53 protein-coding genes, 1 rRNA gene and 1 pseudogene are annotated in these 56248 nt (G+C 74.9%); 33 read left to right on the forward strand and 22 right to left on the reverse strand.

All coding sequences use genetic code 11. From position 1 onward, the window contains the following. Nucleotides 1-127: 127 nt before the first annotated feature. A 5S ribosomal RNA gene (rrf, locus tag IE245_RS27930) occupies nt 128-244 on the forward strand. A gap of 94 nt (nt 245-338) precedes the next feature. Continuing rightward, nucleotides 339-1448: a hypothetical protein gene (locus IE245_RS27935; RefSeq protein WP_189952483.1), complete on the forward strand. Its 1110-nt coding sequence runs from the start codon at nt 339-341 to the stop codon at nt 1446-1448. Nucleotides 1449-1464: 16 nt separating this feature from the next. On the opposite strand, the gene IE245_RS27940 is transcribed toward IE245_RS27935, so the two are convergent. Then, nucleotides 1465-2634, reverse strand: coding sequence for an SMI1/KNR4 family protein (locus IE245_RS27940; RefSeq protein WP_189952486.1), 1170 nt, complete (start codon nt 2632-2634; stop codon nt 1465-1467). Nucleotides 2635-3048: 414 nt separating this feature from the next. On the opposite strand from IE245_RS27940, the pseudogene IE245_RS38150 reads away from it, so the two are divergent. The 5 genes and pseudogenes from IE245_RS38150 to IE245_RS27965 all read left to right on the forward strand — a co-directional run. Then, nucleotides 3049-3525, forward strand: a pseudogene (locus IE245_RS38150) (DUF2785 domain-containing protein); the annotation flags it as partial. A 227-nt stretch (nt 3526-3752) separates the two neighbouring features. Next, on the forward strand, nt 3753-4295 hold the full coding sequence (locus tag IE245_RS27950; protein WP_189952488.1) for a PadR family transcriptional regulator: 543 nt from the start codon (nt 3753-3755) through the stop codon (nt 4293-4295). 70 nt (nt 4296-4365) lie between these two features. Further along, a complete protein-coding gene (locus IE245_RS27955) occupies nt 4366-6090 on the forward strand; it encodes an acyl-CoA dehydrogenase family protein (RefSeq protein WP_189952490.1) in 1725 nt (574 codons plus the stop codon). A gap of 79 nt (nt 6091-6169) precedes the next feature. Further along, nucleotides 6170-7873: a serine/threonine-protein kinase gene (locus IE245_RS37815; RefSeq protein WP_189952493.1), complete on the forward strand. Its 1704-nt coding sequence runs from the start codon at nt 6170-6172 to the stop codon at nt 7871-7873. Between the two features lie 27 nt (nt 7874-7900). Continuing rightward, nucleotides 7901-9919: a prolyl oligopeptidase family serine peptidase gene (locus IE245_RS27965; protein ID WP_189952494.1), complete on the forward strand. Its 2019-nt coding sequence runs from the start codon at nt 7901-7903 to the stop codon at nt 9917-9919. 88 nt (nt 9920-10007) lie between these two features. On the opposite strand, the gene IE245_RS27970 is transcribed toward IE245_RS27965, so the two are convergent. Further along, entirely contained in the window at nt 10008-10991 is a 984-nt protein-coding gene (locus tag IE245_RS27970; RefSeq protein ID WP_189952496.1) for a helix-turn-helix domain-containing protein, read from the reverse strand. A 151-nt stretch (nt 10992-11142) separates the two neighbouring features. Between IE245_RS27970 and IE245_RS27975 the strand changes: the two genes are divergently transcribed. The 10 genes from IE245_RS27975 (at nt 11143) to IE245_RS28020 (ending at nt 19451) form a co-directional block, all read left to right on the forward strand. Continuing rightward, entirely contained in the window at nt 11143-12555 is a 1413-nt protein-coding gene (locus IE245_RS27975) for an aminopeptidase P family protein (protein ID WP_189952498.1), read from the forward strand. Nucleotides 12556-12706: 151 nt separating this feature from the next. Beyond that, nucleotides 12707-13624, forward strand: a complete 918-nt coding sequence (locus tag IE245_RS27980) for a glutaminase (RefSeq protein WP_189952500.1) — start codon at nt 12707-12709, stop codon at nt 13622-13624. 93 nt (nt 13625-13717) lie between these two features. Next, complete coding sequence (locus tag IE245_RS27985; protein ID WP_229851582.1) at nt 13718-13924, forward strand: cold-shock protein; 207 nt, start codon at nt 13718-13720, stop codon at nt 13922-13924. A 191-nt stretch (nt 13925-14115) separates the two neighbouring features. Next, nucleotides 14116-14688 (forward strand): GNAT family N-acetyltransferase, encoded by a 573-nt coding sequence (locus IE245_RS27990; protein WP_189952502.1) that lies wholly within the window; start codon nt 14116-14118, stop codon nt 14686-14688. 172 nt (nt 14689-14860) lie between these two features. Then, nucleotides 14861-16300, forward strand: a complete 1440-nt coding sequence (rox, locus tag IE245_RS27995) for a rifampin monooxygenase (protein WP_189952504.1) — start codon at nt 14861-14863, stop codon at nt 16298-16300. Nucleotides 16301-16817: 517 nt separating this feature from the next. Continuing rightward, nucleotides 16818-17207, forward strand: a complete 390-nt coding sequence (locus IE245_RS28000; protein ID WP_189952506.1) for an STAS domain-containing protein — start codon at nt 16818-16820, stop codon at nt 17205-17207. Nucleotides 17208-17229: 22 nt separating this feature from the next. Beyond that, the gene (locus tag IE245_RS37300) at nt 17230-17913 is read left to right on the forward strand and encodes a PadR family transcriptional regulator (protein ID WP_229851583.1); all 684 of its coding nucleotides are present in this window, start codon (nt 17230-17232) and stop codon (nt 17911-17913) included. 92 nt (nt 17914-18005) lie between these two features. Beyond that, nucleotides 18006-18554, forward strand: a complete 549-nt coding sequence (locus IE245_RS28010; RefSeq protein WP_189952508.1) for a hypothetical protein — start codon at nt 18006-18008, stop codon at nt 18552-18554. A gap of 10 nt (nt 18555-18564) precedes the next feature. Beyond that, on the forward strand, nt 18565-18936 hold the full coding sequence (locus tag IE245_RS38155; protein WP_373305412.1) for a hypothetical protein: 372 nt from the start codon (nt 18565-18567) through the stop codon (nt 18934-18936). After that, nucleotides 18933-19451: a GNAT family N-acetyltransferase gene (locus IE245_RS28020; RefSeq protein ID WP_189952510.1), complete on the forward strand. Its 519-nt coding sequence runs from the start codon at nt 18933-18935 to the stop codon at nt 19449-19451. Before IE245_RS38155 ends, IE245_RS28020 begins: the two co-directional genes overlap by 4 nt. Here the strand turns inward: IE245_RS28020 and IE245_RS28025 are convergent. From IE245_RS28025 to IE245_RS28050, 8 genes are all read right to left on the reverse strand, one after another. Beyond that, nucleotides 19414-20055 (reverse strand): carboxymuconolactone decarboxylase family protein, encoded by a 642-nt coding sequence (locus tag IE245_RS28025; RefSeq protein WP_189952512.1) that lies wholly within the window; start codon nt 20053-20055, stop codon nt 19414-19416. The genes IE245_RS28020 and IE245_RS28025 overlap by 38 nt on opposite strands. Then, nucleotides 20052-20711, reverse strand: coding sequence for a cytochrome P450 (locus IE245_RS37305; protein WP_229851584.1), 660 nt, complete (start codon nt 20709-20711; stop codon nt 20052-20054). The genes IE245_RS28025 and IE245_RS37305 overlap by 4 nt, the downstream gene beginning before the upstream one ends. Beyond that, nucleotides 20711-21388 carry a cytochrome P450 family protein gene (locus IE245_RS37310; protein ID WP_229851585.1) on the reverse strand — a complete coding sequence of 226 codons (678 nt, stop codon included), beginning with the start codon at nt 21386-21388 and terminating at the stop codon, nt 20711-20713. The genes IE245_RS37305 and IE245_RS37310 overlap by 1 nt, the downstream gene beginning before the upstream one ends. Continuing rightward, nucleotides 21385-23034, reverse strand: coding sequence for an FAD-dependent monooxygenase (locus tag IE245_RS28035; protein WP_189952514.1), 1650 nt, complete (start codon nt 23032-23034; stop codon nt 21385-21387). The genes IE245_RS37310 and IE245_RS28035 overlap by 4 nt, the downstream gene beginning before the upstream one ends. Nucleotides 23035-23038: 4 nt before the next feature. Beyond that, the gene (locus IE245_RS28040; RefSeq protein ID WP_189952676.1) at nt 23039-25309 is read right to left on the reverse strand and encodes a ferritin-like domain-containing protein; all 2271 of its coding nucleotides are present in this window, start codon (nt 25307-25309) and stop codon (nt 23039-23041) included. After that, entirely contained in the window at nt 25276-26730 is a 1455-nt protein-coding gene (locus tag IE245_RS28045; RefSeq protein ID WP_229851586.1) for a flavin monoamine oxidase family protein, read from the reverse strand. The genes IE245_RS28040 and IE245_RS28045 overlap by 34 nt, the downstream gene beginning before the upstream one ends. 18 nt (nt 26731-26748) lie before the next feature. Continuing rightward, nucleotides 26749-26916 (reverse strand): NAD(P)-binding protein, encoded by a 168-nt coding sequence (locus tag IE245_RS37315; RefSeq protein ID WP_229851588.1) that lies wholly within the window; start codon nt 26914-26916, stop codon nt 26749-26751. A gap of 120 nt (nt 26917-27036) precedes the next feature. Then, nucleotides 27037-28689, reverse strand: coding sequence for an FAD-dependent monooxygenase (locus IE245_RS28050; protein WP_189952517.1), 1653 nt, complete (start codon nt 28687-28689; stop codon nt 27037-27039). Between the two features lie 387 nt (nt 28690-29076). Here IE245_RS28050 and IE245_RS28055 point away from each other — a divergent pair, with 387 nt between their 5' ends. Further along, the gene (locus IE245_RS28055) at nt 29077-29514 is read left to right on the forward strand and encodes an SSI family serine proteinase inhibitor (RefSeq protein WP_189952519.1); all 438 of its coding nucleotides are present in this window, start codon (nt 29077-29079) and stop codon (nt 29512-29514) included. Nucleotides 29515-29634: 120 nt separating this feature from the next. Further along, entirely contained in the window at nt 29635-31827 is a 2193-nt protein-coding gene (locus IE245_RS28060) for a SpoIIE family protein phosphatase (RefSeq protein WP_189952521.1), read from the forward strand. Nucleotides 31828-31830: 3 nt separating this feature from the next. Here IE245_RS28060 and IE245_RS28065 read toward each other — a convergent pair whose 3' ends face one another. Next, a complete protein-coding gene (locus IE245_RS28065) occupies nt 31831-32460 on the reverse strand; it encodes a DinB family protein (protein ID WP_189952523.1) in 630 nt (209 codons plus the stop codon). Between the two features lie 198 nt (nt 32461-32658). Next, complete coding sequence (locus IE245_RS28070; protein ID WP_189952525.1) at nt 32659-33153, reverse strand: Lrp/AsnC family transcriptional regulator; 495 nt, start codon at nt 33151-33153, stop codon at nt 32659-32661. 311 nt (nt 33154-33464) lie between these two features. Here IE245_RS28070 and IE245_RS28075 point away from each other — a divergent pair, with 311 nt between their 5' ends. The 4 genes from IE245_RS28075 (at nt 33465) to IE245_RS28090 (ending at nt 37708) form a co-directional block, all read left to right on the forward strand. Beyond that, complete coding sequence (locus IE245_RS28075; protein ID WP_189952527.1) at nt 33465-34022, forward strand: GlcG/HbpS family heme-binding protein; 558 nt, start codon at nt 33465-33467, stop codon at nt 34020-34022. A gap of 118 nt (nt 34023-34140) precedes the next feature. After that, the gene (locus tag IE245_RS28080; protein ID WP_189952529.1) at nt 34141-34767 is read left to right on the forward strand and encodes an ankyrin repeat domain-containing protein; all 627 of its coding nucleotides are present in this window, start codon (nt 34141-34143) and stop codon (nt 34765-34767) included. Nucleotides 34768-35051: 284 nt separating this feature from the next. Beyond that, nucleotides 35052-36545: an FUSC family protein gene (locus tag IE245_RS28085; protein WP_189952654.1), complete on the forward strand. Its 1494-nt coding sequence runs from the start codon at nt 35052-35054 to the stop codon at nt 36543-36545. A 101-nt stretch (nt 36546-36646) separates the two neighbouring features. Continuing rightward, nucleotides 36647-37708 (forward strand): lactonase family protein, encoded by a 1062-nt coding sequence (locus IE245_RS28090; protein WP_189952531.1) that lies wholly within the window; start codon nt 36647-36649, stop codon nt 37706-37708. A gap of 82 nt (nt 37709-37790) precedes the next feature. Here the strand turns inward: IE245_RS28090 and IE245_RS28095 are convergent, their stop codons facing one another. Together IE245_RS28095 and IE245_RS28100 are read right to left on the reverse strand one after the other, a co-directional pair. Continuing rightward, nucleotides 37791-38708, reverse strand: coding sequence for a sirohydrochlorin chelatase (locus IE245_RS28095; protein WP_189952533.1), 918 nt, complete (start codon nt 38706-38708; stop codon nt 37791-37793). 160 nt (nt 38709-38868) lie between these two features. Continuing rightward, complete coding sequence (locus IE245_RS28100) at nt 38869-39834, reverse strand: N-acetylglucosamine kinase (protein ID WP_189952656.1); 966 nt, start codon at nt 39832-39834, stop codon at nt 38869-38871. 121 nt (nt 39835-39955) lie between these two features. Between IE245_RS28100 and IE245_RS28105 the strand changes: the two genes are divergently transcribed. Continuing rightward, nucleotides 39956-40633: a uracil-DNA glycosylase gene (locus tag IE245_RS28105; RefSeq protein WP_189952535.1), complete on the forward strand. Its 678-nt coding sequence runs from the start codon at nt 39956-39958 to the stop codon at nt 40631-40633. 34 nt (nt 40634-40667) lie between these two features. On the opposite strand, the gene IE245_RS28110 is transcribed toward IE245_RS28105, so the two are convergent. Continuing rightward, nucleotides 40668-41750: a WD40/YVTN/BNR-like repeat-containing protein gene (locus IE245_RS28110; RefSeq protein WP_189952536.1), complete on the reverse strand. Its 1083-nt coding sequence runs from the start codon at nt 41748-41750 to the stop codon at nt 40668-40670. A 121-nt stretch (nt 41751-41871) separates the two neighbouring features. Further along, nucleotides 41872-42951 (reverse strand): NADH:flavin oxidoreductase/NADH oxidase, encoded by a 1080-nt coding sequence (locus IE245_RS28115; protein WP_189952538.1) that lies wholly within the window; start codon nt 42949-42951, stop codon nt 41872-41874. A gap of 161 nt (nt 42952-43112) precedes the next feature. Here IE245_RS28115 and IE245_RS28120 point away from each other — a divergent pair, with 161 nt between their 5' ends. Further along, complete coding sequence (locus IE245_RS28120) at nt 43113-43505, forward strand: ArsR/SmtB family transcription factor (RefSeq protein WP_189952540.1); 393 nt, start codon at nt 43113-43115, stop codon at nt 43503-43505. Here IE245_RS28120 and IE245_RS28125 read toward each other — a convergent pair. Continuing rightward, entirely contained in the window at nt 43483-44139 is a 657-nt protein-coding gene (locus tag IE245_RS28125) for a DUF305 domain-containing protein (protein WP_189952542.1), read from the reverse strand. The genes IE245_RS28120 and IE245_RS28125 overlap by 23 nt on opposite strands. A gap of 175 nt (nt 44140-44314) precedes the next feature. On the opposite strand from IE245_RS28125, the gene IE245_RS28130 reads away from it, so the two are divergent. Beyond that, complete coding sequence (locus IE245_RS28130; protein ID WP_189952544.1) at nt 44315-45841, forward strand: LVIVD repeat-containing protein; 1527 nt, start codon at nt 44315-44317, stop codon at nt 45839-45841. An 11-nt stretch (nt 45842-45852) separates the two neighbouring features. Here the strand turns inward: IE245_RS28130 and IE245_RS28135 are convergent, their stop codons facing one another. The 4 genes from IE245_RS28135 to IE245_RS28150 form a co-directional block, all read right to left on the reverse strand. After that, nucleotides 45853-46470, reverse strand: coding sequence for a TetR/AcrR family transcriptional regulator (locus tag IE245_RS28135; RefSeq protein ID WP_189952545.1), 618 nt, complete (start codon nt 46468-46470; stop codon nt 45853-45855). A 132-nt stretch (nt 46471-46602) separates the two neighbouring features. Further along, on the reverse strand, nt 46603-47280 hold the full coding sequence (locus IE245_RS28140; RefSeq protein ID WP_189952547.1) for a phosphatase PAP2 family protein: 678 nt from the start codon (nt 47278-47280) through the stop codon (nt 46603-46605). A gap of 106 nt (nt 47281-47386) precedes the next feature. Continuing rightward, entirely contained in the window at nt 47387-48331 is a 945-nt protein-coding gene (locus IE245_RS28145) for a M56 family metallopeptidase (protein WP_189952549.1), read from the reverse strand. 112 nt (nt 48332-48443) lie between these two features. After that, nucleotides 48444-49031 (reverse strand): DUF5134 domain-containing protein, encoded by a 588-nt coding sequence (locus tag IE245_RS28150; protein WP_189952551.1) that lies wholly within the window; start codon nt 49029-49031, stop codon nt 48444-48446. Between the two features lie 167 nt (nt 49032-49198). On the opposite strand from IE245_RS28150, the gene IE245_RS28155 reads away from it, so the two are divergent. The 5 genes from IE245_RS28155 to IE245_RS28175 all read left to right on the forward strand — a co-directional run bounded on the left by IE245_RS28155 (nt 49199) and on the right by IE245_RS28175 (nt 53869). Next, a complete protein-coding gene (locus IE245_RS28155; RefSeq protein ID WP_189952553.1) occupies nt 49199-49771 on the forward strand; it encodes a GNAT family N-acetyltransferase in 573 nt (190 codons plus the stop codon). Between the two features lie 156 nt (nt 49772-49927). Then, nucleotides 49928-51325 carry a DUF6421 family protein gene (locus tag IE245_RS28160; RefSeq protein WP_189952555.1) on the forward strand — a complete coding sequence of 466 codons (1398 nt, stop codon included), beginning with the start codon at nt 49928-49930 and terminating at the stop codon, nt 51323-51325. Between the two features lie 32 nt (nt 51326-51357). Continuing rightward, a complete protein-coding gene (locus IE245_RS28165; RefSeq protein ID WP_189952557.1) occupies nt 51358-52116 on the forward strand; it encodes an SDR family NAD(P)-dependent oxidoreductase in 759 nt (252 codons plus the stop codon). Beyond that, a complete protein-coding gene (locus tag IE245_RS28170) occupies nt 52095-53192 on the forward strand; it encodes a threonine aldolase family protein (RefSeq protein ID WP_373305413.1) in 1098 nt (365 codons plus the stop codon). Before IE245_RS28165 ends, IE245_RS28170 begins: the two co-directional genes overlap by 22 nt. Nucleotides 53193-53266: 74 nt before the next feature. Next, complete coding sequence (locus IE245_RS28175; protein WP_189952559.1) at nt 53267-53869, forward strand: transglutaminase-like domain-containing protein; 603 nt, start codon at nt 53267-53269, stop codon at nt 53867-53869. Nucleotides 53870-53988: 119 nt separating this feature from the next. On the opposite strand, the gene IE245_RS28180 is transcribed toward IE245_RS28175, so the two are convergent. Further along, nucleotides 53989-54714, reverse strand: a complete 726-nt coding sequence (locus IE245_RS28180; protein WP_189952561.1) for a lysophospholipid acyltransferase family protein — start codon at nt 54712-54714, stop codon at nt 53989-53991. 241 nt (nt 54715-54955) lie between these two features. Between IE245_RS28180 and IE245_RS28185 the strand changes: the two genes are divergently transcribed. Further along, nucleotides 54956-55282, forward strand: a complete 327-nt coding sequence (locus tag IE245_RS28185; RefSeq protein WP_189952563.1) for a TlpA family protein disulfide reductase — start codon at nt 54956-54958, stop codon at nt 55280-55282. Between the two features lie 249 nt (nt 55283-55531). Continuing rightward, on the forward strand, nt 55532-56056 hold the full coding sequence (locus IE245_RS28190; RefSeq protein WP_189952565.1) for a flavin reductase family protein: 525 nt from the start codon (nt 55532-55534) through the stop codon (nt 56054-56056). The last annotated feature ends 192 nt before the right edge of the window (nt 56057-56248 follow it).

The raw sequence follows: 56248 nt of genomic DNA on the forward strand, positions 1-56248 counted from the left end.
CCCAGTAATGGGTGGAGCTGACCGGTACTAATAGGCCGAGGGCTTGTCCTCAGTTGCTCGCGTCCACTGTGTTAGTTTTGAAGTAACGAACTCCCGTGTTCCGGTTGAGTTCACATCTTCATAGTGTTTCGGTGGTCATAGCGTTAGGGAAACGCCCGGTTACATTCCGAACCCGGAAGCTAAGCCTTTCAGCGCCGATGGTACTGCAGGGGGGACCCTGTGGGAGAGTAGGACACCGCCGAACAATCATTAGCCTCAGCCCCCGGACTCCGTCCGGGGGCTGAGGCATTTCTATGCCCTATTGCATGGAGTGTTCGATTCCGGAATCATTTCCGGCCGTGACACTCTTTCTCGCCGTTCTGCTCGGCGTGCTCCTCATCGTTCTTTACCGGCTTTTCGTCGTGCCCCGGCGGGCCGCTGTCTGGGCTCTTGAGCGGTTCGTCGCCGCCGAGTACGGGCTGCCGCCTCGCGAGGCGCTCGATTCGCGTCGTGCCGGGCCGCCGGCGCCCGGCCATCGGACGCGGGAGCGGCAGGCCGTCGCCGACGCGGCGTGGGGCGGGGACTGGGCGGCGGCCGACCGGTACGTGCGTGCGGCGGGAGAGGACTGGGACGAGCGCTGGGCCCGGCTCGAGGTGCTGCAGCACGTCGCCCAGGAGGACGGGGCCTGGCTCGACGCCTGGCGGGCCGCCGATCCCGGCAACTGTGATGCCGCCACGCTCCACGCGAGTCTCCTGGTGCACCGCGCCTGGGCGATCCGGGGAAGTGGTTACGCCCATGAGGTCTCCGGCTACGACATGAACCAGTTCCGCGCGTTGCTCCCGGCGGCGATCGAGGAGGCGCGGCGGGCCTCGCTGCTGGACCCGGCGAACCCGGGGCCGTGGGTCGTCATGATCACCGCGGCGCGCGGAGCGCAGTACAACCCGCGGGAGTTCGACCAGCTCTGGGACGGTCTCGTCGCCCGGGCGCCCCACCACTTCGAGGGCCACTGGCAGGCGCTCCAGTACTGGTGCGCCAAATGGTTCGGCAGCGACCAGCAGATGATGAGCTTCGCCCGGCGGGCGGTCCGCAACGCCCCGCCCGGCAGCCCGCTGGCCGGCATCTACCTGCACGCGCTGGACGAACTGCTGGCACGCACCGCCTTCACGCTGCCCGCCGGGCCGATGGGCCGGCGGATGCTGAAGCGGGTCGCCGCCTCCTTCGAGCAGGTGGACCCCGACCACGAACTCCTGCCGGGTCTCCGGCACCGGCTGGCGGACGCCATGGTCCGGACCATGATGTACGGCCCCGCGCTGGAGCAGTTCCGGCTGATCGGGCCGTGGTGCGGGGCCGAGGTCTGGCGGAGGGACGGCGACGCGGTCCTCGGATTCGAGACGGCGCGCGGGACGGCCGCGAAGCTGGCCCGCGTCCGTCCCGCGCCCGCGCCGAACGTGCACGGCATCGGCCGCTAGTAAGCGGGGGAGGGGCTCACTCCTCGACGCGGTACGTCTCCGCGTACCAGTCGGCGTACGCGTCCGCGTCGATGGCGGGGTTGCGGAGCTGCGCCCAGAAGGTGTCGTCGGGTTCCGGCGGGAGCGGCGGGCCCCCGAGGTCCGCGTGGAGGTCGTCGCGCCACAGCGGGACGTAGAGGGCCCGGGTCGTCGGGATCTCCGCGACCGCCCGGTACGCGGATCCCCGTACCGCGTGGGCCAGTTCGACGGCGGCCACGGCCCGGACGCGGTCGCCGGACGACTCCGCCCACGCCTTCACCGCGCGCAGGCGCAGGAGCGCGGGGCCGTCGAGCGGAGGCGGAGAAGAGTCCAGGACGCCAGGAAGGGCGTCCAGGGCCTCGGCTATCTCGGGGTGGGCCGCGAGGCCGGTCTCCTCGGCCAGGCGGCGGGCCTGCGCGCGGGCCGCTTCGGCGATGCGCTCCGGAGGGAGCGTGGCGACGAGGGCGCCGAGCTCGCCCAGGCCGTACAGGTGGCCCACCTTCAGGCGTTCCGCCGGGTTCTCGGGCAGGTCGAGCGGGGGGAGTTCCACGTCCGGGCCGGGGAGGGGAGCACCGGCGTGCCGCCACTCGGGGAGGCGCCCGGACGGGCCCTCCCAGATGAGGCGGCCGGCGAAGACCACCCGGGCCGGGTGCGCCGTGTCCTCCAGGCTGTCCGCCAGCCCCGTCAGGAAGGCGCCCAGGGAGTCGGCCTTGCCGAAGGTGGTGCCGGTCTCGTCGAAGAAGCGGCCGATCGTGCCGTACGTGTCCCGGCGGGGGTCGCAGTCGATGGCGACCCCGTCGGCGGTGACCTCGTACGAGCCGAACTGCACGTAGCCGTGCGCCCAGTAGCCCTCCGCGCCGTCCTCTTCCTCCTCCTCCAGGTCCTCCGCGATCGATCGCAGGGAGCCGGTCGCCTCCACGATGTCCCGGAGCCCGAGGAGCCGGTCGCCGGTGTCGAAGCGGAGCGCCTCCGGCCCCGGCCGGGTGCCGTCGTGGCGCAGCAGCGAGGCGCGGAGGTCCGCCGGGAAGACGACCCCCAACTCCCGCTCTGCCGCGCGGATGTCCTCCTCCGGCGCGGGCGGCGCGAGCGTGGCGAAGGTGCGGGGCGCGTGCGTCAGGAGCCAGTGATCGATGCGGTCCCACGCCGCGTCCACCAGGTGCGTCGTCATGCCGCCGAGCGTAGTCAGCCCGACTGACAGGGCCGGCCCTGTGCCGTTCCGTCCGACGCGACTCGCCCGGTCCCGCCCGGTCCCGTCGGCCGACCCGACTCGGATGGCCCCGTCCCGCCCGTCCCGGCCCGCCGTCCGATCATCGGTCGACCGTCTCCGAGCGGGCCGCCGAGGGTGGGGCTGTGATCAAGAACGACCGTACGCCGCCCGTCGACGCGGCCCGTTGGCTCCGCCTCCACGCGGACGGCCGTCCCGCCCCGGCCGCCGCCGACCTGCCCGCGCTCGCCGACGAACTGGCCGAGGCGCTGCGCCACCCCGACCCCGACCTCCGCGACGGCGCGTCGTACGTCGTGCTGCGGACCTGGATCGAGCGCGACGTGATCGACCGGCCGCCGCGCGTGCCCGGGCACCGTGATGGCCGCCCGCTTCGACGACCCCGAGGTCCAGGCGCGTACCGTCGCCCCGCTCGTCCTCGACATGATCGTCGCCCGCGGCGACCTCGACCCGGCGTGGCTCGCCGCCTTCCGGCGGTGGTACCCGGCCGAGACCGGCCTGCGCGGCCACGACGCCCGGCTCGGCCGGCTGCACGCCGTCGCGCACGGGGCCGACCTGCTCGGCACCTTCGGCTCCCGCCCGGACGTCGACCCGGGCGTCGACCCGGGCGGCATGCTCGCGCTCGCGGCCGAGCGGCTCGTGCCCCCCACCGACCACGTCTTCGACCAGCAGGAGGACGACCGGCTCGCGCAGGGCGTCGCCCGCACCCTGAACCGCACCGAGCCGACCGAGGCCGAGGCGCTGTGCCGGCTGGGGCCGGTCGAGGCGGCCTTCGCCGCCGGGCGGCCGCCCGGCGGCCCCGCGACGGCGGCGCGCGTCTCCAACGCCATGCGCACACTGCGGATGCCGTACCTCTTCGCCGACGTCGGCGTACGACCCCGGACCGGGGCCCCGGCCCCGCGCGGACCCCGCACGCCGAGCCGCTGGAACGGCGTCTCGCGGAGGTCCTCTCCCTGGTCTTCCAGGCGGCGTGAGACGGCCCCGGGAAGGGCGGGCCGTGAGGCGCGTCTCATCGCCGCCCGGCCGCCTTGCTATGCAACCAGTTGCATAGCAGGATCGGGGGCATGGCGCTCGAACACGCGATCCTCGTGTCCCTGCTGGAGAAGCCCGGGTCCGGATACGAACTGGCCCGGCGGTTCGAGCGGTCCATCGGCTACTTCTGGACCGCCACCCACCAGCAGATCTACCGCGTCCTCAAGCGCATGGAGAACGACGGCTGGGTGGCCGCCCGGGAGGTGCCCCAGCAGGGGCGGCCGGACAAGAAGGAGTACTCCGTCGCCGACCTCGGGCACGCGGCGCTCAGCTCCTGGCTGCACGAGCCGATCGAGCCCGAGAGCGTCCGGCACGACCTCGCCGTGAAGATCCGGGGGGCCGCCTTCGACGACCCGGCCGGCCTCGTCCGCGAGGTCGAGCGGCACCGGCGGGCGCACACCGACCGCCTCGCCCACTACCTCGCCGGCGAGGAGCGCGACTTCCCGCCCGCACCCGGCGGGCCCCCGGACGCCGAGCGCGAGCTCCAGCACGTCGTGCTGCGCGGCGGCATCGCGTACGAACGCATGATGATCGCCTGGCTCGACGACGTCCTCGCCACCCTGCGCCGGTTCTGAGGCACCCCTCCGGAACCCGTCCGCGCCCTCACCCACCCTCATCCACCCTCAAGTCCAAGGCGGTTGCCCCATGACCGACGCGCTCCTGTTCAACCCCCGCACCTACGACCCCGCGCACTTCGACCCGGAGACCCGCAGGCTGCTGCGCGCCACCGTCGACTGGTTCGAGGACCGCGGCAAGCGCCGGATCATCGAGGACTACCGGACCCGTGCCTGGCTCGGCGACTTCCTCGCCTTCGCCGCCGAGGAAGGGCTCTTCGCCACCTTCCTGACCCCCGCCGCCGAAGCCGGCGAAGGCCAGGACGACAAGCGGTGGGACACCGCCCGCATCGCCGCCCTCAACGAGATCCTCGGCTTCTACGGGCTCGACTACTGGTACGCCTGGCAGGTCACCATCCTCGGCCTCGGGCCGGTCTGGCAGAGCGACAACGCCGCCGCCCGCGCCCGCGCCGCCGAACTCCTCGACCAGGGCGAGGTGTTCGCCTTCGGCCTCTCCGAGAAGACGCACGGCGCCGACATCTACTCCACCGACATGCTGCTCACGCCCGACGGCGAGGGCGGCTTCCGCGCCACCGGCTCCAAGTACTACATCGGCAACGGCAACGCCGCCGGACTCGTCTCCGTCTTCGGCCGTCGCAGCGACGTCGAGGGCCCCGACGGCTACGTCTTCTTCGCCGCCGACAGCCGGCACCCGGCCTACCACCTGGTCAAGAACGTCGTCGACTCCTCGAAGTACGTCAGCGAGTTCCGCCTGGAGGACTATCCCGTCGCCGCCGCCGACGTCCTCCACACCGGCCGTGCCGCCTTCGACGCCGCCCTGAACACCGTCAACGTCGGCAAGTTCAACCTCTGCACCGCCTCCATCGGCATCTGCGAGCACGCGATGTACGAGGCCGTCACCCACGCGCAGAACCGGATCCTCTACGGCCGCCCCGTCACCGCCTTCCCGCACGTGCGCCGCGAGCTCACCGACGCCTACGTGCGCCTGGCCGGCATGAAGCTCTTCAGCGACCGCGCCGTCGACTACTTCCGCACCGCCGGACCCGACGACCGCCGCTACCTCCTCTTCAACCCGATGACGAAGATGAAGGTGACCACCGAGGGCGAGAAGGTCATCGACCTCATGTGGGACGTCATCGCCGCCAAGGGCTTCGAGAAGGACAACTACTTCGCCCAGGCCGCCGTCGAGATCCGCGGCCTGCCGAAGCTGGAGGGCACGGTCCACGTCAACCTCGCCCTCATCCTCAAGTTCATGGCCAACCACCTCCTCGCCCCGGCCGACTACGAACCCGTCCCCACCCGTCTCGACGCCGCCGACGACACCTTCCTCTTCCGCCAGGGACCCGCCCGCGGCCTGGGCTCCGTCCGCTTCCACGACTGGCGGCCGGCCTTCGACGCGTACGACCGCCTCCCCAACGTCGCCCGCTTCCGCGAACAGGCCGACGCGCTCTGCGACTTCGTCCGCACCGCCGCGCCCGACGAGGCCCAGAGCCGCGACCTCGACCTGCTCCTCGCCGTCGGCCAGCTCTTCGCGCTCGTCGTCCACGCCCAGCTCGTCCTGGAGCAGGCCGCCCTCACCGGCCTCGACGACGACGTCCTCGACGAGCTCTTCGCCGTCCTCGTCCGGGACTTCTCCGCCCACGCCGTCGAACTCCACGGCAAGGACTCCGCCACCGAGGCGCAGCAGACCTGGGCGCTCGGCGCGGTCCGCCGGCCCGTCGTCGACGAGGCCCGCACCGCCCGCGTCTGGTCCCGCGTCGAGGCCCTCTCCGGCGCGTACGAGATGAAGCCCTGACCCCGCGGGTCCGGGCGGCGCGCTCCGGTGCGCCGCCCGGACCGACGGCTGTCACCCCGGCCGCCTACGATGACCGCTCATGAGCACGAGTGACGACGACGGCAGACCGCTCGTCGACGGACGGTTCAGGCTGGTCTCCCGGCTCGGCAGCGGTGGCATGGGCACCGTCTGGCGGGCCCGCGACATCGCCCTCGACCGGGACGTCGCCCTCAAGGAGGTCCGTCCGCCCGACCCCGCCGCCGAGGCGGCCCGCCCCGGCCTCACGGAGCAGCTGCGGGCCCGGGCCGTCCGCGAGGCCCGGGCGCTCGCCCGGCTCTCGCACCCGCACGTCGTGACGGTCCACCACATCGTGGAACCCGCCGACGGCTCGGCCCCGTGGATCGTCATGGAACTGGTCGAGGGCAGCTCGGTCGCCGACCGGCTCGCGGCCGGGCCGATGCCCGTCCGCGAGGCGATCGCCCTCGGCCGGCAGGTCCTCGGCGCCCTGCGCGCCGCCCACGCCGCCGGCATCCAGCACCGCGACGTCAAGCCCGCCAACGTGCTGCTGCGCGCCGAAGGCGGCGCCGTGCTCACCGACTTCGGCATCGCCGTCCTCGACGAGTCGACCTCCCGGCTCACCGCCTCCGGCGACCTCATCGGCTCCGCCGAGTTCATCGCCCCCGAGCGGATCCGCGGCGAGGAGGGCAACCCCGCCTCCGACCTGTGGTCCCTCGGCATGCTCCTGTACGTGGCCACCGAGGGGTACCACCCGCTGCGCCGCGCCACCAGCCTCGCCACCGTCGTCGCCGTCCTCGACGACCCGATCCCGGCGCCGGTCCGCTCCGGCGTCCTCGCCCCCGTCCTGGACCGCCTCCTCGTCCGCGACCCGGCCCAGCGCCCGGACGGCGCGCTCCTCGACCGGCTCCTGGAGGAGGCCCAGGCCCAGGAGGGCGCCGCGAACCCCGGTGCCACCCCGGCCGACGCCGTCCCCCCGGGCTTCGGCCCGGCCGTGCCCGGCGCGTACCCGCCGCCGGCGCACCCGTACGCCCACCCCGCCTACGCCGGGCCCGTCCCGCAGACCTCCGGGCGGGGCCCCGAGCCCCGCACCGGCCCGGCACGCCGCAAGCGCCTCGCCACCGTCGCCGCCGGCCTGGCCGTCGGCGGGGCCCTGCTCGCCCTCGGCGTGGCCCAGCTCGTCCCCGACGGGGGCGGGGGCGGCGGGGCCTCCGGCGGCCTCGGCCTCGGCACCGGGGACGGCAAGCGGACCGGGTCCACCGAGCAGACCGCCTCGCCCGGCCCGACGGGCGGCGGCACCCCGAGGGCCACCGCCCCCACGACCGCGGCCTCCGGCTCCCTCCTCACCCCCGCGGGCGTCCGCACCGCGCTCGCCGCCTTCCGCGAGGCCACCGGCGTCTCCACCGTCAAGCAGGTGTTCGTCTACGACGAGTACGCCATCGCCGAGATCCCCACCCGGCAGGGCGCCAAGACCTACGACCGGTGGCAGTACCGGGACGGCAAGGTCAGCCGGCAGGGCATCGGCGGCACCATCAGCGCCTCCCGCGCCGGCGACCAGCCCTTCGACCCCGCCCGACTGCCCTGGGACGGCCTGCCCGCCCTCGCCGAGCGTGCCGACCGCGAGCTGAAGGTCGAGGGGCCCCTCACCCGGTACCTGATCGTGCAGCGCTGGAGCTTCAACGAGGACCGTCCCACCCTCCTCGTCTACCGCACCAACGACTACAGCGCCGTCGGCTACCTCGCCGTCGACACCGACGGCAAGGAGGTGTACAAGCTGGTGGCCGACTGAGGCACCATCCGGCGACGCCGGGGGAGAATGGCCCGCGTGAACCATGACGATCCGTACCTGTGGCTGGAAGACGTCGACAGCGAGGCCGCCCTCGCCTGGGTGGCCGAGCGGAATGCCGAGACGGAGGCCGAGCTGGCCTCCGGACCCGGCTTCGACGCCTTCGCGGAGCGCCTGCGCGAGGTGCTCGACGCCGTCGACCGCATCCCGTACACCACCCGGCGGGGCCCCTACCTCTACAACTTCTGGCAGGACGCCGAGCACGTACGGGGCCTGTGGCGGCGCACCACCCTGGAGCAGTACCGCAAGGACGCCCCCGAGTGGGAGGTCCTGCTCGACGTGGACGCCCTCGCCGAGGCCGAGGGCGAGAAGTGGGCGTGGGCCGGGGCCCGGGTGCGGCGGCCCGACCACGACCGGGCGCTCGTCAGCCTCTCCCGCGACGGCGGCGACGCCGTCGTCGTCCGCGAGTTCGACCTGCCGTCCCGGAGCTTCGTCGAGGACGGCTTCACCGTCCCCGAGGCGAAGACGAGCATCGGCTGGGTCGACGCCGACACGGTGTTCGTCGGCACCGACCACGGCCCCGGCTCGCTCACCGACGCCGGCTACCCGCGCACGGTCCGCCGCTGGCGGCGCGGCACCCCGCTCGCCGAGGCCGTCACCCTCTTCGAGGGCGAGCCCTCCGACGTCTCCGCCTGGGCCTGGCACGACCCCACCCCCGGCTACGAGCGCGACTTCGTCGGCCGCTCCCTCGACTTCTTCCGCAGCGAGACCCACCTCGTCACCGCCGACGACCGGCTCGTGCGGATCGAGGTCCCCGAGGACGCCGAGGTCTACGCCCACCGCAAACACCTGATCGTCACCCTCAAGTCGCCGTGGCTCGGACACCCCGCCGGCGCCCTCCTCGCCTTCGGCTTCGACGCCTTCCTGGCCGGGGACCGCACAGCCGAGGCCCTCTTCGTCCCCGACGAGCGGACCGCGCTCGCCGGACACTCCTGGACCCGGCACCACCTGATCCTGGAGACCATGCGGGACGTCAGCACCCGCATCGAGGTGCTCACCCCACGCGAGGAGGGCGGCTGGTCGCGCGCCCCGCTGGCCGACGTGCCGCCGCTGTCGGCGGTCGCCGTCACCGACACCGACCCGGACGTCTCCGACGAGTACTTCCTCGACGTCTCCGGCTTCCTCCAGCCGTCCACGCTCACCCGCGGCGACATCGGCGGCGACACCGAGGTCCTGCGCCAGGCGCCCGCCCGCTTCGACATCACCGGGCTCGCCGTCGAGCAGGCCTTCGCCGTCTCCGACGACGGCACCCGCGTCCCGTACTTCGTCATCGGCCCGGACCGCTCCGAGGGCCCCGGCCCCACCCTCCTGTACGGCTACGGCGGCTTCGAGGTCTCCCTCACCCCGTCCTACGCCTCGCTCACCGGGCGCGGCTGGCTGGAGAGCGGCGGCACCTACGTCATCGCCAACATCCGGGGCGGCGGCGAGTACGGCCCGGACTGGCACCAGGCCGCGCTCGGCGCCCACCGGCACCGGGCCTTCGAGGACTTCGCGGCCGTGGCCCGCGACCTCGTCGCCCGGGGCATCACCACCCCGGAACGTCTCGGCGCGGCCGGCGGCAGCAACGGCGGCCTCCTCATGGGCGCCATGCTGACCCGCTACCCCGAACTGTTCGGCGCGATCGTCTGCCAGGTGCCGCTGCTCGACATGGTCCGCTTCCACAAGCTGCTCGCCGGCGCCTCCTGGATCGCCGAGTACGGCGACCCCGACGACGAGGCCGACCTGCCGCACCTGCGGGACCTCTCCCCGTACCACCGGCTCACCGCCGACGCCCCCTACCCGCCGGTGCTGCTCACCACCTCCACCCGCGACGACCGGGTCCACCCCGGGCACGCGCGCAAGGCGGCGGCACGGCTGCGCGAGCTGGGCCACCCGGTCCTCTTCCACGAGAACACCGGCGGCGGGCACGCGGGCGCCACCGACAACGCGCAGGCCGCCCGCAACAAGGCCCTGATGTACACCTTCCTGCGCAAGCACCTCGGCTCCTGACCCCGGCGGCCCGCCGAGGCTCCTGGCTTCGGCGGCCCGCCGAGGCACCTGACCCCCGGGGCCAGGCGCCTCGGCGGGCCCCGGGGGGTCAGAGCCAGCCGTGCCGCTGCGCCTGGAGCGCCAGCTGGAAACGGTTGGTGGCGCCGAGCCGGGCCATCAGGACCTGGATCCGGCGGAAGAGGGTGCGGCGGCTGACCCCGATCTCCCGGGCGATCACCTCGTCCGCCGCACCCCCGGCCAGCAGCCACAGCAGCCGCCGGTCGGCCGGCCGCAGGCCGCCCGGGAGGGCGGTGCGGCCGTGGAAGGGCAGCGCGTCCCGCCAGGACTGCTCGAACAGCGCCACCAGCGCCGAGAACAGTCCGCACGGCTGCACCACCAGCATCGTGGTGAACACGTCGGCCTCCCGGATCGACAGCGACACCAGCGCGTACGCCTCGTCGATGATCACCAGCTTGACCGGGACGGACGGCAGCACCCGGGCCTGCTCGCCGGCGGCGATCACCGGCTCGATCGACCGCTCCAGATGGCCCGGCTGCTCCAGCGAGGCCCGGGAGTAGACGACCCGCTGGGTGACGCCCCGGGCGAGGGTCGCGAGGGCGTCGTCGGTGGCGCCGGGGACCTTGAAGTACGGCGGCGAGTCCAGCTGCCGGATCTGCTGCCGGGCGCTCGCCCACGCCTGCCGCATCCGCGGCCCGATCGCCTCCCCGGTCACCACCTCCACCAGGTCGTCGCCGTACGCGGCGAGCCGCTGCCGCCGGAACGACTCGAAGGCGCCGCCCACGGTGATCCGCGACTCGTCCAGCTCCGCGGCCCGGTGCCGGCCCAGGATCTCCAGGCCCGCCGCGGGCGGCACCGGAGCCACCGTGCCGCCGTCGTCGGCCGCCGGGCTCGCGAGCCCCGCGTCGACCAGCTCCCCGTACGCCTCCACAAGCGCCGGCCCCTCGACCCCGGCCGCCGCGCCGACCGCCGCCAGCGGCGCCGGCGCCCGTTCCAGGAGCGCGCGGTAGACCCGCGCCGCCGTCTCGCCGAGGCCCAGGAGCCGCAGCGCCTCGCCCAGTCTCTCCTTCGCCATGCCGCCCATTCTGGCCGCCGCCCGCGTCCCCGCGTGTCCGATCCGTGCCACTGGCACACTTCGGCCCCACGGCCCCGCCGGGCGGGCTACGGTCCGTGAGCCTCCGACGACCGGCGGTTCCCCGCGGGGACTCTCGACGAAGGAGCACGACGTGGCGAAGGGTCGCAAGAACGGCCTGTACGACGGCATATCCGAGGAACTCTCCGCGCTCATGCGGACCGGCTGGGCCGACACCGAGCGGCACGACCTGACCGAGTCCGAGCAGGCGCCCTACGCCGCCGCCCGGCGCGCCGCGCTCTCCGCCCGCTTCCCCGGCGAGCGCCTGGTGATCCCGTCCGGCAACCTCAAGGTCCGCTCGAACGACGACACGTACCCCTTCCGCCCGCACTCCGCGTACGTCCACATGACCGGCGACCAGGCCCGCGACTGCGCCCTGGTCCTGGAGCCCCGCGAGGACGGCGGCCACGACGCGTACGGCTATGTGCTGCCCCGCGACGGCCGCGACGACGACACCTTCTGGATCGGCTACACCGCCGAGCTGTGGATGGGACGCCGGCTCTCCCTCGCCGAGGCCGAGCGGGTCCTCGGACTGACCTGCCGCGACGTCCGCGAGCTCCCCGCCCACCTGGCGGCGGGCGCCGGCGTGCCCACCCGGGTCCTGCGCGGCGTCGACCCCGCCCTGGAGGCGGCCGTCACCACCGACGAGGAGCGGGACACCGAACTGGAGGACGTGCTCAGCGAACTCCGCCTGGTCAAGGACGCCTGGGAGATCGGCGAGCTCCGCAAGGCCGTCGACTCCACCGTCCGCGGCTTCACCGACGCCGTCGGCGACCTCTCCACCGCCGTCGCCACCTCCGAGCGCTGGATCGAGGGCACCTTCTTCCGCCGCGCCCGCCTGGAGGGCAACTCGGTCGGCTACGGCTCCATCTGCGCCGCCGGCGACCACGCCACGATCATGCACTGGACCTCCAACGACGGCCCGGTCCGCCCCGGCGAACTGCTCCTCTTCGACGCGGGCGTGGAGACCCGTTCCCTCTACACCGCCGACGTCACCCGCACCCTCCCCATCAGCGGCACCTTCACCGACCTCCAGCGACAGGTGTACGACGCCGTGTACGAGGCCCAGCAGGCCGGCTTCGACGCGGTGAAGCCCGGCGCGCCCTACCGCGCCTTCCACGAGGCCGCCCAGCGGCACCTGGCGGCGAGGCTGGTGGAGTGGGGCTTCCTCGAGGGGCCGGTGGACCGCGCGTACGAGCTCGGCCTCCAGCGGCGCTTCACCATGGCGGGAACCGGCCACATGCTCGGCCTCGACGTGCACGACTGCGCCTCCGCGCGCAACGAGGAGTACGTCGACGGGGTCCTCGTGCCGGGCATGGTCCTCACCGTCGAGCCGGGCCTCTACTTCCAGCCCGACGACCTGACCGTGCCCGCAGAGTGGCGCGGCATCGGCGTCCGCATCGAGGACGACCTGCTGGTCACGGAGACGGGCCACGAGAACCTGTCCGCCGGGCTGCCCCGCACCTCCGCCGAGGTGGAGGAGTGGATGGCCCGCGTCGCGGGCTGACCGCCGGGGACGCGCGGGCCCGGATGTGCGGCCGGGCCCGCGCTCCCGCCCGGGGGCGCGCGGCGGCGGAGGGACGGGTCCCTGGGATCCTTCGGGTCCTTCGGACCGGGCCGGGAGACGCGAGCGGTCCCCGGGACTGCATCATGTGATCATGATGCAGTCCTTCCTGCCCGTCCTCGAACGCGTCGCCGAGGAGATCGAGGGCCTCGCCGGCCGGGGCCGCCCGGCCGACTACATCCCGGCACTCGCCGCGGGGGACCCGAACCTGTTCGGGATGGCCGTCGCGGAGGTGGACGGCAGCGTGTACGGGGTGGGGGAGTGGCAGCGGCCCTTCTCCACCCAGTCCGTCACCAAGGTCTTCAGCCTCGCGCTCGCCCTCGCCAAGGAGGGCGACGAGCTGTGGGAGCACGTGGGCCGCGAACCCTCCGGCAACCCCTTCAACTCGCTCGTCCAGCTGGAGTACGAACACGGCATCCCCCGCAACCCGTTCATCAACGCGGGCGCGCTCGTCGTCACCGACCGGCTCCACCGGCTCACCGGCGACGCCTCCGGGGTCCTGCGGGACTTCCTGCGCGCCGAGAGCGGCAACGACGACCTCGACTTCGACCGGGACGTCGCCGCCTCCGAGGGCGAACACGGCGACCGCAACGCCGCCCTCGCCCACTTCATGGCCTCCTACGGCAACGTCTCCACCCCCGTCCCCACCCTGCTGCGCGAGTACTTCCGGCAGTGCTCCGTCGAGGCGTCCTGCGCCGACCTCGCGGTCGCCACCGGCTTCCTCGCCCGGCACGGCGTCCGCGCCGACGGCAGCCGGCTGCTCACCCTCAGCCAGGCCAAGCAGATCAACGCCGTCATGCTGACCTGCGGCACCTACGACGCCGCCGGCGACTTCGCCTACCGCGTCGGGCTGCCCGGCAAGAGCGGCGTGGGCGGCGGGATCATCGCCGTCGTGCCCGGTCGCTGCACCCTGTGCGTGTGGAGCCCGGGCCTCGACGAGCGGGGCAACTCGGTCGCGGGCGTCGCCGCCCTCGACCGCTTCACCACCATCACCGGACTCTCCGTCTTCTGACGCCCGGCTCCCCGGGGCCCGGATGCGGAGCCGGGCCGCACGGGGTACACCTCCGGTGGGGCGCCGTGAGCGCCCGGAGCGAAGGAGGTCGCCGTGGACAACCGCACCACCGGATTCGTGCAGTCCTTCAACCGCCGCGCCGGATACGGCTTCGTGCTGCCCGTGGGGTCGGAGGAACCCGTCTTCTTCCGGGCGGAGGACGTCGAGGACGGGGTCCGTGCCCTCTCCGAGGGCCAGCAGATCACCTTCGTCCTCGTCCTCGGCGAAGGCCGCTTCGAAGCGCGCGAACTCCGCGTCTGACCCCCTTCCCGGTCCGCCGTTCGGAGCAGCGCCGAGCAGGGCGCGTCCCCGGCCGCACGCGCGGTCCGGGAGCGCGCGCCGGATCCGCGGACGGCGACGGCGCGGGCGCTCCCGGGCCGGTTCGCGGGACCGCGCCCGCAAGGTCTGCCGGACGGTCTGCCGGGCGGCGGTGTCCGTGCCAGGGTGGGGGCATGACCATCGACGTGCGCCCGGCCTCCGTCTACGAGGACGTCCGGGCCGTGATCGGCCCCAAGTCGCCCACGGCCTCGGTGTGTTTCTGCCTGAGCCACCGGATCCCGTCCAGGCTCAACAACGAGCTGCGCGGACCGGCCAGGGGCGAGTACGTCGCCGGGCTGTGCGCCGGGGAGCCGCCGCCGGGCGTCCTCGCCTACGACGACGGGGAACCGGCCGGCTGGGCCGCCGTCGCACCCCGCTCGGAGACCACCTTCGCCCGCAACCGGAAGATCCCGCACGTCGACGACCTGCCGGTCTGGTCGCTCTGGTGCGTCCGGGTCCGCCCGGGCCACCGCGAGAAGGGCGTCAGCCACGCCCTGATCGCGGGCGCGGTCGAGTTCGCCCGCGCGCACGGGGCACCGGCGGTGGAGGCGTACCCGCTGGACAACGGCGACGCCCGCGTGGACATGACGATGGCGTACGCGGGGCTGCGGAAGAACTTCGAGCGCGCCGGCTTCGTCCGGGCCGCCGACACGACCTCGGTGCTCGCCGGCCACCCACGGATCCTCATGCGGCTGGACCTGCGCTGAGAGCAATGGGGCTGGGCCCGCACGGAGACGAATGCCGCCGGGCCCGCGCCGATACGTTATCCGAAAGGCCCCCTGCCCTCTTCAACGTATAGCGCACGGGGGGCCTTGCGGCAAGGCCCCCCGAGTGACGCAGAATCGGCGGCTGAACAGCACAAACAGAGGGGGAACGTCCATGTTCGATGCCGATGTCCTCGTGATCGGCGGCGGGCCGACCGGGCTCGTGCTCGCGTCCGAGCTGCGCCTGTGGGGCCTGCGGCCGCTCGTCCTGGAGAAGGCGGCCGAGCCGACCGGGCACAGCCGGGCGCTCGGGCTGCACGTCCGCAGCATCGAGGTGATGGACCAGCGCGGCCTCCTCGACCGCTTCCTCGCCCGCGGACAGCAGTACCGGGTCGGCGGCTTCTTCGCCGGGCTCGGCACCTCCTGGCCCGAGGGGCTCGACACCGCCCACTCCTACGTCCTCGGCATCCCGCAGAACGTCACCGAGGAACTCCTCGACGAGCACGCCCGCGAGCTGGGCGTGGAGCTGCGACGCGGCCGGGAGCTGGTCGGGCTCGACCAGGACGCGGAGGGCGTCACGGCCGAGCTCGCCGACGGCAGCCGACTGCGGGCCCGCTGGCTGGTCGGCTGCGACGGCGGACGCAGCACCGTGCGCGGCCTGACCGGGATCGGCTTTCCCGGCCTGCCCGCGCGGTACGAGACGCTGATCGCCGAGGTGCGCATCGGGGTCCCCTGGGAGGAGGTCGTCCCGGTGATGACCGAGGTCCGCAAGACGCAGACGCGGTACGGCGTGATGCCGCTCGGCGACGGGCTCTTCCGGGTCGTCGTGCCCGCCGACGGGCTCTCCCGGGACCGCTCCGCGCCGACCCTCGACGAACTGAAGGAGCGTCTGGTCGCCGTCGGCGGGACCGACTTCGGGGTCCACGAGCCCCGCTGGATCTCCCGCTTCGGCGACGGCACCCGGCAGGCGGAGCGGTATCGCGAGGGCCGGGTGCTGCTCGCCGGCGACGCCGCCCACATCCACCCGCCGACCGGCGGCCAGGGCCTCAACCTCGGGGTGCAGGACGCCTTCAACCTCGGCTGGAAGCTGGCCGGCGAGGTGCGGGGCTGGGCGCCCGAGGGGCTGCTCGACACGTACCACTCGGAGCGCCATCCGGTCGCCGCCGCCGTGCTCGACAACACCCGCGCCCAGATGGAGCTGATGTCCGAGGAGCCGGGAGCGCGGGCGGTGCGCCGGCTGCTCGCGGAGCTGATGGAGTTCGACGAGGTCAACCGGCATCTGATCGCGAAGCTCATCGCGATCGACATCCGCTACGACTACGCGGAGGAGGGGGAGCCGGAACTGGTCGGCCGCCGGCTGCGCGACGTACCGCTGAAGGAGGGGCGCCTCTACGAGGCGGCGCGGGCCGGCCGCGGACTGCTGCTCGACCGGACGGGGACGCTCTCGGTGGCGGGCTGGGAGGACCGGGTGGAGGTCGTCACCCCCGCCGGTGACGAGCCCGGCGTGCCGGCGGCGCTGCTGCGGCCGGACGGCCACGTCGTCTGGGCCGGCGACGACCCGGCGGAGCTGCGCGCGCGACTGGAGCGCTGGTTCGGGGCGCCGGCCGCACACTGACCGCACGGAACGGCCCGCCCCGGCTCCGGGGCGGGCCGCCGACGCCGCCGTCCCACCCGGCGGCGTCCCGTCCGGTGCCGTCCCGCCCGGCGGCGTCCCGTCCGGTGCCGTCCCGTCCGGTGCCGTCCCGTCCGGCGGCGATCGGCTCGCGGCGGCCGGTGCGGACGCCGGACTCCTCTTCGTCCGGCGGGGCGACGATCCGGCGCTGACCGTGCCGCCGGCGGACGGCGGCACGGGGCGAGGGCCGGCCGGGCCGCTCGACCGGATCCGTACCGCGCCGCACGGGCACACCGCCGCCCTCGGCCCAGCCGATCCGCCTCCGCTTCGAGGCCCTCCTCGCCCCGCGCCCCGCTCCCTCCTCGGCGAGCGGCGCCCCTGACTCCTCGCACGCGCGTCCGGCACACCGGGGGACGCGTATTCACCGGATCCGGTGACTGAGGCCAAGGCGAAACGTCCCTTCCGCCCTGACTACGGCCACCCTCGACCTGACACTTGGACCCACCCTGTGGAGCGTCCGATGCAGCTGATCCCCCGTCATGACCCCCATCTCACCGTCCGTGCGGCCGGCGCCCTGACCGTCGCCGTCCTCCGCGGCGAACTGGACCTCGTCCTCGTCCGCCATCTGCGACCCGAACTCGACGCGCTCGTCCGCGAGGCCGACGCCCTCGCCCTCGACATCCGTCCGCTGGGCTTCTGCGACGCCACCGGCCTCGGCCTGCTCGCCCACTGCGCGCGGAGCGCCCGCGCGCGCGGCGCGCACTTCCAGCTCGTCTGCGACCAGCCGTGGATCCACCGCCTGGTCCGCCTCACCGGCCTCGACGAGCTGCTGCGGCCCGAGCCCGTGCTGCGCCCGCTGCCCTCGCCGCTGCCCGCCGGCCCCCGCGCCCGGGCGGAGCACCCGGTCTGAGGCCCCGCGATACGGTCTCCGCGTGCCCGAAGTCCGGCTGACCACGCCCTCCTTCCTCGCCCTCGGCATCATCGACGCGCTGGACGAGGCCAGTCCGTACGACGTCAAGGTCGCGGCCGCGCGGACCGCCGCCCCCTTCCGGTCCGTGCCGCACGCCCAGGTGTACGCCCGGTGCGACCGCCTCCCGGAGGCCGGGCTGCTCTCGGAGGCGCGTCAGGAGGGCGGCCGGAACCGGCGGTCGATGCGGCTCACGGAGGAGGGGGCGGTGGCGTTGCGCGGCCGACTCGCCGACCCCTTCTCCGTCCCGGTCGAGGCGCGCGAACGGGGCATCCTGAAACTCCGGTCCGGGGCGAGCCCGCGCGTCCACGCCCCCGCCCTCGGCGCCCGCACCGGTGCTCGGCGGCGCCGCCGCGACGGGGGAGGAGCGCCGGTGAGCGCCCCCGGCCGCCGCCCCGGACGCGAACCGTCCGCCGCCGTCGCCGTGATGGGAACCGTCGTCGACCCCGTCAGCCTCGGTGCCGGCGCCCTCCTCGCCGTCGCGGCCCTCACCGGGCACGCGGCGGGCACCTGGGCCTCCCCCGAAGCCCTCGGCCCGGGCCTCATCGGCGCGGCCATGGTCGGGGTGGCGCCCGCCCTGCCCGCCCTGGGCCGGCCGACGACTGGGAGGAGGCGCGGAGCCTCTACCCGCCTCTGGTCGTCGTCCTGACCGGGCTGCTCGCCGTCACCCTCCTCGACCTCGGTGCCCTCCGGGTCGCCACCGGCGACCCGCTCTTCCTGGTCCTCTTCAGCCTCGGCCGGATGCCCGTCGTGGTCCTCCTCGCCCCGGCGTCGGTCGGCTGCCTCGCCGCCCGGTGCCGCAGGCCGGCCGCGGCGGTGCGCACCGGTCCGTCCGGTACCGCGCTCTCCCGGGCCGGCGGGGTGGTGCCCGCGCCCGCCTGGTCCAGGCCGCTGCTCGCGGTCCTCGGCTCGGGGTGGCTCGGCACCGGCGCCGGGCTCCTCTTCCTGCCGGGCTTCTGGAGCGCGTTCGTGCCGTGGACGGTGAACCGCGCCGATGCCCAAGGCATCGGCGTCCGGGCGCTCGCGCTCGGCGTCGGCGTCCTCGCCTCGCTCGCCGAGGACGACCTGACGCGCGGCCGCCCCGCCCTCCGGTCCGTCCCCGCGGTCGCCGTCGCCTGCGGGATCGTCCTCGCCGCCCGCGCCGCGGACGTCGACTGGCGCTCGGGCGCCGCCGCCTCCCTCCTCGCCCTGCTCGGTGGGGTGTTCACCACCGGGGTGACCGGGCAGGTGCTGCTCCGCAGGGCGGTGACGGCCGGAAACCCCGTGGAGCGCCCGCGGCCGACCGCGTGATGATGACCGCATGATCGCGCACCCCGCCACGCCCGACCCCGACCCCCCGCGCCCGCCGGACCCGTCGCTCCCATCCGGCTCCCCGTCCCCTTCCGACTCCCCGCTCACGACGGACTCCCCGCTCCCGTCCGCCTCCCCGCTTCCGCCGGTCGACACGCTCCTCGTCGTCGTCCCGCACGACGGCCACGCCACCCAGGACTGCCCGGCCGTCCCCGGTGTCGCCGACGCGGTCCCGGCGGCGGTGGTCTCCCGCGTCGCCGCGTACTCCCTCGGCTCCGACGCCGAGGTCACCGCCCCGGCCGCCGCCGTCTCCTTCACCGCCCCGTCGCGGACGGCCGTCCCCTCCCCGTCGGCGGGCCCCGTGCGAGGATCGGCCGCATGATCACGCTGCACCACCGCCCGGCGGACGAGGCCGACCTCGCCACCCTCGTACGGCTCCGGGACGACGCCGCCCGCTGGATGCTGGAGCGGGGAATCACCGGCCAGTGGCGGCCCGGCGAGCTGGGCGAGGACCACTTCCGCCGGATCATGGCGCACGGCGAGGTCTGGCTCGCGGAGCGGGACGGGCGCGTCGCCGGCGCCTGGGAACTGTGGTGGGACGACGAGGACGCCTGGGGCCCGCAGCCGCCCGTCGCCGGGTACGTCCACCGGCTCATGGTGGACCATGACGTCGCCCCCGGGGCCGGGCGGCTGCTGCTGGCGGCCGCCGAGGAGCGGGTGGCGGCGGCCGGCCGCACCCGGGTGCGCCTGGACTGCCTCTCCACCAACCCGAAGCTCGCCTCCTACTACCGGGACGCCGGCTACCGCGTCGTCGGCCGGAAGGACGGCAAGCCGCAGCCGGGCGGCCCGGCGAAGTCCTTCACGCTGATGGAGAAGGAGCTCCCGCCGGCCGCCTGACCCTCCGCGGCCCCTCCTCGTCCGCCCCCTCCTCCTCGTCCGGCTGGATGCCGGCGAGGAGGTTGAAGGCGCCGGTGAGCAGGTTGAGGCCGACGACCCCGACCACCTCGGCGACGACCCGGTCGCTCCAGCCGTGCGCCCGCACCTCGGCGACGTCCGCGTCGCCGAGCGCGGCCGGTTCGGCGAGGACCTTGAGGGCGAGGGTGATGAGGGCGGCCTCCCGCGGATCCGTCGAGGTGCCCTGCCGGGCCAGGGCGATGTCGGTTCCGCTCAGCCCGGCGGCGCGGCCGGCCGACGCGTGCGCCTCGCGGCAGGTGCCGCAGCCGATCCACTCCTGGACGGCGAGGGAGAGCTTCTCGCTCAGCGCGCGCGGGATCTTCACCCGCTTCATCGCGCGGGAAAGGCTCAGGTAACCCTCGATCAACGCGGGTGAGTTGGCCATCGTGGAGACCATCTCGCCCGCCGAGCCGTGTCGTTCGACGATGTCCGCGAGGAGCTCGCGGGCCCGGCCCCGGGCCTGGTCCGGGGTGAGCGCCGGCAGCCGGCGGGGACGGGTGGGAGTGGCGGCAGTGGTGGGGGTCGTGGTGGTGCCGGTCGTGGTCATGCACTCCTCCTCTTTATACCCAGTGGGGGTATAACGGGGGTGGGGTGGTGATCCTTCCCGGCGGCTTCCCCTTCCTGTCCCCGTTCTCTGAGGACCAGCCGGGACGGGCCGTGGAAGACCCAGTCCGGGGCGTACTCCACCTCGACGAGCGGGCGGGCGTCCGGCCGGAGCAGGGGCAGCCGGTCGAGGAGCACGGCGAGCCCCGTCTCCGCCTCCAGGCGGGCGAGCGCCGCCCCCGCGCAGTAGTGGATGCCGAGTCCGAAGGCGCAGTGCCGGCCGGTGGCCCGGCGGATGTCGAGGACGTCCGGGTCCGGGAAGTGCGCCGGGTCCCGGTGGGCGGAGCCGATCACCGCGACCAGCCGGTCCCCCCGCCGGACCCGCCGCCCGGCGAGCTCGGTGTCCCGCCACGCCCAGCGGGTCACCATCTGCACCGGCGGGTCGAAGCGCAGGAACTCCTCCACCGCGCCCGCCACGAGCCCCGGCTCGGCGCGGAGTTCGGTGACCGTCCCCGGCCGGGCGAGCAGGGCCAGGACCGCCTTCCCGAGGAGCCCGGTCGTCGTCTCGTGGCCGGCCGTCAGGAGGTGGACGCAGGTCGACGTGAGGACCGCCGGGGTGAGGGAGGGGTCCTCCCGGCCGGCCGCCGCCAGCGCCCCCATCAGGTCGCGCGGCGCGCAGCCCGCGTGCCGCCGGGCCGCCAGCGCGGCCGTGAAGTACCGCTCCAGCTCGCCCGCGGCGCGCTCGGCGCGCGCGAGGCCCGCCCCCGTCCGGTCGCCGCGCGTGCCGCCCGCCTCCTGGAGCGCGAGCGCCCGTTCCCGGAACCACGGCCACAGCCGTCCCTCCACCCCGAGCAGCCGGGCGATGACGAGCGGGGGAACGGCGCCGCGAACCCCCGCACCACATCGACGGCCGGCCGTCCGGCGAGCGGTGCCGCCAGCTCCTCGGCGATCTCCCGTACGGCCGGCCGCAGTCCGGCGACGGCGGCGGAGGCGAGCGGCGGGTTCACCCGCGCCCGCAGCCGGGTGTGGTCGGGCGGATCGAGGAAGACCAGCCAGTTCTCGACGACGCGCCGCAGCGTCTCGTACCCCTCCGGTATCGCCGCCGCCCGCCCGGTCGCCGGAGACCTCCGCCGGTACGCGCGCCCCGCGAGGACCCGTGCCACCTCCGCGTACCGGAAGAGGTACCAGGTGGTGTCCCCGGCCCCGCCCGCCCCGCCGTCGGGCGACGGCACGGCATGGACGGGGTCCCGCTCGCGGTAGCGGCGGTAGACCGGGTACGGATCCGCCAGGTCGAGCTGCCCGGGATCGAACGGCGCGAGCCGGTCCGCGCCCATCATCCGCCCCCGCCCGGTCGTGCCCCGCCGGTGCCGGGGCCGGCCCCGCGCACCAGGTCGGCGAGGGCGCCGGGGTCGGCGGGCGGCCGTGGCCCCCGCCAGGCGACGTGGCCGTCCGGCCGCACCAGCACGTACGGACGCCCGTACCGGCGCCGTGGCTCCGCGCCCCCGGGCGGGCTCCACACCCGCAGCGGCACCCCCCGCGCCGCGAAGGCCCGTTCCGTCGCCTCCGTGCCCTCCGCGGCCCCGGGGCCCAAGCGGAGCAGGGTGAAGCCGGGACCGAAGAGGTCCAGCGTGGAGAGGCCCGCCGCCAGCCACACGTGCGGGGCCCGCCCGCCCGGTACCGCCGCCCGGTCCCACTCCGGACGGCCGGCGTCCCCGGCCGCCGGAACCGGCTCCCCGGCCGTGTCCTCCGCGACGATCGGCGACCGGTACCGGTGGGCGAAGTGGGCGTCGGGCGCCTCGAACTCGCGCCGGGGGTCGGAGGCGGCGATCCGCCGCCCCAGCTCCGCGCGGGCCTCCGCGCCGCGCGGCGAGTCCTCCAGGAGCGCCGGGGCGATGCGCCGGTCCAGGGTGCGGTGCAGATTGCGATGGCTCTCCTCCAGGCCGGCGAGGGCGACCGGACGCCGTTCGCTCCCGTACGCGTCGAGCAGCCCGGGCCCCGCCCAGCCGGACAGTTCGGCGGCGAGCTTCCAGCCGAGGTCGGCCGCGTCGCCGATCCCGGTGGCGAGACCGAAGCCGCCGGAGGGGGAGAGGGTGTGCGCCGCGTCCCCGGCGAGCAGCACCCGGCCGTCGCGGTAGCGGGCGGCGACCCGGTGGGTCAGGTGCCAGCGGGTGTCCGAGAGGATCTCCACCGGTACGTCCACGGCGAGCGCCCGGCGGACCACCCGCAGCGCCTCGGCCGGGCCCGGCGGACAGGTGAGCCGGTACAGGTCGCGGCCGTCCATCGCCCGCAGCGGGTAGCGGAGACCGCCCGGTTCGGTGACGAAGTGGACCAGGGCCGCCCGCGCGCCGAGCCGGTCGCCGAGGCCCGGCGCCCGGAAGAGGACGTTCCGCAGGGTGCGGGTGGCGTGCCGCTCGGGCGAGGCGATCCCGCACGCCTTCCGCACCGGCGAGGCCGCCCCGTCGCACCCCACCAGGTACCGGGCGTGGACCGTCGTCCGCGCCCCCGCCGCGTCCGTCAGCTCGGCCCGCACCCCGTCGTCCGTCTGCCGGAACCCGGTCAGCCGGGTCCGCAGCCGCACGGGGCCTTCGGGCCGCACGCCGAGCCGGCGCGTCAGCAGCGGCACGAGCCAGTGCTGGGGGCAGACGGCCTCGGGTTCCGGCGTGTGAGCGGGCCGGGGCCGCTCCGCCACCGTGCCGAACCGCAGCCGGTGCAGCTCGTGCCCGCCGACCGCCGTCACCCAGGCGACGTCCAGGGTGTGCCCGGCGGGCCAGCCGGCGCCCCGGATCGCGTCCGCCACACCCCAGCGGCGGAACAGCTCCATCGCCCTCGGCCCGATCGTCGACACCTTGGGGTGGGTGATCCGCCCGTCCCCGTCCTCCACCAGGACGAAGTCGACCCCCCGCCCGGCCAGGTCGAGCCCGAGCGCCAGCCCCACCGGGCCGCCGCCCACGACGAGCACCTCGGTCTCCTCCGTCACCGTCACCGGCTCACCTCCTCCCCTCCGCCGCGAAGTACTCCGCGTACCAGGCCATCAGCTCCGGCACCCGGTCGGGGACGCCCGGGCACTCCCGGGCCATCGCCGCCAGATGCCGGAAGCGCATCGCGAAACCGCGCCGGGCCACATCGGGCCTGGCGATGTGCACAGGGGGCTCCTCCAGTTCGAAGGAGGGGCCCGCGGTCCGCCCCCGCCAGCCCGAGTCGAGCGTGACGAGGAGTTCGGCGAGCGGCCGCATCATCCCGGTCATCACGTCGATCGAGGCGTTCATCAGCCGGGAGCGGCGCAGGCTCGCGTCCGGGCTCTCGCCGAAGTGCTGGACCATCAGCTGGAGCATCAGGAAGTAACTGCGGTTGAACAGCCGCAGCACCTGCCGGGCGTGCGCGTCGAGCACGGCGGCCCGCCCCGGATGCCCCGGGTCGGCCGTCGGGTTCCGCAGGGCCGGGTGGGCCGGCTCCCACGGCGCGCCCTGCCCGCCGGGCCCGTCGGCCCGTTCGGCCATGAGGAGTTCGGCGAGCCGCACGAAGGTCTCGTGGTGCGAGGGACCGCCGTCCCCCGGCGCGTCCAGGACCCCGCCCTCGCCCTGCTCGGTGACGAAGTCGATGGCGAAGAGCGCGCTCGACAGGTCGTCCACCTCCAGCTGGTAGTCCGGGTGGACGGAGTCGACGGCCGCCCCCAGGAAGAGGTGGTGCTCCCCGCCGCCCCGGCCCCGCTCCACCAGGAAGAGGTCGGGCACCCGGGTCAGGCCGTCCCGGATCGCCGCGTACAGCTCGCTCGGCGACCCGAACGGCGTCCCCGTCCGCGGGCCGTCCCACCGCTCTCCCGTCGGCTGCGCCCCGGCCGAGCCGCCCGTGAGCCGTTCGGGCCGCTCGATCGCGATGAACCGCTGGAGACTGCCCAGGTGCAGCGGCTCCAGGGCGAAGTCCAGCGGCAGCGGCAGCCGCCCCGGCGTCCCGAAGTCGATCGCCGGCACGTGGAAGGGTTCGCCCATCGCCATCAGCACGTTGTTGACGACGAGGAAGTGGATCATCTCCTCGCGGGCCACGTCGAGGAGGCTGTCCCTGATGCCCTTCGCCAGGGTCTCCCCGCCGTCCCCGCAGGCCAGGCGGAGCTGCCGGGGCGTCCACACCCCGCTGCGGACGTACGCGAAGCCCGTCCCGTGCGTCGGGACCGTGTACGCCGCGTACAGGTACTGCAGCGAGGTCGCGAGCTCGACCGTGACCGCCTGCCACAGCGCCGCGCGCAACTGGCCGCGCGTGGTGATGCGCGGCTCGGCCGCGGGGCGCGGCGCCGGGGCCGCCGGGGCGCGCGGGCGGGCCGCCGCCGCGCCCCGGGAGCGCAGATGGGTGAGGAGGAGCCGGGCCTTGGGCAGCGTCAGGTCCCGGGTCGGCGGCATGTAGTAGGTGCGGTCCTTGTTCGCCGGATCGCACATCTGCCAGACGAGCTTGGCGTACGTCTCCACCTTGCAGCGGTCGGCGAGGCTGAACACCTCGTCGCGCATGAACGGGAACAGCTGCTCGTAGTACGCGAACACTTCGCGGTACAGCAGCTCGAAGTCGACCTCGGTCGGCAGGACCGCGTCCAGGTGCCAGTCGTCGGGCAGCACCCGCACGGCGGCGCCCGCCGCCCACGCCCAGAAGCCGAGCGCGTCCCCGTCGTCGTAGCAGGCGGTCGCCGAACCGGGCGCCGCCGCGTCGACCGGCGGCAGGTCCTTTGCCCCCGTCGAGAACAGCAGCCGCGCGGTGCCCGCCCGGGCCCCGTGGACCGTGAACCAGCCGTCCCCCTCCGCGTCCGTCGCCACCCGGCACGCGGCCCCGGAGGGCGCCGCCTCCGAGCCCTTCCGGCCGCCCGCCCGGCCGGCCCGGAGCCGTACCACCTCGACGTCCCCGGCGCGGGCGCGCGGGTCGGAGACCACCGGATCCAGCGGCAGGGCGCGCGGGTTCGCGTACTGGCGCACCTCCACCGCGAGCGGCCCCGGTCGGCCGCGCAGGAAGCTCCGCACCGGCACCTCGACGGCGTGCTCGTCACCGCGCTCGGCGTCCGGATGGTCCAGGATCAGCGCGGCCTCGTCCGTGAGCACCACCGCCTCCCGCTCCCGCAGGACGACCCCGGCGCCGTCCCGCACCACCACGAGCCCCTCCTCCGCGGCCCGGCGCACCGCCTCCTCCGACACCGCCGGCACGGCCGTCACCGCCGCGCCCCGGAAGTCCCCGGGCAGGACCGCGACCGTCAGCCCCGACGCGGCGGTCCGCACTTCGAGCACGGGCCCGTCACCACCGCCCGCCCCGCCGCGTGTGTACGGCTCGTTGACCACCACCCCCTCGGGGCCGACCCGCACCGTGCACGGCCCCGGCCGGTCCGCCCCGCCGTCCCCCGCCCCTCGTCCCGCGCGATCAGGTCCACCGCCTCCAGGGCCGACTCCACCGCCCCCTCGATCCACGCCGGTTCCGTCGCGCAGTGCTCCCCGGCGAAGAACATCCGGCCCTGCGGCCGCAGCGCCCGCAGCCGCTGCTCCTCCCGGCCCGCGGGGTCCGCGCCCCAGCGGATCGTGCAGCCGCCGCGCGTCCACGGATGACCGCCCCAGGCCAGACTGGCGACCCCGCGGACCATCCCGCGCCGCAGCAGCTGCGGATGCATCCGGCCCAGCTCCTCGACGACCGCCCGGTGCCGGACCGGCGCCGGCATCCCGCCGAGCACGTCGGCGTCCTCGCCGATCGTGTAGTTGGCGAGCAGCGCCGCACCGAGCGAGGGATCCGCGGCGCCCCCGGCACCGGTCGTCTCCGCGGTCGGGTAGTACGTCTGCCGGATCCGGCAGCCGCTGAACGAGGCGCCGCCCCGGATGCCCTCCCGCTCCCAGAACGGTTCCCGGCAGTGCACGGCCACCTTGGTGGCCGGGCAGTAGACGACCTCCCGGACGGCGGCGAGCTTGTCGTCGTCGAAGCCCGCCAGGTGCAGCCCCCGGAGCACCGAGAACGGCACCGTGCACAGCACGTAGTCGCAGCGCCGGACCCGGGCCGCCGCCCCTCCGCCCAGCCACACCCGCACGTGGTCGGCGGCGACCTCGAAGCCGGTGGCGGGCTGGCCGAGCCAGATCGGCCCCCGGATCCGCGCGGCCAGCCGCTGCACCAGCTGGTCCATGCCGCAGGCGAGCCGCACCAGCCGGGGACTCGTCTCGGTCAGGATGTCGTCGAGGAAGCCGTCGAGCCGGCTGCCGCAGCCCGCCCGGATCCCCGGATGGGCCGCGAACAGACCGTGCACGTCGATCCGGTCCCTGCCGCCGCCCCGCAGATGCGGCGTCAGGTCGATCTCGTCCACCAGACCGAGCAGCCGCCCGCCCAGGTCGGCACGGAGCCCGTCCCGCAGCGCGGGCGGGGCGACGGCGTCGACGACCGCGGCGAGCCAGGCGCCGAACACCACCGTCTCCTCCCGGAACCCGGCGGGCCCCAGCGAGGACCGCACCTCGGACACCAGGGCCCGCGGCGCGTCCCGCAGCCGCACGTGCCCGCCGCCGGTCGCCAGGAACGCGTTCTCCTCCGACAGCAGCGTCCGGAACGGCCGTACCTGGTCGGCGAGCCCGAGGTGGGCGACGTACGCCATGGTCCGGTGGTGCGCCGTGGGGATCCGCATCGCGCCCAGCTCCACGAACGGCGCGCTCTCCTGGGCCCCGAAGCGGTGGGTGCGCACCCGCCCGCCTTCGAGGACCTAGACGCGGAACCCCAGCCGCTCCAGCTCGTAGGCGGCGACGAGCCCGGCCATCCCCGCCCCGACGACGGTCACCGTGCCGGCCGCGCACGGACGCCTGCGGGGCGACGGGCCGGGACGGGGCCGGGGAACGGCGACGGCGGCGGGGTGGAGGGGATGGGTGGACATCAGGATCCGACTCCCGGACGGTTCGGCGCGCAGGCTCTGGGACGAGAAGACGAGACAGCCGCAAGGCGACAGGGCGGAAGGACGAGAGGGGGGAGGGCACCGGCGCGGGGCGACCGCGGCTCAGGGCCGGGCGGCGGCTCTCGCGCCGGTGGCGAGCGCCGCCACGTACGCCCTCAGCGGCTCGACGCCGCCGAGCGGGGCGACCAGGCCCACGTAGCCGTCGGGGCGCACCAGCCGCAGCTCCGCGGGATCCCCCAGCGCCGCCTCCGCCCGCGCGTCCGCGGGCGTCACCGGCAGCAGCCGTACGGCGACGGTCCCGGCGCAGGCCGCGCGCAGCGCCCCGAGGGTGACGGCGTCGGCCCGGTCCGCGCGCAGCACCAGCGTCCACGTCCCGTACGCGAGCAGCCGGTGCAGCCGCACCGCCTCCCCGGGACCTCCCGCGCCGGGCCGGGGCTCCGCCGGGACCACGGAGGCGTCCGGCATCCGGTCGCCGGCCCGCGCGCCCGAGGCCCGCCCGGCGGTCGGGACGCGGACCGAGAGAGGACTGTCGCGGTGGTGGCGCACCAGATCGCTCAGCCGCAGGTCGAGCCGCCGCTGGAAGCCGGGCCTGGCCAGCGCGGCGGGCACGGTCGCGGTGAACGCCCGGTGCCCGAGGGGCGGCAGCGGCAGCTCCATGAAGTTGGGCCGCATCTCCCGGATGTACCGCAGCGCGAGCAGCCGCTGCTCCGCGTCGTACGTGTCGAGCAGCGCGTCCCCGGCCTCGCCCCGGTGCACGGCGGCGAGCTTCCAGGCGAGGTTGTGGGCGCCGAGGACCCCCACGTTCATGCCGTGGCCGCCGACCGGTGCCCAGGCGTGCGCGGCGTCCCCCGCGAGCAGTCCGCGCCCGCTGCGCAGCCGGGCGGCCACCCGGTCGCTGAACCGGGCGCGGTTGAGCCAGCGGGACGGGGCGGGCGCGAGGCGCAGCCCCGGCATGCGGGCGGTCTCGGCGACCAGGTCGCGCAGCTCGTCGAGGGTCGGGGGAGACCCGAGCGCGGGGTCCGGGTCGTCGCGGAAGCAGAAGAAGCGGTAGCCGCCGTCGGGCAGCGGGAAGACGAGGAGCGCCCGGCGCGGTGCCAGGAAGATGTGCCCGCGTCCCGGCTCCCCGGCCAGCGGCCAGGTCGGCACCGCGTTGCCCTGCACGACCTGGAGGCCGGTGCGGCGGCGGCCCTCGAAGGCGATCCCCAGCCGGTCCCGCACCGTGCTGCGGGTGCCCTCGCAGCCCACGATCCACGCCGCGCCGCCCGACTCGACCCGCCCGTCGCCGTGCCGCAGGGTGAACTCGGCCCGGTCGTCGTGCACCTTGACGTCGGTGAGCTCGGTGTTCCACTCGACGCGGGTGCCGAGGCCGGCCAGCTCCGCGGCCAGCAGACGCTCGATGACGTGCTGCTCGATGTTGAGCGGGCGCGCGAAGGCGGAGTGCGCCCAGCCGGTGGTGAGCTCGCCCAGCCGCCGGCCCCGGGCGTGTACGGTCACCGCGCTCAGCTCCACCCCGTGCGCGTCCAGGGCCGCGCCGACGCCCAGCGAGTGCAGCGCCTCCCGGGCCCTCGCCCACAGCACCAGCGCACGGGCCTCCCGCTTCGTCTCCGGCGCCGCGTCGACGATCCGCACCCCCAGGCCGAGCCGGCGCAGCCCGATCGCGAGCGTCAGCCCCACCGGACCGGCCCCCACCACACAGACGTCCGCGCCGCCGTGCTCGACGGGTCCCGTCGTGTCCCCGCCCCTGTCGCGCTCCACGTGCCACCCCTCCCGTTCGTGCTCACGGACCAGAGTGCGCTCCGGAAGATCGGCTTCGCCAGGGCGTGCGGAGGGGCGCCAGACGCACGTGTCCAGCGTTGATTACGCCCTGTGTGTCCATGGGCGGTTTGCGTGACCAAGGGCGGGATCCGGCCGTCCGGCCGTGCGCGGGAACCCTGACGGGCCCCGCGCGCCAAGGTGCCCGCCGCACCGACCTCCCGGAATCGGCCACTCCGTCGGCCGTGCGCCCTCGTCCTCCGCGCGGCGGACGTGGCGCCTTCTCGCCGCCCGGGCCCCCGCCATCTGGCGAGTCCTCGCCACGACGTGCCCGCCGGCCCCTCGGGAGCCGGGAGGTGACCCCCGGTCCCCGTGACTCGTTGACCGGACATGAATCCGTACACCCCCACGGCCCTGCTGGCCGCCCTCCTCCTCGCGGCACCCGCCGTCGGCACCTCCGCGTCCGACGCGGGACCGGTCGTCCCCGCCCCGACGACGACCCTCCGGCTCACCGTCACCGGCCCCGCCCCCGGCACCACCGCCCCGTCCCCCGAATCCGCCGCCGTCCCCGCGCCCGCCGCGCGCACCGTCACCCTCCGGTGCGACCCGGCCGGCGGCGACCACCCCCGCGCCGACGCCGCCTGCGCCGACCTCGACGCCTCCCGGGGCCGCGTCGACCGGGAGTCCGACACCGCGTGCGTCCTCCTCTACGACCCCGTCGAGGTCCGCGCCGAGGGACTCTGGCGCGGCCGGCCCGTCTCCTTCACCCGCCAGTACGGCAACTCCTGCGAGCTGAGCGCCCGCACCGGGGCGATCTTCGCCTTCTGACCCCGCGGCAGGCGGGCGCTCACCGAACGGAGGCGCCTCGCAAGCTCCCCGACGGCTCCTCGGCTAGGGTGATTCGATAGGGATTGCCCCCCGGGGCCAGGCCGATGCGTAGGTCGATGCGTGGACGCTCATCAGTCGTCACCGAGCAGGGTTCCGCAGCCGCCGCGGGCGGCCGTCGGGGACGCGGGCGTGCTCCGGGAACTGCTCCCGATCGCGCTGTGGCGCGAGGACGCCGAAGGGCGGATCGTCGAGTGGTCGCTCGCCGCCCAGGACCTGCTCGGCCACCGCCCCGAGCACGTCCTCGGCCTGCCCGCCTCGCCGCTCCTCGTGCCCGACGCCAACCGCGAGCTCGCCGACAGGCTCACCCGCCGCGTCCAGGCCGGCGAGACCATGGTCGGCACCCTCCCCGTCCGCCACCGCGACGGCCACACCGTCCCCATGGAGATGTGGATCGTGCCCGCCGCCGACCCGACGGGCCGCCCCGGCGCCATGCTCATCGCCGTGGAGACCTCCGAGGTCCTGCGGATGCGGGAGAACCTCGCCGCCATGGAGAGCCTCTTCACCCAGTCGCCCATAGGGCTCGCGCTGCTCGGCCCCGACCTGCGCTTCCTGCGGGTCAACGACGCCCTGGCCCGGATGAACGGCGTGGCCGCCGCCGAACACGTCGGCCGCCGCCTCACCGAGGTCGTCCCCGGAGTCAACGCCGCCTCCCTGGAGTCCCTGATGCGGCAGGTCCTCGACACCCGTACGCCCGTGATAGACGCCCGCCGCGTCGGCCGCACCCCCGCCGACCCCGGCCGCGACCACATCTGGTCCTGCTCCTACGCACCCCTCGTCGACCGCGGCACCCGCTCCCTCCCCGGCGGCGCCGACGCCGCCGGGCCCACGACCCCGGCCCCCGGCCACACCGCCCCGGCACACGCGCCTCCCGGGCACGCCGACGGCGCGGCGGACCCCGCGGGCCCCGGCCGCCCCCTCGGCCTCATCGCCTCCCTCGTCGACATCACCGAGAGCCAGGAGGCGCACCTGGAGGTCGAGCGGGCCCGGCACCGCTTCGCCCTGCTCGCCGAGGCCGGCGCGCGCATCGGCACCACCCTCGACCTGTGGCAGACCGCCGAGGAGGTGGTCCGCTTCCTCGTGCCGCAGCTCTGCGACTCGGCCGACGTGCAGATGCTGGAGGCGGTCCTGGAGCCCGACGACCCGGCCGCCTCCTCCCGGGGCGTGCTGCGCCGCATCGCCGCCGTCTTCCCCGAGCCGGTGCCGCCGAGCCCGCTCCTGGGCCCCGGCCAGACCTTCCAGCTGCCCGCCGGATCCGCGTACGAGCGGCTCGTCCTCGACGGCCGGCCCACGTTCCTCACCGACGCCGACATCCCGGTCCTCTTCCCCGGCAAGGCCGCCGAGTCGCTGCGCGCGTACCTGTCGACCCGCTTCGGCTCCGCCCGCACCGTGCCCCTGGTCGCCCGCGGTCAGGTCCTCGGCGCCGTCACCGTCACCCGCCTGAAGACCCGGGAACCCTTCGACGACCAGGACGCGGTGCTCATCGACGAGGTCGTCGCCCGAGCCGCGCTCAACATCGACAACGCCCGGCTCTACACCACCCAGCGCGCCGCCGCCCTCGCGCTCCAGCGCAGCCTCACCAACAGCGCCCTGCCCGCCGTCCCCGGCCTCGAACTCACCGGCCGCTACCTGCCCGCGAGCGCCCACGACGTCGGCGGCGACTGGTTCGACGTGATCGAACTGCCCGGCGGCCGCACCGGGCTCGTCATCGGCGACGTGATGGGCCACGGCATCCACGCGGCCGCCGTCATGGGACAACTGCGCACCGCCGTGCGGACCCTGGCCCGCCACGACATCCCGCCCACCGAGATGCTGCGCTCCCTCGACGCCGTCGTCGCCGATCTCGGCGAGGACACCATGGCGACCTGCCTCTACGCCGTGCACTCCCCGGTCACCGGCACCTGGACGATCGCCCGGGCCGGGCACCTTCCGCCGGCCGTCGTCACGCCCGAGGGCGCGGTCTCCTTCCTCCAGGCGCCGCCGGGCACCCCGCTCGGCACCGGCGCCCACGACTTCGGCACCGAGGAACTCCCGCTGCCGCCCGGCGGCCTGCTGGTGCTCTACACGGACGGGCTCATCGAGGCCAGGGACCGGGACCTCGACGTCGGGATGAGCGAGCTCGGCCGCGCCCTGGAACAGGCCATCGCCCGGGCCGGCGGCACGCTGGACGAGGTGTGCGACGTCGTCCTGGCCCGGCTCCTCGTGGGCCCGGCCCAGGACGACGTGGCCCTCGTCCTGGCCCGCACGACCGGCTGAGCGTCAGACGGCGGGACGGGCGAGGACCCGGTACAGGTCGCGCAGCAGGGCGATCTCGGCCCCGTGGTGCAGGAGTTCCTGGTTGACCCACCACACGACGTCCAGGAACGGTTCCTCCGGGTCGCCGCCGTGCGGGTAGGAGCAGTGCCCGACCGTGTCGAGGTCCTTGTCGTCGACGGAGAGCAGCGCGGCCCGCCACGCCCCGGCCGACACGTCGAAGTCGGTGATCGCCGCGGCCGCGTCGCCGGGCGCGCGGTAGTCGTCGCGGGTCAGCGAGCGGGTGCCGTTCGTGTGGTCGGCGCGGAGCGCCAGCAGCTCGCTGAGGTGGGTGAGCCGCCAGGCGAGCGTGGTGAAAGGCGGCGGCACGGGATGCGGATACGGGGAGGTCTCCCGGCCCCACTCGCCGGCGCCGGTCAGCAGCGCGGCGGCCGGACCGGGGCCGTCGGCCCGCCGACGTACGGACCAGCAGCCCGGCGCGGGCTCCCACAGGTACTCGGCGTCGGTCATCGGGCCCACCGGCACGTCCGTGCCGTTGCCGCTGTCCACCACCGGCCCCGACAGACGGTCCGTCAGCCGTTCGCGGGCGAAGTCGAATTCGGCGAGCAGGGGCACGAGTCGGTCGGGTATCGCCATGGACGGCTCCGGTACGTGAGGAGGTGCGCGGACGCGGGAACGCCCGTACCCTGCCACGCCGCCGCCCGCCCCGCACCCGGGTTGTCACCTGCCCCGGGACCGAAACCGGCCCGCTGTCCCCTCGGAACCGGAACCGGCCCGCCGCCCCCGGCCGACCGGCCCGCCGCCCCCTCCCGGGACCGACACCGGCCCGCCGCCTCACCGGCCCCCGGTGCTCCGCTCCGCGCCGCCCCGGCCCATCGACTCCACCAGCGGCAGCATCCGGTGGGCGACCCGCTCGCGCAGCGCGATCTCGGTGCGGGTGCGGACCACGCCCGGCAGCCGGATGAGCCGCTGGATGACGTCCTCCAGGTGGCCCGCGTCCCGGGCCACCACGCGCGTCAGCAGGTCGCCGCCGCCGGTGATGGAGAACGCCTCGACGATCTCCGGCACGGCGGCCAGCGCGTCGCCGACCTCGTCGAGATGGCCCTGCGTGACCTCCACGTGCACGAAGGCGAGCACCGGATGGCCGAGCGCGGCGGGGGAGAGGACCGGGCCGGTCGCGGTGATCACGCCGTCCCGCTCCAGCCGGTCGATGCGTGCCTGTACGGTGCCCCGGGCGATGCCCAGGATGCGCGCGTACTCCCGCACGCTGGTGCGCGGCTGCTCGATCAGGAGCCGCAGGATGCGGGTGTCGAGTTCGTCCACCGCCATGGCGTGCCGGCCTGCCTCTCCGTGCCCACCGGCGCGGGCCGCGCCGGTGTGAGGGTCGGTCCGGCGGGGCGATCTGCCGGAATGGTCCGACTCTACCCAGTGGGTGGACCGGTCCCTCCGGCGCGTGGACCGGCGCGCGTACAGCAGGCCGGCACGGTCCGGGGTCGTCCGATCGGCCGACCCCCCGGTCCGCCGGGCGGGGCCGGACGGCCAGCCTCCGGGCCGACCGTCCGGGTCGCGGACCGGACCCAGGATGGAGGCGGAGCGGGACGGCGCGAGTGCCTCCCACCGAGCCGGAGGAGTGTCCGTCCATGCAGCAGATCTCGAAGCGCGTCCGTGTCCTGACCGGTGGTGCGGCCCTGGTCGCCCTGGGCGCCGGCGCCTTCGGCGCGGTCTCCGCCGATGCCGCGACCCCGGCCGCCGCCCCCGCCGCCGCCGTCAAGGCCGACGCGAAGAACAAGAACACCACCACCAGCACCCACCTGACGATCGACGCCGCCACCAAGGCCGCCCGGGCCGCCCTCGACGCCGCCCAGAAGGAGAACCGGCGCGTCTCCGTCGCCGTCGTCGACCGCAACGGCAACACCCTCGTCACCCTCCGCGGCGACGGCGCCGGCCCCCAGTCCTACGAGTCCGCCGAGAAGAAGGCCTACACGGCCGTCTCCTGGAACGCGCCCACCACCGAGCTCGTCGAGCGCCTGGAGCGGGCCCCCCAGCTCAAGGACATCCCCGGCACCCTCTTCCTCGGCGGCGGCGCACCCGTCACGAGCAAGAACGCCCCGATCGCCGGCATCGGCGTCGCCGGCGCCCCCTCCGGCGACCTCGACCAGAAGTTCGCCCAGGCCGGCGTCGACGCCCTCGCCGAGTGACACCGCCCGGCCCCACGGGGCCCCGAAACCCCGACGGCGTCCGGGCACGCCCGCCCGGACGCCGTCGGCCCCGCCCCGCACCCCGCGCTCCCGCCCCCCTGCGTCCGAGGAGGCCGCCGTGACCGCCGCACCCCACCACCGCCTCCTCGCCGCCGCCCGCCGGGGCGACGCCGTCGGCGTCCGCGCCGCGCTCGCCGACGGGGCCCCGACCGAGACCCGCGACGAGGAGCTGCGCTCCCCGCTGCTGCTCGCCGTCCTCGGCGACCACGTCGGGGCCGCCCGCGCGCTCGTCGACGCCGGCGCCGACCCCGACGCCCGGGACGCCCGGCACGACACCCCCTGGCTGGTCACCGGCGTCACCGGCAGCGTCGCCATGCTGCGGGTGCTGCTCGCCGCGGACCCCGCCCCCGACTTCCGGCTGACCGACCGCTTCGGCGGCACCAGCCTCATCCCGGCCGCCGAACGCGGCCACGTGCCGTACGTCCGGGCCGTCCTGCGCGACACCCCGATCGACGTCGACCACGTCAACGCCCTCGGATGGACCGCCCTCCTGGAGGCCGTCATCCTCGGCGACGGCGGCCCGGCCCACCAGAAGGTCGTCGCGCTGCTGCTCGCCGCCGGCGCCGACCCCCGGCTCGCCGACGCGTACGGCACCACCGCCCTGGCGCACGCCGAACGGCGCGGCCACACCGCGCTCGCCGCCCTGCTGCGCCGGACTCCGGCCGCTCCGTCCGCCCTCGGCTGAGCAGCTGGGCGTCCGAACTGGTCCAGCGGCCCACAGCCGGGCCAGCCCAAGAGCCCGACACCGGGCCAATGGCCCAGCGTTTCGAAGACGATTTGAGCCAAGGGCCCGGTCGGTGTTTTTCTTGTGTCCATCAGAAGATTGCGGCGCCGCAGCGCCGGGACGGCGACGAGGCCGCTCCGGACGCCGGCGCCTTCGTCGTGTCCGTACGCGCCCCACCACCTCCGGGGCAGGGCGTGCGGCGGGCGAGCGGCAAGACGAGGGGGCGGCCGACCGCCGTGAAGAAGATGTTCGTGGCTCCGGACCCGGGGCTCCTCCGGCTCAGGACCGGATTGCGCGCGGTGCTCGGCATCGCGCTCGCGGTGACCGTCGCCGAGCTGGCCGGTTTCTCGCTGACCGCGTCGATCACCGGAGGACTGGCGGCGCTGCTCGCCCTGTTCACCGTCACCGACGCCACCGTCCGCGGCCAGGCCGTCACCACTCTGCTGCTGCCGCTCGCCGGCTTCCCGGTGCTCGCGCTCGCCACGCTGCTGCACGACCACACCCTCCTGCGGGACGCCTCCTTCCTGCTGGTCGTCCTCGCCGGCGTCTACGCCCGGCGCTGGGGCCCGCGCGGCCACGCGCTCGGCATCTTCGCCTTCATGAACTTCTTCAGCACCCAGTTCCTGCACGCCCTGCCCGCCCAGCTCCCCGAGCTGTACGCGGCCGTGGGCATCGCCCTCGCGGCGGCCGGGGCCGTACGGTTCGCGCTCTGGCCGATCGAGCGGCGCACCCCGCCGCCCGCCGCCCCCGCCCCGCTGCCCGGCACCGGCCTCGCCCGGATCACCACCCGGCAGGCGATCCAGGCCACCGCCGCCTGCGCCGTCGCCCTCGGCATCGGCCAGGTCCTCTCCGAGGACCGCTGGTACTGGGCCGTCGGCACCACCTGGTGGATCTTCGTGAACACCGTCTCGCGCGGCGAGACCCTGGTCCGCGGCTTCCGCCGCTTCCTCGGCACGCTGCTCGGCATCGCCGTCGGCATGGTCGTCGCCCTCCCGCTGCACGGCGCGCCGCTGCCCACCGCCCTCCTGGTGGCCGTCTGCGTCTTCGGGATCTTCTACACCGCGCCGCTCTCCTACAGCTGGATGATGCTCGCGGTCACCGTCATGGCCGGCCTGCTCTACGGCCTCCTCGGCGTCCTCGACCCGGCGCTCCTCGTGCTCCGCCTGGAGGAGACCGTCGTCGGCGCCGTCTGCGCCGCCCTCGCGGTGCTGCTGATCCTCCCGGTCACCACCCACGCCATCAACGACGCCTGGATCCAGCGCGCCCTGCGCGCGGTCCACGCGGCGACCGCCGCCTCCGAGCGGCGCCTCGCCGGCGACGAGGCCGCCGACCCGAGCCCGCACGTCGCCGAGCTCGACCTGGTGCTCGGCCGGGTGCGGCTCTCCCTCGCCCCGCTCGTCCACCCGCTGAGCCCCTTCCTGGGCCGCAAGGCCCGGGCCCGGAAGGTCCTCGCCCTGCTCGACGAGTGCGCCGCCGAGGTGCGCGGGCTGGCGGCCGTCGCGGCCGACCCCGACGCCGGCCACGACGCCCGGCTCGCCGCCGCCTGCTGGCGGGTCGAGGCGGCCGTCGAAGGCCTCACCTCGCCCGGTCCGGCCCGTCCCGCGCCCGCTGCCGAGCCCGAACCCGCCGCGGATCCGGCGCCCGCCGCCCTCGGCCACGTCAGCGGTCTGGAGCGGCTGCTCGCCGCCCTGGACGAGCCGCTGCGCACCCCGCCGGGCTCCCTCCTGGTCCGCTCCTGACGGACTCCGCCCCCCGGCTGATCAGGCTTGGTCTAGACCGCCTGCTAACGTCGCCCGCAGACGGCCGGTCGCAGCGACCGGCCCCGGGGCAGGGAGGCGCCGTGGGCGGGACCGACGAGACACATGGGCGGGGGACGGGGCCGGTACGCGCCTACCTGGGCTCCTTCACCTCGGCGGGCGGACGCGGCGTGCTCGCCGCCGACGTCGACCCGGTCACCGGCGCGCTGACCGTCACCGGCGCCACCGACGCCGTCGCCGACCCGTCCTACCTCGCCCTCGCCGGCGGCGTCCTCTACGCCGTCTCCGAGACCGATCCGGGCGCCGTCGCCGCCCTCGCCCCCGGCGGGCCCGCGCCGCGCCCGCTCGGCGCCCCCGTGCCCGTCGACGGCGCCGGCCCCACACACCTGGCCGTCGCCGCCGGCCACCTCCTCACGGCCAACTACACCTCGGGCAGCGTCACCGCCCTGCCGCTGGGCGCGGACGGCGTCCCCGGCCCCGCGACGGCCGTCCTCCACCACGAGGGCGGCGGCCCGGTCGCCGACCGGCAGGCCGGCCCCCACGCCCACCAGGTCCTCCCCGATCCGAGCGGACGCTGGGTCCTCACCGTGGACCTGGGCACCGACTCCGTCCGGGTCTGCGCCCTCGACCCCGCCACCGGCGCCCTGCGCCTCCACGGCGAGACCGCCCTGCGGCCCGGCTACGGCCCCCGGCACCTCGCCTTCCACCCGGCGGGCGGCCACCTGTACGTCGTCGGCGAGCTGGAGCCCGCCGTCACCGTCTGCCGCTGGGACGCCCGGGCCGGTGAACTGACGCCGCTCGCGGAGATCCCGCTCGTGGACACGGACGCCGCCGGGCCCGCGTACCCCTCCGCCGTCGTCGTGGCGCCCGACGGCCGGTTCCTCTGGGTCGCCGTGCGCGGCACCGACACCCTCGCCGTCCTCGTCCTCTCCCCGGCGGGCGACGAGGCGATCCGCTCCGCCACCGTCCCCTGCGGCGGCGCGTGGCCCCGCGACCTGGCCCTCGACCCGTCCGGACGGCGGCTGTACGCGGCGAACGAGCGCTCCGGCGACGTCACCTGGTTCGACGTCGACCCCGAGACCGGCACCCCCGTCAGGGCCGGCGCGGTCGAGGCCCCGGCGGTCACCTGCGTCGTCTTCGGCTGATACGGCCCCGGGGCCGCGCGGCGCACGCGGAAGGGCCCGCACCGACGACCGTCGGTGCGGGCCCTCGTGCGGTGCCGCGGCGTCAGTGCGCCGGCGCCGCGCCCTGCTGGGGGAGGCCGAGCACGGCCGAGTACTGCGACAGGATCAGCTTGCCGATGGCCGGGTAGGCGCCCAGCGCCTCGGCCGCCGGGCAGCCGGCCTCCTTCGACGCCTCGTCGAGCAGGCCCTCGGCCAGCTCCGGGCCGATGAGGTAGGGCGCCAGCGCCAGCTGCACCGCGCCCGCCTCGCGCAGCTGCTCGGCGACGGAGGCGATGGAGCCCTCCTGGTCGAGCGCGGCGGCCATCACCGGCACGGCGAGCCGGGCCGCGAGCAGCATGCCCGTGATGCCGGCGGCCTGGACGGCCTCCTCGCCGCCGACCGTGGCCAGGACGATGCCGTCCGCGGCCGTGGCGACGGTGAAGAGCCGGGCGCGGTCGGCGCGGGCGAGCCCGGCCTCCGACAGGCGCACGTGCAGCGCCTCGGCGAGCAGCGGGTGCGGGCCGAGCACGTCGGTCAGCTCCGCGGTGTTGCCGCTGTCCATGACGGCCTGGCGGACCTGGCGCATGACGGCGCTGTCCGGACCGGCGAGCAGCGGGACGACGATCGCGGCCGGGCCCTGCGGGGCCTCGACCTCGCGGCCGGCCGCCACCGCGATCCGGTACCGCTCCTCGCGGAGCTCCGCGGCTGCGGTCAGCACGCCGGCGAGCGTCGGGTACTCCTCGCCGTCGCCGTCCACGAAGCCGATCGCGGCCTCCAGGCCGGGCAGCTCGGACCGGGCGATGCTCACCAGCTCCTCGGCCAGCGAACGTATGGCGGCCGAGGGCGCGCCGGGGACGGCGAGCACCAGGGCGGGAGCGCCCTCGGGCGCCGCCGCCGGGTCGGGGCGACGGTGCCGCCCGGACGGGCGGGGGCGCGGCATTCGTACAGGCAGGCCGTTGGCGGGCCCAGTGGGGGTGCTCATGGCGCCGCATGCTACTGGTTTTGCGGACGGGAGCGTTCGGTGAGGTGCGACCATGCGCCTTCTGCCCCTGTATGTCCGTTCGGGGGTGCGCCGGATCGTGGACCGGGCCCGATGGGTCGCCTCCGCACGCCCCGGACCAGCGGCGATGCCCGCCGCGGGCTCAGAGGTACCGCAGCAGCGCGGGGTCCTCGGGCAGCCCCCCGGCCCCGGTGGCGAGCCCCCCGGCCAGCGTCAGGGCGCCGTGCAGCGGGTCCCCCGCGGGAGCGACGGTCCGGACCCCGGGCAGCCGCTCGGCGAGCGCCGCCCGCAGCGGTACGAGAAGCGGGTCGCCGAGCCGGAACAGTCCGCCGGTGAGCGCCACCACGGCCGCCGGATCCGGCGGGCAGGCCGCCTCGGCGGCCTCGGCGATGTGGCCGGCCGCCCGCTCCAGGATCCGGACCGCGACGGGCTCGCCGTCGGCCGCGCAGGCAGCGACCTCGGGGGCGAAGGCGGCGAGGACCGCCGGCCGGTCGGTGCGGGGGTAGAGCGCGGCGGGCAGCCCGGCGGCCGGACCGTGGACCTCCTCGGCGCGGGCCAGCAGGGCGGGCGAACCGCCGCGCCGTCCGTCGTGTGCCCGCATCGCCGCCTCCAGGCCCGCCCGGCCGATCCAGGCGCCGCTGCCGCAGTCGCCCAGGAGGTGGCCCCAGCCGTCGGCGCGGCGCCAGCCGGTCAGGTCGGTGCCGAGGACGATCAGCCCCGTGCCGCCGGCGACGACCGCGCCCGGCCGGGTGCCGAGCGCCCCCGCGTAGGCGGTGACGGCGTCGGCGGCGAGCACCGTCCCGCGGACCCCCCACGCCTCGGCGAAGGCCCCCGGGAGCACCGCCCGCAGCTCCTCGCCGAGCGTCGCCATGCCGGCGGCGCCCACGGCCGCGGCGAGCACCGGCCGTCCCTCCCCGGCCAGGGCCCGCAGCGCGGCGACGGCGGGCAGCACGGACTCCAGGAAGTGGGCGGCGGAGATCCCGCCGGGGCCGGTCCGCACCGGACCGGGCGCGGCCGCCCGGTCGAGCACCGTCCCGTCGGCGGCCCGGGCGAGGGCGACGCGGAGCCCCGAGCCGCCCGAGTCGATGCCGACGACCACCGGGTCCATCGGTCCGCCGTCGTGACCGCTCTCGGAGTCCACGCTGCAACCGTCCCTTCCCGGTGGGGTCCTGGGGCCCGCAGTCTAGGCCGGAGGGCGTTGTCGGTGTAGGCCGCTAGAGTGACGGACCGTGACTGCGAGACCGTTGAACGAACTGGTGGAGCCCGGCTGGGCCGAGGCGCTGGAGCCCGTGGCGGGCCGGATCGCCGAGATGGGCGACTTCCTGCGCGCGGAGATCGCCGCGGGCCGTACTTACCTGCCGTCGGGACCGAACGTGCTGCGCGCCTTCCAGCAGCCGTTCGACGACGTGCGGGTCCTGATCGTCGGTCAGGACCCCTACCCCACGCCGGGGATGGCGATCGGCCTGAGCTTCGCGGTGGCGCCCGAGGTGCGACAGCTGCCGGGGAGCCTCCTGAACATCTTCTGGGAGATGCACACCGACCTGGGCCACCCCCGCCCGTCGAACGGCGACCTCACCCCCTGGACCCGGCAGGGCGTCCTGCTGCTCAACAGGACTCTGACCACCTCCCCGCGCAACGCGGGCGCGCACCGCAACAAGGGCTGGGAGGAGGTCACCGAGCAGGCCATCCGCGCCCTCGCCGCCCGCGGCAAGCCGCTGGTCTCCATCCTCTGGGGCCGCGACGCCCGCAACGCCCGTCCGCTGCTCGGGGACCTGCCCGCCGTCGAGTCGGCGCACCCGTCCCCCCGCTCGGCCGACCGGGGCTTCTTCGGCTCCCGGCCCTTCAGCCGGGCGAACGAGATGCTGGTCGCCCAGGGCGCGGAGCCGGTGGACTGGCTGCTGCCCTGAGCGGTGCGCCGACGGCCGTACGGCCGCGGGGCGTTCAGACGACCGCGGCCCGTACGCACAGCACGTCGGGCAGGTGCTCGGCGAGCAGCTGCCAGCTGTCGCCGTCGTCGGCGCTGGCGTACACCTCGCCGTTGCGGTTGCCGAAGTAGACGCCCGCCGGGTCGGCGTCGTCGGTGCAGAGGGCGTCGCGGAGGACCGTGCCGTAGTGGTCGCCCTGGGGGAGGCCCTGGTGCAGCGGCTCCCAGCTCGCGCCGGCGTCCGTGGTGCGGAAGACCCGGCAACGGCGCTCGGCCGGGACCCGGTCGGAGTCGGCGGTGATGGGGAAGACGTAGGCGGTGCCGGGGCGGTGCGGGTGCGCGGCGGCGGCGAAGCCGAAGTCGGAGGGGAGCGAGCCGCCGATGTCCGTCCAGCTGCCGCCGGCGTCGTCGCTGCGGTAGACGCCCCAGTGGTTCTGGAGGTAGAGCCGGTCCGGGTCCCCCGCGTCCTGCGCGATCTTGTGGACGCACTGGCCGAACTCCGGGTGCGGATCGGGCAGGAAGGTCGCCGCGACGCCGCGGTTCGCGGGGGCCCAGGACGCGCCGCCGTCGCGACTGCGGAAGACGCCGGCGGTGGAGACGGCCACGGTGACCGCCCCGGGGTCGCGCTCGTCGGTGACGACCGTGTGCACGGCCTCGCCCCCGCCGCCCGGGACCCACGCCGAACGGCTCGGGTGCTCCCAGAGCGGCCGGACCAGGGAGAAGGAGGCGCCGCCGTCCTCCGAGCGGAACAGCGCGGCCGGTTCGGTGCCCGCGTAGACGACCCCGGGGGAGTGGGCGGGGGCCGGATGGAGCTGCCAGACGCGCTCCAGGGAGGCGCCGGTGTCCTGGGGGAACATGACGGCGGGCGCGGGCGGTTCGGTCCAGGTCCGGCCGAGGTCGTCGGAGTGGAAGACGGACGGCCCCCAGTGGGAGCTGTCTCCGCCGACCAGCAGCCGGGGGGTGTCCGGCCGGGTGTCGATGGCCACCGAGTAGACGGCCTGGGCCGGGAAGCGGGGTTCGTCGAACTCCCAGCGCCCGTCGTGCCTGCGGCCGATGAAGAGACCCTTGCGGGTGCCTACGGTGAGAAGTACGTCGGGCATGGGGCCCACCTCCAGGACGCCGTTGTCGCGGATACGGGCCAGTCTGCACCCGGCCACTGACAACGACCCCGGGACACCCCGTGACGGTCCCGTCACGGGGTGTCCCGGGGTGGGTGCCGGGTCAGATCGCCCAGGCGTACTGCGGCGGGGTGAGGGTGGTGGCGCCCAGCTCGCGGGCGGCCCGGCGCGGCCAGGAGGCGTCGCGGAGCAGCTCGCGGCCGAGCAGCACCGCGTCGGCCTCGCCGTTGGCGAGGATCTTCTCGGCCTGCGCGGGCTCGGTGATGAGGCCGACGGCGGCGACCGGCAGCCCGGTCTCGGCCTTGACGCGCGCGGCGAAGGGCACCTGGTAGCCGGGGGCGACGGGGATCGACGCGGGCCCGCCGTTGCCGCCGCTGGAGACGTCGAGCAGGTCGACGCCGTGCTCGCGCAGCAGGGCGGCGAAGCGGACGGTCTCGTCCGGGGTCCAACCGGCCTCCTCCAGCCAGTCGGTGGCCGAGACGCGGAAGAAGAGCGGCAGTTCCTCGGGCCAGACGGCGCGGACCGCGTCCACGACCTCCAGGGCGAGCCGGGTGCGGTTCTCGAAGGAGCCGCCGTAGGCGTCGGTGCGGTGGTTGCTGTGCGGGGAGAGGAACTCGCCGATCAGGTAACCGTGGGCGCCGTGCACCTCGGCGACCTCGAAGCCGGCGGCCAGGGCGCGGCGGGCGGCGGCCGCGAACTGTCCGACGATCTCGCGGATGCCGTCCTCGGTCAGCTCGGTGGGCACCGGGTAGCCCTCGTCGAAGGGGAGCGGGCTCGGTGCCACCGGCTGCCAGGCCTCCTCGGCCGGGGCGGGGCCGCGGCCGAGCCAGGGGCGCTGAGTGGAGGCCTTGCGGCCGGCGTGGGCGAGCTGGATGCCCGGGACGGTGCCCTGCGCCTTGAGGAAGGAGGCGATCCGGCGCAGCGCCTCGGTCTGGGTGTCGTTCCACAGGCCGAGGTCGGCGGGGCTGATGCGGCCCTCGGGGGCGACGGCGGTGGCCTCGACCAGGATCAGTCCGGCGCCTCCGGTGGCCCGGGAGCCGTAGTGGGCGAAGTGCCAGTCGGTGGCGACGCCGGCGTTCGGGCCGAAGACCTCCGCCGAGTACTGGCACATCGGCGCCATCCAGACGCGGTTGGGGACGGTCAGCGAGCGGAGGGCGTAGGGCTCGAAGAGGGCGGCGCTCATCGGGGACTCCGTTTCGGGACGGCCGGGGTGCCGGGCGCGGGGCGGCCCGACGGGATGCTCGTACGGTACCCATCGTAGTACGGCGACCGTCAAACTACGAGGATCCTCGTACAATGGAGGCCGCCCGGTACGACCCCTCCGGACCCAGTGGAGCCGCCGCCATGACGACCCCCGCCAGCACCCGCCTCCTGGAGCACCCCGCGTGCGAGGAGATCCGCCTGGAATCGGTCCTGCACGCCCTCTCGGACGCCGTGCGGCTGCGGATCGTCCGCGAACTGGCCGCCGCGGAGACCGAGCTGAGCTGTTCGTACTTCGTCCTCCCCGTCACCAAGTCGACCACCACCCACCACTTCCGGGTGCTCCGCGAGGCCGGCGTCATCCGGCAGGACTACCGGGGCACCGCCAAGCTCAACGGCCTGCGCCGCGACGACCTCGACGCCCTCTTCCCCGGCCTCCTCGACACCGTCCTGGCGGCGGCCGAGGCCCAGTCCGCCCGCCAGGTCCCGAGCGGAGCGCCCGAGGGCGCCGGACTCACAGCGACCGCATCCGGTTGATCTCGGCAGTCTGCTGCGCGATCACGTCGTTCGCCATCTCCTCCACCTGGATGTTGTTGCCCTGGCCGAGCGCCTCGGCCGCCATCGTCACGGCGCCCTCGTGGTGCCGCACCATCAGCTCCAGGAACAGCGCGTCGAAGGCCGCGCCCCGCGCCTCCCGCAGCTCCGCCAGCTGGGCCTCGGTGGCCATGCCGGGCATCGCGTGATGGTCGTGGGCGCCCTGGTCGCGCGGCCCGCCGTGGGTGGCCAGCCACCCCTCCATCGCGCCGATCTCCGGCTGCTGTGCCGCCGCGATCCGCTCGGCCACCTTCTTGACCCGGGGCGATCCGGCACGGCTCGGGGCCAGCGCGGTCATCGTCAGGGCCTGCCGGTGGTGCACCACCATCATCTGCACGTACCGGAAGTCCGCGCCGTTCGGCCGCTCGTCGGGGAGCAGGCTCGCCGCCTCCTCCGGTGAGATCCGCCGGGCCGGCTCACCGGGCTTTCCCGGCGCCACGACCGCCGCGGCCGTGCCGGTCGGCGCCGGCTCCGACGCGGCGGCGCCGGAGCCCGACTCGCAGGCTCCCAGGGTGAGTACGGCCAGCGCGGAGAGGGGCACGGCGAGCGCGGCGCGTCGGCGATGGCGGTTCAGCAACGGTGCCTCCAGGGGGTTTTGCGGACTCAGGGGCCGTTCCTAGCAGGTCTTCCCGGGGGGTTGCGCGGATTCCCTCATGACATCTGTGTTGCCATCTGTTGGTATGTGCACGCCAAGGAACATACTGCCGGGGTCCAGCACCGTTCAGCATTGAACGGAAAACACGGAGGACGGAGTGACCTCGTTGCATACCCCGCAGAGTCCACGCTCCCGGACCAGACGCCTCGGCGCGGCCACCGCCGCCGCCGGCCTCCTGGCGGCGCTGCTCGTCGGCGGCACGGCCGCCGCCACCCCCGACCCCGGAGACGCCCCGGTCCAGGCGCCCGTCCCGGCCGCGCAGGCCGCCGAGGCGCGGGCGGCGATCGAGAGCGGCGCGATACCCGGCGTCGACGAGATCGTGAAGACCGACAACATCCAGCTCCTGGCGAACGTCCCCAAGGACGCGCTCCAGAGCCTCAACACCGACCTCGCCTTCCAGGGCGACTACGCCTTCGCGGGCAACTACGACGGCTTCCGGATCTTCGACATCAGCGACCCGAAGGCCCCGAAGACCGTCGCCCAGGTGCTCTGCCCCGGCTCCCAGAACGACATCTCAGTCTCCGGGGACCTTCTCTTCCTCTCCACCGACTCCTCCCGCAGCGACGACTCGTGCACCAGCACGACGCAGCCGGCCTCCGTCAAGGAGTCCTGGGAGGGCATGAAGATCTTCGACATCAGCGACGTCACGAACCCGAAGTACGTCGCCTCCGTCGAGACCGCCTGCGGCTCCCACACCCACACGCTCCTGCCGCAGCGCAAGGACGTGTACGTGTACGTCTCCTCCTACTCGCCGAACACGAACTTCCCCGACTGCCGGCCCCCGCACGACGGCATCTCGGTCATCAAGGTGCCCCGCGAGGCGCCCCAGCAGGCCCGCGTCGTCGCCTTCCCGGTCCTCTTCCCGGGCGACGGCGTCGACGGCGGCGGCAACCCCGGCGGCCCGATCAACCCGGGCGTCTCCAAGACCACCGGCTGCCACGACATCACCGTGCTGCCCGGCAAGGACCTCGCCGCCGGCGCCTGCATGGGCGACGGCATCCTCTTCGACGTCTCCGACCCCGAGCGCCCCCGGGTGATCGACCAGGTCCAGGACAACGTCAACTTCGCCTTCTGGCACTCCGCGACCTTCAACCAGAAGGCGAACAAGGTCGTCTTCACCGACGAGCTCGGCGGCGGCGGCGGCGCCACCTGCAACGCGGCCGTCGGCCCGAACCGCGGCGCCAACGGCATCTACGACATCACCGGCAAGGGCAAGAACCGCCAGCTCGTCTTCCGCAGCTACTTCAAGATCCCGCGCCACCAGGCCGCCACCGAGAACTGCGTCGCCCACAACGGCTCGCTGATCCCGGTCAAGGGCAAGGACCTCATGGTCCAGGCGTGGTACCAGGGCGGCGTCTCGGTCTGGGACTTCACCGACTCCGCGCACCCGAAGGAGATCGGCTACTTCGACCGCGGCCCGGTCTCCGACACCGCCCTCACCACCGGCGGCTCGTGGTCCGCGTACTACTACAACGGCCACGTCTACTCGAACGAGATCGCCCGGGGCCTCGACGTCCTGAAGATCTCCGACCGGCGCACCGACCCCGCGAAGCGGATCCGGATGGACGAGCTCAACGTCCAGACCCAGCCGGACTACTTCGAGGACTTCGGCGACCGGGACTGACCCCGGACCCCTCAGAGCGTGCCGTCGGGCGGACCACCGTCCGGCGGCACGCCGCTCTCCCAGTCCAGGCCGTAGCGGTGGAACAACTCCGCCCGCAGCCGCGCCATCGGCATCGGCGCCCCCGGCAGCAGCACCGCCACCACCGCCCCCATCAGCAGCGCCCGCAGCAGCGGATAGTCCCGGTCCACGTCCTCCGAGCCGTACCGCTCCACCGTGTCCCGCAGCAGGAAGGCGAGCCGCTGCTGCTCCTCGCAGCGCACGAAGCCCTCGGCCTGGAGGATGCCGGCCATGTGCGTGCGCATCAGCGTCGGGCGGTCCACCGCAAGGCCCAGGATCGCGTCGATCGCCCGGGCCAGCCGCTCCCGGCCGTCCTCGGTGCGCGGCGCCCGCTCCAGCGCCTCGGCGAGCGTGAGGTGCATCAGCCGGTGCACCGCGGACTGCAGCAGCTGGCGCTTGCCGGGGAAGTAGTACGAGATCAGACCGCGCGCCACCCCCGCCTCCCGGGCGATGTCCCCGAGGGTGGTCGCCTCGTACCCACGGCGCCCGACGAGGTCCACGGCAGCCGCCAGGATCCGCTCCCGGGAGCGTCGCCGAAGCTCTTCGTTGACCGATGGGCTACGCGGCGTCATGCTGGGCTCCTGCGTTGACTGGCTCGCGGCCAATATACTCAGCGTGGCTCGTCGTCCCGCCCCCGTGGCGCGACGGCGGGGAGGCCGCCTTTCCTGGGCGACACGGGGGATCGTCCAGGACGGGCGGCCTCGTCATGTCCCGTCCCCTTCCTGCCCGCGCGACTCGCCCGCCGAAGCGGGAAGCGGTCCGTCGCCGGGCCTCCGCCGGTACGCGACCACGGCGACGGCCACGCAGCACCACCCCATCAGCCAGCCGGCCAGCACGTCCGAGGGCCAGTGCACCCCGAGGTAGACGCGGGTCCAGCCCACCCCGAGCACCGACACCGCCGCGAGACCGGCCGCCGTCCCCCAGCCGTACCACGGCTCTCGCCCCACCAGCGCGAACACCCACAGCAGCAGCCCGCAGACCACCGCCGCCGTCATCGCGTGCCCCGACGGGAAGGCGGCGAACGACGCCGAGTCCACCGGGTCCCGCCACACCGGCCGCTCCCGGTCGACCAGCGCCTTCACGCCCTGCTGCACCCCGGCCGCGACCAGCAGGGTCCCGACCACCCACAGCGCGAGGCGCCGGTACCCGTACCGCACGAGGAGGAGCGCCACGGCGACGGCCAGCGCCCGCAGCGTCAAGGGGTCCCACACCCAGTCGCTCAGCACCCGGTGGACGCGGGTGAGGCCGGGCTGGGCGACGGCGCTTCTGTGCAGTGCCTCGTCGACCGACCGGTCGAAGGCGAGGAGTGGGGACCACTTGGCCGCCACGAGTACGAGCAGGATCAGGGCGAGCCCTCCGGAGACCATCGCGGAATTTCGCATTCCTCGATCTTGCCGGATCGCCCGCCGCGACCCGTCCCGCTCGGCACCGTCCCGCGGGTCGCGGGTCCGGGTCTCCGCCGGAGCGTTCCTCCCCGCCGTCACGGCGTCAGCCGAGGGCGGCCAGGCCGGGGAAGAAGGCGATGAGCACCGGGACCGCGGGGACGAGGGCCGCCGTCGCCGTCAGCCGCAGGCGATGGACGGCGGGGAGCCGGGGGGCGGCGGTGAGGAGGCGGTCGACGCGCTGGGGGAGCCCGGCCTCGGGGCCGGTGCCGGGCGGGGCGGCGAAGACGCCCCGCTCCTCGTTCAGTTCCACCAGGGCGAGCGCGACGGTGAGCCGTCCGAAGCGGCGCGAGGCCACGTCGTCGGCGGCGAGTTCGACCAGCCGGTGCATCTCCTCGCGGAAGGCGGTGAAGACCGGGATGCCGGGGAAGCCGGAGGCGAGGGCGCCGGAGCAGTGGAGCAGCCAGTCGTGCCGGGCCCGGGCGTGCCCCTGCTCGTGGGCGAGCAGCGCGTCGAGCTGTCGCCCCCTCAGGCGGCGCAGCGCGGCGGTGGTGATGACGAGCCGGGGCGTGGTGCCGGGCAGCCACCAGGCATCGGGGCGCTCGCCCTCCAGGACGACGAGCCGCCCGCCGTCCGGCTCTTCGCCGGGCAGCTGCGGGGCGCGGACCAGCAGGTCGTCGCGGCGCTTGCGGCGGCGGGCGCGGGCGAGCCCGATCTCGCGCCCGAGCATGGCGCCGGTCCACAGCCCGCCGGCCGCGAGGACCACGGCGAGCGCCGCCGACCAGGGGCCGCCGTCGGTGGAGAGTTCGTACGCCTCCAGGACCGCGCGCGGCGCGGGCGCGAAGACCTGCCCGCGCACGGCCTGCCAGGCGGCGGCGGCACTGAAGGTCATCGAGAGCGCGAAGCTGACCAGGACCGCGGCCACCACGCACTGCCACACCCAGAGCGCCACGACCGGTTCTCGCTCCGCCCAGTCGGCCCGGGCGAGCAGCCGGGGCGCGGTGAGCGCGGTCAGGACGCCGAGCAGGAGCAGCGCGAGGGAGACCCACATGGACGTCACCCTACGAGCGGGGTGCTCCCCGGGGGTATGGCCTCACCCGTCAAGTGACGTACGCCACGGTTTCACCGGCGGTGAGCCCGAACGTCCGCGCGGGACAAGGGACTCAGAGCGTGCACAGCATCGCCAGGGTGGCGAGTCCCATCGACAGCCGGCAGGCCAGGGTGAGCTCAGGCCGGTTCGCCCAGCCGGTCCCCCCGCCGCCAGCCGGTCTCCCCCCGCGGGCGGGCCGGCCGGCCGGGACGAGCCGGGCCCCGGAGCGGAGCACGTACACCGCGTAGTAGAGGAGCAGCCCGCCGGTCAGGAGCGGTATCCCCCCGGCCGCCCCCGCGCCGTGCGCCGCGTGCACCCCCTGCGCGCCGGTCGCCGCCGACGGGGCCATCGCGAGCGCCATGTAGACCATGGCGAGGGAGCCGACCGCGTGGTGCAGCCGGTGTGCGTCCCGGCGCGCCGCGACGAGGTCGGCCGCCGCCGCCGCGCCGAAGAGCGCCGCGTACCCCGCCCAGCTCCAGGACGGCGGGGTGAGCACGGCGGGCGGCAGTGCCATCGCCGCCATCCCGAAGCCCATCACCGCCTCCGCGCGCGCCGCCCGCCGCTCCTCGCCCGCGCTGGCCCGGGTCCGCAGTGCGCAGTACCCCCCGACGGCCGCGCAGAGCGCGACGAGCAGCCACCCCGACAGGGCCGGTCCGTGCACGGCACACCCCCCTCGACTCGTGCCCCGGGAAGGGACTGCCCGCCGCCGGGTGCGCGCACGCGGGCGCACGGGCGCGCACAGGCGTACGAAAGGGGGTGCGGCGGCGCGCGTTAGGCTCGGGACGACCGCGCACGCCGGTCGACAGCGCCCGAGGGGAGCCCCGCACGATGGACACCGCCACGCCCGTTCCCGACACCGCCGCGAGCCCGGAGCCCGGCACCGTCACCTACCGGCAGGCGGTGCTCGACGACGTGCCGGTGGTGGTGCCGCTCGTCGAGTCGGCCTACCGGGGCGACGCGAGCCGGGGCGGGTGGACCACCGAGGCGGACCTCCTGGACGGGCAGCGGACCGACCCGGAGGGCGTGGCCGCCGTGATCGCCGCCCCGGGCAGCGTGCTGCTGCTCGTGGAGCGGGACGGCGACACGGTCGCCTGCTGCCAGCTTGAGCACCGCGGCGAGGCCGCCTACTTCGGCATGTTCGCGGTCCGGCCCGAGCTCCAGGGCGCCGGCCTCGGCAAGCGGATCATCGCCGAGGCCGAGCGGCGGGTCCGCGAGCTGTGGGACGTCCGCGAGATGCACATGACGGTGATCACCGCCCGGGAGGAGCTGATCGCCTGGTACGAGCGGCGCGGCTACCGGCGCACGGGCGAGACGAGCCCCTTCCCGTACGGCGACGAGCGCTTCGGCCGACCCCGGCGCGACGACCTCCGCTTCGAGCTCCTGGTGAAGCCCCTGGTCTGATCCTTCCGCCGGAAGCACATGTTCACCCCCCGACTGACAGGAAAAAATTCGGTCGAGGGGGTGTCTCGCAAGAGAATTTCTCTTGCTCCTCTTGCGGTCCTGAGTCATGCGTGGATACGGTTCCTTTACGCAAGGTTCTCCTGTGGAGGAAGAGGCATGACGGAAATTCTTGTGCAGGACGTGACCGGTGAGGGGATAGCCACCGCCCGCGTCATCGACCACCCTGCCTGGCCGGAGCTCAAGAACGCCGTGGAGGAGATCCGCGTCTGGCAGCGTGCCGACGGTTCGGTCGACTTCGAGGCCGAGGGCGCGCCCGCGCGTTCCCTCGTCGAGCTGACCGTGGACCGGCTGGTGGCCGCCGTCGAGCAGCTCTCCCCGCTCGTGCCGCACGACGCCGCGTACCACCGCGCCCTCGTCGCCGACCTGCGCAAGTGGTCCGAGGACGGCTTCGGCGTCCCGGACTTCCTGGACTCGCTGCTGGCCTTCCACCCGGCCGCCGACCGCGCGGACGGGCTCCAGCACCTCGTGCTCTTCCCGATGTACACGCAGAACGGCAACCCGGACCGCAACTTCGAGGCCGTCGTCCTCCGCATGGTCTGGCCCGAGTGGCTCGCCGAGCTGGAGGCCACCCGCTACGACAACCCGGGCTACATCGGCATCACCTTCGAGGACTTCACCGCCGGGTACGACACCAACTCGGCCGTCCTCTTCCCGGAGACCGTCGCCGTCCGCGAGGTCCCCGAGCGCTTCACCTGGGGCGGCATCTTCTGCGACCGCGAGGCCGCCCGCTTCCGCAAGGTCACCGAGGCCGCCGTCGACACCCTGGGCCTGGAGCTGCCCGCGGACATCGCCGCCATGCTCGACGACCAGAGCCGCTGCGAGCAGGCCTTCGCCCTCTGGGACCTGGTCCACGACCGCGCCCACAGCCGCGGCGACCTGCCCTTCGACCCCTTCATGATCAAGCAGCGCCAGCCGTTCTGGATGTACGGCCTGGAGGAGCTCCGCTGCGACCTCACCGCCTTCAAGGAGGCCGTGAAGCTGGAGGCCGAGGGCAACTCCCACGGCCGCGACGTGCAGTACGCGGTCCTCTTCGACCGGATGTTCCGCTTCCCGCTCACCGGCGACCGCAACCGCAACTACGACGGTCTGGGCGGCCAGCTCCTCTTCGCGTACCTCCACAAGAACGACGTGGTGCGCTGGACGGACAACGTCCTCACCATCGACTGGGACCGCGCCCCCGAGGTCACCAACCGCCTCTGCTCGGACATCGAGACGCTCTACCGCGACGGCATCGACCGCCCGAAGCTGGTCCACTGGATCAAGGCGTACGAGTTCGTCTCCGGCTACCTCGCCCCGCACCCGGCCTCCAAGTGGGCCAAGGGCCCCGACGCCCTGGACCTCACGCTCCCGCCGCGCAAGCTCGTCGACGACGTGCTTCCCGACGAGTTTCCGCTCAGCATGTTCTTCGAGGCCCTTTCCAAGAAGATGAAGGGCGTGATCGCCGGCACCAAGGGGATCACCGCCGCGGACATGCCCGAGCGGGCCGCCGCGTGACCGACGGTACGGAGCACACGGAGGAGGCGTCCATGAACGCCAACGGAAACGGCGGACCCCTCGACGGCGCGGTCGTCGCGGTGGCCGGCGCGGCGGGCCCCGCCGGCCGGGCGGCCCTGCTCCGCCTCGCCGGCGCCGGCGCGACCGTGGTCGCCGCCGACGCCGACGCGGCCCGGCTCGCCGAGGCGGTCGAGGCGGCCCGCGAGGTGCACGGAGCCAAGGTCGTCGGCGACACGGTGGACCTCCTCGACCTCGACGCCACGCGCGGCTGGGCGGACAAGACGGAGAAGGAGTTCGGCCGGGTCGACGGGCTCGTCCACCTCGTGGGCGGCTGGCGCGGCGGTCCCTCCTTCACCGAGACCGACCTCAAGGACTGGGACTTCCTGGAGAAGCTCCTGATCCGGACCGTCCAGCACACCTCGCTCGCCTTCCACGACGCCCTGCTCCGCAGCGGCGGCCGGGGCCGCTACGCGCTGGTCAGCCAGGTCGGCGCCCACAAGCCGCAGGCCAACAACGCCGCGTACAACGCGGGCAAGGCCGCGGCCGAGGCCTGGACGCTGGCCATGGCGGACTCCTTCCGCAAGCTGGGGGGCGAGGACGGCCCCCGGGCGGCGGCTGCCATCCTGGTGATCAAGGCATTGGTGCACGACGCGATGCGCGCCGAACGCCCCAATGCGAAGTTCGCGGGCTTCACCGACGTCAAGGACCTGGCCGACGAGATCGCCGGCCTGTGGGACCGGCCCGCCCAGGAAGTGAATGGACAGCGCCTGTGGCTGACCCCCGCACCGTGACCGCCGCCCTCGGACACCGGACCGACGCCCGTCGTCACCACGACCCGTCGGTCCGGGGCTTCGCGAGCGACAACTACGCCGGAGTCCACCCCGAGATCCTCGCGGCGATCGCCCTCGCCAACGACGGCCACCAGGTCGCCTACGGCGAGGACGACTACACCGACCACCTCCAGCGGATCGTGCACAGCCACTTCGGCCCGCTCGCGGAGGCCTTCCCGGTCTTCAACGGCACCGGGTCGAACGTGACCGCGCTCCAGGCGCTCACCGACCGCTGGGGCGCCGTGATCTGCGCCGAATCGGCCCACATCAACGTGGACGAGGGCGGCGCGCCGGAGCGCATGGGCGGCCTCAAGCTGCTCACCGTGCCCACCCCGGACGGCAAGCTCACCCCCGAGCTCATCGACCGGCAGGCATGGGGCTGGGAGGACGAGCACCGGGCGATGCCCCAGGTCGTCTCGATCACCCAGAACACCGAGCTGGGCACCGTCTACGCCGTGGACGAGATCCGCGCCATCGTCGAGCACGCCCACTCCAAGGGCATGAAGGTGCACCTCGACGGCGCCCGGATAGCCAACGCGGCCGCCTCCCTCGACGTGCCGATGCGCGCCTTCACCAACGCGGTGGGGGTCGACGTCGTCTCGTACGGCGGCACGAAGAACGGCATGCTCTTCGGCGAGGCCGTGATCGTCCTCAACCCGGACGCGGTCAGTCACATGAAGCACCTGCGCAAGCTGTCCATGCAGCTCGCGTCCAAGATGCGCTTCCTGTCCGTGCAGCTGGAGGCGCTGCTCGCCAAGGACCTGTGGCTGCGCAACGCCCGGCAGGCCAACGCGATGGCCCGCCGCCTCGCGGACGGCGTGCGCGCCCTGGACGGGGTCGAGATCCTCTATCCGGTACAGGCCAACGCGGTCTTCGCGCGCCTCCCGCACGAGGTCAGCCGCCGGCTCCAGAAGCGGTTCCGCTTCTACTTCTGGGACGAGCAGGCCGGCGACGTGCGCTGGATGTGCTCCTTCGACACCACGGAGGAAGACGTCGACGCCTTCCTCCAGGCCCTGAAGGAAGAACTGGCCCGCTAGCAGAAATTGAATAGATATGCGGTTGAGTGGAAAGTGATTGACTCTACTCGGCCGCATACCTATGCTCGCGGATCATGGAGCTGAAACAGCAGTACGCCGACATAGCCGCGTACTTGGCCGTCGGTGAGGCCGTCGACCATGACCACCCGCTCGTCCGCGCCACGGCGGACCGCATCGTCGCCGACCAGGACGACGCATACTCATACGCCAAGGCCGCCTATGAGTTCGTTCGCGACACCATCCCGCACTCCCAGGACTCCGGAGACATGCGCGTCACCTGGCGCGCCTCCGACGTCCTGGAGCAGGGCACCGGCATCTGCTACGCCAAGTCCGTCGCGTACGCCGCTCTCCTGCGGGCCCGGGGCATCCCCGCCGCCCTCTGTTACCAGCGTCTCGCCGACGACGACGGTTCGAACCCGGTGATCCACGGACTGGCCGCCGTCCTGCTGCCCGGCGAGGAGCGGTGGGCCCGGCAGGACGTGCGCGGGAACGTCCCGCCCGGCGTGGACGCCCAGTTCTCGGTCGGCGAGGAGCGACTGGCCTGGGTCGCACGCCCGGAGGTCGATGAAGTGGACTATCCGGTGCTCTACGCCGAACCGCATCCGGTCGTCCTCGGCGCGCTCCAGGCCGCTGCCGACCGGCCCCACCTGTGGCGGACCCTCCCCACGGACCTGTAGACCCCGGCAGCGGGGGACGACGACCACGCCCCTGGCGCTCACCGTCTCCGACGAGGTGCGCGCCCTCGGCTCCGGGGCTCGGACCGCCGTCCGCGACCCCGGGTGACGGTCCTCCGGGGCTAGTTCCCGGCGGCCTTCAGCTGCTCCGGGGTCGGCGCCGTGCCGCCCAGGTGCGCGGGGATCCACCAGGTGTCCGCGGCGTCCTTCGGGCGCACCGGATAGGCGCGCTGCGCGGCCTCCAGGAGCTCCTGGACCCGGTCGCGCAGCCGGCGCGTGATCGCCCCCGCGTACTGGTCGGCGGGGGCCTCCACCGGCTCCCCGACCCGGATCGTCACCGGGATGTGCGCCCGCTTGAAGTTCCGCGGCCGGCCCTTCGTCCAGATCCGCTGCGTGCCCCACAGGGCCATGGGGATCAGCGGCACCCCGGCCTCCTGCGCGAGCCGGGCGGCGCCCGACTTGAAGCTCTTCAGCGTGAACGACTCCGAGATGGTCGCCTCGGGGAAGACGCCGACGATCTCGCCCGCCCGCAGCGCCTCCAGGGCGTGCTTGTACGCGTGCTCGCCCTGGGAGCGGTCCACCGGGATGTGCTTCATCGCCCGCATCAGCGGCCCGGAGACCTTGTGGCGGAAGACCGACTCCTTCGCCATGAAGCGCACCAGGCGCTTCTGCGGCAGCGCGGCCAGGCCGTCGAAGATGAAGTCCAGGTAGCTGATGTGGTTGCTGACCAGGACGGCGCCGCCGGTCCGCGGGATGTGCTCCGAACCCTGTGTGTCGATCTTGAGATCGAGCGCCTTGAACATCGTCAGCGCGGCGCCGATCACCGGTCGGTACACGAGTTCTGCCATGCGAGAGATACCCCTTCTTCTAGGCCTGTGGGAGGGCTCTCCCGGCGAAGTTACGCGGCCGTAGGTTTTCGGCTTTGGGCAGATCGTGCCCCATGTGGGCCGCCGTGACCAGTCCAGGCGGCTTCGTACGGGGAGATTCTCGTCACTCGCGGTGGTCGTGGCGGGAATCGTTCGGCCCCGTGCGACGCTGCACGGAGAGAAGGACGCGGAACCGGCGCACGAGGGTGACGGGGGACGAGGAATGACGGTGGAGGCGACGCGAAGGCTCGGGCCGGAGCACCTCGGTGGCGCGGGCCTCGGGGAGCGGGCGACCCTGGTCCAGTTCTCCAGTGCCTTCTGCCAGCCCTGCCGGGCGACCCGGCGGGTGCTCGCCGAGGTGGCCGCCATGGTGCCGGGCGTGGCGCACGTGGAGATCGACGCCGAGGAGCACCTCGCCCTCGTGCGCGACCTCGGGGTGACCCGCACCCCCACCGTCCTCGTCCTCGACGCGGCCGGTGCGATCGTGCGCCGGGCCGTCGGGCAGCCCCGCAAGGCGGACGTCATCGCCGCCCTCGGTCACGCGCTGTGAGCCTGCCCGGCCGCCGGGCCTCCCGCGGACCTGCCGGGCCCCGGGGTCCTGACGCGGTGACACATCTCCCACATCGCGGTACGCACTTGACCCGGGCCGTCACCCGTCGTCACCCTGACGGAGTGACCGGTGCCCCCCTTCTCTACGGCCGGGCCGACGTGGACCTGGGCCGCCACGCGAGCGCGCGCTGTCCGGGCCTCTGACGCCCCGGACCCCGCTCCACGCCGCCCCCGCACGAAGGACGACTCCATGACGGTCTCGCCCGAGCTCCGCGCCGTTCCCGCGATCGGTGCCCCCCGCTCCGCCTCGCCCGAGCTGCTGCGCTCCGTCTTCCGGCGCCACGCCGCCGGCGTCGCCGTGATCACCGCCCACGGCGAACGCCCCGTCGGCTTCACCGCCACCTCGCTCAGCTCCGTCGCCGCCGACCCGCCGCTGATCTCCTTCGGCGTGGGCACCGGCTCCTCCAGCTGGCCCGTGATCGCCGAGGCGGAGCACGTCGGCGTGCACGTCCTCGGCGAACACCAGGAGGAGCTGGCGACCACCTTCGCGCGCGGCGGCGCCGACCGGTTCGCCGCGCCGACCCGCTGGAGCCGGGGTCCCGAGGGCGTGCCCGTGCTCGACGGGGTGCAGGCCTGGCTGGTCTGCCGGGTGGTGGCCCGGGTGCCCGCCGGCGACCACCGGATCGTCATAGCCGAGGCCGTCGCGGGGGACCCCGGCGGCGCGGGCCGTCCGCTCCTGTACCACGAGGGGCGCTTCAACGCGCTGCGCGACTGAGAGTTCCCGCGGCGGCGTCCTCGCGCGCGTTGGGCAGATCACAGTGCTGAGCGCTTGCTTACTGGTCACGAACTGGGTGTACTGACGAGTAATATCTGGTCGAGGCGTCCGGCGCCCCGGCCGGAAACCCGCCCTTCAGGCGCCTATGCTGCGAGCAACAAGGCAGCCCCGTTATGACGATGCAGTAGGAGA

The sequence above is a fragment of the Streptomyces roseolus genome, from assembly GCF_014649855.1.
In the GTDB taxonomy this organism is placed as follows: domain Bacteria; phylum Actinomycetota; class Actinomycetes; order Streptomycetales; family Streptomycetaceae; genus Streptomyces; species Streptomyces roseolus.

Coding starts and splice junctions, on each gene's coding strand:
- IE245_RS28065 (WP_189952523.1), bottom strand. CDS start 32,460: ATGGCGATACCCGACCGACTCGTGCCCCTGCTCGCCGAATTCGACTTC.
- IE245_RS28190 (WP_189952565.1), top strand. CDS start 55,532: ATGACGGTCTCGCCCGAGCTCCGCGCCGTTCCCGCGATCGGTGCCCCC.
- IE245_RS28020 (WP_189952510.1), top strand. CDS start 18,933: ATGATCACGCTGCACCACCGCCCGGCGGACGAGGCCGACCTCGCCACC.
- IE245_RS37310 (WP_229851585.1), bottom strand. CDS start 21,388: ATGATGGGCGCGGACCGGCTCGCGCCGTTCGATCCCGGGCAGCTCGAC.
- IE245_RS27970 (WP_189952496.1), bottom strand. CDS start 10,991: ATGGCGAAGGAGAGACTGGGCGAGGCGCTGCGGCTCCTGGGCCTCGGC.
- IE245_RS28010 (WP_189952508.1), top strand. CDS start 18,006: ATGCCCGTCGTGGTCCTCCTCGCCCCGGCGTCGGTCGGCTGCCTCGCC.
- IE245_RS27940 (WP_189952486.1), bottom strand. CDS start 2,634: ATGACGACGCACCTGGTGGACGCGGCGTGGGACCGCATCGATCACTGG.
- IE245_RS28110 (WP_189952536.1), bottom strand. CDS start 41,750: ATGCCCGACGTACTTCTCACCGTAGGCACCCGCAAGGGTCTCTTCATC.
- IE245_RS28175 (WP_189952559.1), top strand. CDS start 53,267: ATGGAGCTGAAACAGCAGTACGCCGACATAGCCGCGTACTTGGCCGTC.
- IE245_RS38155 (WP_373305412.1), top strand. CDS start 18,565: ATGATCGCGCACCCCGCCACGCCCGACCCCGACCCCCCGCGCCCGCCG.
- IE245_RS28055 (WP_189952519.1), top strand. CDS start 29,077: ATGAATCCGTACACCCCCACGGCCCTGCTGGCCGCCCTCCTCCTCGCG.
- IE245_RS28070 (WP_189952525.1), bottom strand. CDS start 33,153: ATGGCGGTGGACGAACTCGACACCCGCATCCTGCGGCTCCTGATCGAG.
- IE245_RS27950 (WP_189952488.1), top strand. CDS start 3,753: ATGGCGCTCGAACACGCGATCCTCGTGTCCCTGCTGGAGAAGCCCGGG.
- IE245_RS27955 (WP_189952490.1), top strand. CDS start 4,366: ATGACCGACGCGCTCCTGTTCAACCCCCGCACCTACGACCCCGCGCAC.
- IE245_RS28025 (WP_189952512.1), bottom strand. CDS start 20,055: ATGACCACGACCGGCACCACCACGACCCCCACCACTGCCGCCACTCCC.
- IE245_RS28165 (WP_189952557.1), top strand. CDS start 51,358: ATGAACGCCAACGGAAACGGCGGACCCCTCGACGGCGCGGTCGTCGCG.
- IE245_RS28145 (WP_189952549.1), bottom strand. CDS start 48,331: ATGTGGGTCTCCCTCGCGCTGCTCCTGCTCGGCGTCCTGACCGCGCTC.
- IE245_RS37815 (WP_189952493.1), top strand. CDS start 6,170: ATGAGCACGAGTGACGACGACGGCAGACCGCTCGTCGACGGACGGTTC.
- IE245_RS28135 (WP_189952545.1), bottom strand. CDS start 46,470: ATGACGCCGCGTAGCCCATCGGTCAACGAAGAGCTTCGGCGACGCTCC.
- IE245_RS37305 (WP_229851584.1), bottom strand. CDS start 20,711: ATGGGGGCGCTGGCGGCGGCCGGCCGGGAGGACCCCTCCCTCACCCCG.
- IE245_RS27990 (WP_189952502.1), top strand. CDS start 14,116: ATGACCATCGACGTGCGCCCGGCCTCCGTCTACGAGGACGTCCGGGCC.
- IE245_RS27965 (WP_189952494.1), top strand. CDS start 7,901: ATGGCCCGCGTGAACCATGACGATCCGTACCTGTGGCTGGAAGACGTC.
- IE245_RS28140 (WP_189952547.1), bottom strand. CDS start 47,280: ATGCGAAATTCCGCGATGGTCTCCGGAGGGCTCGCCCTGATCCTGCTC.
- IE245_RS28075 (WP_189952527.1), top strand. CDS start 33,465: ATGCAGCAGATCTCGAAGCGCGTCCGTGTCCTGACCGGTGGTGCGGCC.
- IE245_RS28155 (WP_189952553.1), top strand. CDS start 49,199: ATGGACACCGCCACGCCCGTTCCCGACACCGCCGCGAGCCCGGAGCCC.
- IE245_RS28100 (WP_189952656.1), bottom strand. CDS start 39,834: ATGGACCCGGTGGTCGTCGGCATCGACTCGGGCGGCTCGGGGCTCCGC.
- IE245_RS28000 (WP_189952506.1), top strand. CDS start 16,818: ATGCAGCTGATCCCCCGTCATGACCCCCATCTCACCGTCCGTGCGGCC.
- IE245_RS27980 (WP_189952500.1), top strand. CDS start 12,707: ATGATGCAGTCCTTCCTGCCCGTCCTCGAACGCGTCGCCGAGGAGATC.
- IE245_RS28185 (WP_189952563.1), top strand. CDS start 54,956: ATGACGGTGGAGGCGACGCGAAGGCTCGGGCCGGAGCACCTCGGTGGC.
- IE245_RS28160 (WP_189952555.1), top strand. CDS start 49,928: ATGACGGAAATTCTTGTGCAGGACGTGACCGGTGAGGGGATAGCCACC.
- rox (WP_189952504.1), top strand. CDS start 14,861: ATGTTCGATGCCGATGTCCTCGTGATCGGCGGCGGGCCGACCGGGCTC.
- IE245_RS28180 (WP_189952561.1), bottom strand. CDS start 54,714: ATGGCAGAACTCGTGTACCGACCGGTGATCGGCGCCGCGCTGACGATG.
- IE245_RS28115 (WP_189952538.1), bottom strand. CDS start 42,951: ATGAGCGCCGCCCTCTTCGAGCCCTACGCCCTCCGCTCGCTGACCGTC.
- IE245_RS37315 (WP_229851588.1), bottom strand. CDS start 26,916: ATGTCCACCCATCCCCTCCACCCCGCCGCCGTCGCCGTTCCCCGGCCC.
- IE245_RS28095 (WP_189952533.1), bottom strand. CDS start 38,708: ATGAGCACCCCCACTGGGCCCGCCAACGGCCTGCCTGTACGAATGCCG.
- IE245_RS28085 (WP_189952654.1), top strand. CDS start 35,052: ATGTTCGTGGCTCCGGACCCGGGGCTCCTCCGGCTCAGGACCGGATTG.
- IE245_RS28120 (WP_189952540.1), top strand. CDS start 43,113: ATGACGACCCCCGCCAGCACCCGCCTCCTGGAGCACCCCGCGTGCGAG.